This window comes from Leadbetterella sp. DM7 (assembly GCF_040829825.2).
In the GTDB taxonomy this organism is placed as follows: Bacteria; Bacteroidota; Bacteroidia; order Cytophagales; family Spirosomataceae; genus Leadbetterella.
Window position 1 is genome coordinate 1 of sequence record NZ_JBFOLH020000018.1, and the last position, 57671, is coordinate 57671.

47 protein-coding genes and 1 rRNA gene (1 of these 48 running past the window's edge) are annotated in these 57671 nt (G+C 49.4%); 31 read left to right on the forward strand and 17 right to left on the reverse strand.

What is annotated here, in order from left to right; genetic code table 11:
• From AB2U10_RS16590 to AB2U10_RS16600, 3 genes are all read right to left on the reverse strand, one after another.
• Positions 1 to 115 (reverse strand): 16S ribosomal RNA (locus AB2U10_RS16590); the annotation flags it as partial.
• A 528-nt stretch (positions 116 to 643) separates the two neighbouring features.
• Complete coding sequence (locus AB2U10_RS16595) at positions 644 to 2065, reverse strand: glycoside hydrolase family 125 protein (RefSeq protein ID WP_367915967.1); 1422 nt, start codon at positions 2063 to 2065, stop codon at positions 644 to 646.
• Positions 2058 to 3296, reverse strand: coding sequence for an ROK family protein (locus AB2U10_RS16600; protein ID WP_367915968.1), 1239 nt, complete (start codon positions 3294 to 3296; stop codon positions 2058 to 2060). The genes AB2U10_RS16595 and AB2U10_RS16600 overlap by 8 nt, the downstream gene beginning before the upstream one ends.
• Before the next feature lie 306 nt (positions 3297 to 3602).
• Between AB2U10_RS16600 and AB2U10_RS16605 the strand changes: the two genes are divergently transcribed.
• Entirely contained in the window at positions 3603 to 4316 is a 714-nt protein-coding gene (locus tag AB2U10_RS16605) for a hypothetical protein (protein ID WP_367915969.1), read from the forward strand.
• A gap of 370 nt (positions 4317 to 4686) precedes the next feature.
• On the opposite strand, the gene AB2U10_RS16610 is transcribed toward AB2U10_RS16605, so the two are convergent.
• The 4 genes from AB2U10_RS16610 to AB2U10_RS16625 form a co-directional block, all read right to left on the reverse strand.
• Positions 4687 to 5529 (reverse strand): hypothetical protein, encoded by an 843-nt coding sequence (locus AB2U10_RS16610; protein WP_367915970.1) that lies wholly within the window; start codon positions 5527 to 5529, stop codon positions 4687 to 4689.
• A gap of 543 nt (positions 5530 to 6072) precedes the next feature.
• Entirely contained in the window at positions 6073 to 8007 is a 1935-nt protein-coding gene (locus tag AB2U10_RS16615; RefSeq protein WP_367915971.1) for a SusD/RagB family nutrient-binding outer membrane lipoprotein, read from the reverse strand.
• A 22-nt stretch (positions 8008 to 8029) separates the two neighbouring features.
• Positions 8030 to 11137, reverse strand: a complete 3108-nt coding sequence (locus AB2U10_RS16620; RefSeq protein ID WP_367915972.1) for a SusC/RagA family TonB-linked outer membrane protein — start codon at positions 11135 to 11137, stop codon at positions 8030 to 8032.
• A 250-nt stretch (positions 11138 to 11387) separates the two neighbouring features.
• Positions 11388 to 12164: an alpha/beta fold hydrolase gene (locus AB2U10_RS16625; protein WP_367915973.1), complete on the reverse strand. Its 777-nt coding sequence runs from the start codon at positions 12162 to 12164 to the stop codon at positions 11388 to 11390.
• A 404-nt stretch (positions 12165 to 12568) separates the two neighbouring features.
• Here AB2U10_RS16625 and AB2U10_RS16630 point away from each other — a divergent pair, with 404 nt between their 5' ends.
• From AB2U10_RS16630 to recG, 23 genes are all read left to right on the forward strand, one after another.
• Entirely contained in the window at positions 12569 to 13621 is a 1053-nt protein-coding gene (locus tag AB2U10_RS16630; protein ID WP_367915974.1) for a hypothetical protein, read from the forward strand.
• An 87-nt stretch (positions 13622 to 13708) separates the two neighbouring features.
• Positions 13709 to 15064, forward strand: a complete 1356-nt coding sequence (locus AB2U10_RS16635) for a hypothetical protein (protein WP_367915975.1) — start codon at positions 13709 to 13711, stop codon at positions 15062 to 15064.
• 143 nt (positions 15065 to 15207) lie between these two features.
• On the forward strand, positions 15208 to 17475 hold the full coding sequence (locus tag AB2U10_RS16640; protein WP_367915976.1) for a TonB-dependent receptor: 2268 nt from the start codon (positions 15208 to 15210) through the stop codon (positions 17473 to 17475).
• Between the two features lie 17 nt (positions 17476 to 17492).
• Positions 17493 to 18875 (forward strand): HmuY family protein, encoded by a 1383-nt coding sequence (locus tag AB2U10_RS16645; protein ID WP_367915977.1) that lies wholly within the window; start codon positions 17493 to 17495, stop codon positions 18873 to 18875.
• Between the two features lie 206 nt (positions 18876 to 19081).
• The gene (locus tag AB2U10_RS16650; protein WP_367915978.1) at positions 19082 to 19555 is read left to right on the forward strand and encodes a Fur family transcriptional regulator; all 474 of its coding nucleotides are present in this window, start codon (positions 19082 to 19084) and stop codon (positions 19553 to 19555) included.
• A 5-nt stretch (positions 19556 to 19560) separates the two neighbouring features.
• Positions 19561 to 19821: a (2Fe-2S) ferredoxin domain-containing protein gene (locus AB2U10_RS16655; RefSeq protein WP_367915979.1), complete on the forward strand. Its 261-nt coding sequence runs from the start codon at positions 19561 to 19563 to the stop codon at positions 19819 to 19821.
• Positions 19822 to 19901: 80 nt separating this feature from the next.
• The gene (locus AB2U10_RS16660) at positions 19902 to 21158 is read left to right on the forward strand and encodes an outer membrane protein assembly factor BamB family protein (RefSeq protein WP_367915980.1); all 1257 of its coding nucleotides are present in this window, start codon (positions 19902 to 19904) and stop codon (positions 21156 to 21158) included.
• 193 nt (positions 21159 to 21351) lie between these two features.
• The gene (locus AB2U10_RS16665; protein WP_367915981.1) at positions 21352 to 22629 is read left to right on the forward strand and encodes a Glu/Leu/Phe/Val family dehydrogenase; all 1278 of its coding nucleotides are present in this window, start codon (positions 21352 to 21354) and stop codon (positions 22627 to 22629) included.
• A gap of 150 nt (positions 22630 to 22779) precedes the next feature.
• Complete coding sequence (locus AB2U10_RS16670) at positions 22780 to 23577, forward strand: SDR family oxidoreductase (protein ID WP_367915982.1); 798 nt, start codon at positions 22780 to 22782, stop codon at positions 23575 to 23577.
• 40 nt (positions 23578 to 23617) lie between these two features.
• Positions 23618 to 24124 carry a SixA phosphatase family protein gene (locus tag AB2U10_RS16675; protein WP_367915983.1) on the forward strand — a complete coding sequence of 169 codons (507 nt, stop codon included), beginning with the start codon at positions 23618 to 23620 and terminating at the stop codon, positions 24122 to 24124.
• Positions 24121 to 24255 (forward strand): hypothetical protein, encoded by a 135-nt coding sequence (locus AB2U10_RS16680; RefSeq protein ID WP_493820718.1) that lies wholly within the window; start codon positions 24121 to 24123, stop codon positions 24253 to 24255. Before AB2U10_RS16675 ends, AB2U10_RS16680 begins: the two co-directional genes overlap by 4 nt.
• A 1-nt stretch (position 24256) precedes the next feature.
• Entirely contained in the window at positions 24257 to 25690 is a 1434-nt protein-coding gene (locus tag AB2U10_RS16685) for a trehalase family glycosidase (protein WP_367915984.1), read from the forward strand.
• 78 nt (positions 25691 to 25768) lie between these two features.
• Positions 25769 to 26833 carry a 3-oxoacyl-ACP synthase III family protein gene (locus tag AB2U10_RS16690; RefSeq protein ID WP_367915985.1) on the forward strand — a complete coding sequence of 355 codons (1065 nt, stop codon included), beginning with the start codon at positions 25769 to 25771 and terminating at the stop codon, positions 26831 to 26833.
• A 100-nt stretch (positions 26834 to 26933) separates the two neighbouring features.
• On the forward strand, positions 26934 to 28124 hold the full coding sequence (locus tag AB2U10_RS16695) for an ATP-binding protein (RefSeq protein ID WP_367915986.1): 1191 nt from the start codon (positions 26934 to 26936) through the stop codon (positions 28122 to 28124).
• 181 nt (positions 28125 to 28305) lie between these two features.
• Positions 28306 to 29118: an exonuclease domain-containing protein gene (locus tag AB2U10_RS16700; RefSeq protein ID WP_367915987.1), complete on the forward strand. Its 813-nt coding sequence runs from the start codon at positions 28306 to 28308 to the stop codon at positions 29116 to 29118.
• Between the two features lie 50 nt (positions 29119 to 29168).
• Positions 29169 to 29513, forward strand: coding sequence for an NADH-quinone oxidoreductase subunit NuoK (gene nuoK / locus AB2U10_RS16705; RefSeq protein WP_367915988.1), 345 nt, complete (start codon positions 29169 to 29171; stop codon positions 29511 to 29513).
• Positions 29514 to 29525: 12 nt separating this feature from the next.
• The gene (gene nuoL / locus AB2U10_RS16710; RefSeq protein WP_367915989.1) at positions 29526 to 31466 is read left to right on the forward strand and encodes an NADH-quinone oxidoreductase subunit L; all 1941 of its coding nucleotides are present in this window, start codon (positions 29526 to 29528) and stop codon (positions 31464 to 31466) included.
• Between the two features lie 3 nt (positions 31467 to 31469).
• Positions 31470 to 32909: a complex I subunit 4 family protein gene (locus AB2U10_RS16715; protein WP_367915990.1), complete on the forward strand. Its 1440-nt coding sequence runs from the start codon at positions 31470 to 31472 to the stop codon at positions 32907 to 32909.
• Positions 32910 to 32919: 10 nt separating this feature from the next.
• Positions 32920 to 34311, forward strand: a complete 1392-nt coding sequence (locus AB2U10_RS16720; RefSeq protein ID WP_367915991.1) for an NADH-quinone oxidoreductase subunit N — start codon at positions 32920 to 32922, stop codon at positions 34309 to 34311.
• A gap of 187 nt (positions 34312 to 34498) precedes the next feature.
• Positions 34499 to 34693 (forward strand): hypothetical protein, encoded by a 195-nt coding sequence (locus AB2U10_RS16725; RefSeq protein WP_367915992.1) that lies wholly within the window; start codon positions 34499 to 34501, stop codon positions 34691 to 34693.
• A 65-nt stretch (positions 34694 to 34758) separates the two neighbouring features.
• On the forward strand, positions 34759 to 36018 hold the full coding sequence (locus tag AB2U10_RS16730) for a M16 family metallopeptidase (protein ID WP_367915993.1): 1260 nt from the start codon (positions 34759 to 34761) through the stop codon (positions 36016 to 36018).
• A 1-nt stretch (position 36019) separates the two neighbouring features.
• Positions 36020 to 36430: a Holliday junction resolvase RuvX gene (ruvX, locus tag AB2U10_RS16735; RefSeq protein ID WP_367915994.1), complete on the forward strand. Its 411-nt coding sequence runs from the start codon at positions 36020 to 36022 to the stop codon at positions 36428 to 36430.
• Between the two features lie 120 nt (positions 36431 to 36550).
• Entirely contained in the window at positions 36551 to 38644 is a 2094-nt protein-coding gene (recG, locus tag AB2U10_RS16740; RefSeq protein WP_367915995.1) for an ATP-dependent DNA helicase RecG, read from the forward strand.
• Between the two features lie 42 nt (positions 38645 to 38686).
• Here the strand turns inward: recG and AB2U10_RS16745 are convergent, their stop codons facing one another.
• The gene (locus AB2U10_RS16745) at positions 38687 to 39745 is read right to left on the reverse strand and encodes a hypothetical protein (RefSeq protein WP_367915996.1); all 1059 of its coding nucleotides are present in this window, start codon (positions 39743 to 39745) and stop codon (positions 38687 to 38689) included.
• A 135-nt stretch (positions 39746 to 39880) separates the two neighbouring features.
• On the opposite strand from AB2U10_RS16745, the gene AB2U10_RS16750 reads away from it, so the two are divergent.
• From AB2U10_RS16750 to AB2U10_RS16760, 3 genes are all read left to right on the forward strand, one after another.
• On the forward strand, positions 39881 to 41722 hold the full coding sequence (locus tag AB2U10_RS16750) for a gamma-glutamyltransferase family protein (protein ID WP_367915997.1): 1842 nt from the start codon (positions 39881 to 39883) through the stop codon (positions 41720 to 41722).
• Between the two features lie 80 nt (positions 41723 to 41802).
• Positions 41803 to 42996: a glycine C-acetyltransferase gene (kbl, locus tag AB2U10_RS16755; RefSeq protein WP_367915998.1), complete on the forward strand. Its 1194-nt coding sequence runs from the start codon at positions 41803 to 41805 to the stop codon at positions 42994 to 42996.
• Positions 42997 to 43029: 33 nt separating this feature from the next.
• Positions 43030 to 43980, forward strand: a complete 951-nt coding sequence (locus tag AB2U10_RS16760) for an NAD-dependent epimerase/dehydratase family protein (RefSeq protein WP_367915999.1) — start codon at positions 43030 to 43032, stop codon at positions 43978 to 43980.
• A gap of 8 nt (positions 43981 to 43988) precedes the next feature.
• On the opposite strand, the gene dinD is transcribed toward AB2U10_RS16760, so the two are convergent.
• The 4 genes from dinD to AB2U10_RS16780 all read right to left on the reverse strand — a co-directional run bounded on the left by dinD (position 43989) and on the right by AB2U10_RS16780 (position 47229).
• Complete coding sequence (gene dinD / locus AB2U10_RS16765; RefSeq protein ID WP_367916000.1) at positions 43989 to 44837, reverse strand: DNA damage-inducible protein D; 849 nt, start codon at positions 44835 to 44837, stop codon at positions 43989 to 43991.
• A 107-nt stretch (positions 44838 to 44944) separates the two neighbouring features.
• On the reverse strand, positions 44945 to 45187 hold the full coding sequence (gene atpC / locus AB2U10_RS16770; RefSeq protein ID WP_367916001.1) for an ATP synthase F1 subunit epsilon: 243 nt from the start codon (positions 45185 to 45187) through the stop codon (positions 44945 to 44947).
• Positions 45184 to 46689: a F0F1 ATP synthase subunit beta gene (gene atpD / locus AB2U10_RS16775; protein WP_367916002.1), complete on the reverse strand. Its 1506-nt coding sequence runs from the start codon at positions 46687 to 46689 to the stop codon at positions 45184 to 45186. The genes atpC and atpD overlap by 4 nt, the downstream gene beginning before the upstream one ends.
• Positions 46690 to 46839: 150 nt before the next feature.
• The gene (locus AB2U10_RS16780) at positions 46840 to 47229 is read right to left on the reverse strand and encodes a TraR/DksA family transcriptional regulator (RefSeq protein ID WP_367916003.1); all 390 of its coding nucleotides are present in this window, start codon (positions 47227 to 47229) and stop codon (positions 46840 to 46842) included.
• A gap of 296 nt (positions 47230 to 47525) precedes the next feature.
• Between AB2U10_RS16780 and typA the strand changes: the two genes are divergently transcribed.
• Together typA and ahcY are read left to right on the forward strand one after the other, a co-directional pair.
• Positions 47526 to 49352, forward strand: coding sequence for a translational GTPase TypA (gene typA / locus AB2U10_RS16785; RefSeq protein WP_367916004.1), 1827 nt, complete (start codon positions 47526 to 47528; stop codon positions 49350 to 49352).
• A gap of 223 nt (positions 49353 to 49575) precedes the next feature.
• The gene (ahcY, locus tag AB2U10_RS16790) at positions 49576 to 50889 is read left to right on the forward strand and encodes an adenosylhomocysteinase (protein WP_367916005.1); all 1314 of its coding nucleotides are present in this window, start codon (positions 49576 to 49578) and stop codon (positions 50887 to 50889) included.
• A 147-nt stretch (positions 50890 to 51036) separates the two neighbouring features.
• Here ahcY and AB2U10_RS16795 read toward each other — a convergent pair whose 3' ends face one another.
• Genes AB2U10_RS16795 through AB2U10_RS16805 form a run of 3 tightly spaced genes read right to left on the reverse strand, consistent with a single transcriptional unit; the run spans position 51037 to position 53801 of the window.
• Positions 51037 to 51987, reverse strand: coding sequence for a YheT family hydrolase (locus AB2U10_RS16795; protein ID WP_367916006.1), 951 nt, complete (start codon positions 51985 to 51987; stop codon positions 51037 to 51039).
• Between the two features lie 50 nt (positions 51988 to 52037).
• Complete coding sequence (locus AB2U10_RS16800; RefSeq protein WP_367916007.1) at positions 52038 to 53255, reverse strand: dipeptidase; 1218 nt, start codon at positions 53253 to 53255, stop codon at positions 52038 to 52040.
• Positions 53256 to 53282: 27 nt separating this feature from the next.
• A complete protein-coding gene (locus AB2U10_RS16805) occupies positions 53283 to 53801 on the reverse strand; it encodes a hypothetical protein (RefSeq protein ID WP_367916008.1) in 519 nt (172 codons plus the stop codon).
• A 42-nt stretch (positions 53802 to 53843) separates the two neighbouring features.
• Between AB2U10_RS16805 and AB2U10_RS16810 the strand changes: the two genes are divergently transcribed.
• Positions 53844 to 54893 carry an acyl transferase gene (locus tag AB2U10_RS16810; RefSeq protein WP_367916009.1) on the forward strand — a complete coding sequence of 350 codons (1050 nt, stop codon included), beginning with the start codon at positions 53844 to 53846 and terminating at the stop codon, positions 54891 to 54893.
• 131 nt (positions 54894 to 55024) lie between these two features.
• On the opposite strand, the gene AB2U10_RS16815 is transcribed toward AB2U10_RS16810, so the two are convergent.
• Together AB2U10_RS16815 and AB2U10_RS16820 are read right to left on the reverse strand one after the other, a co-directional pair.
• Positions 55025 to 55978 carry a YpdA family putative bacillithiol disulfide reductase gene (locus AB2U10_RS16815; RefSeq protein WP_367916010.1) on the reverse strand — a complete coding sequence of 318 codons (954 nt, stop codon included), beginning with the start codon at positions 55976 to 55978 and terminating at the stop codon, positions 55025 to 55027.
• A gap of 58 nt (positions 55979 to 56036) precedes the next feature.
• Complete coding sequence (locus AB2U10_RS16820) at positions 56037 to 56468, reverse strand: DUF5606 family protein (protein ID WP_367916011.1); 432 nt, start codon at positions 56466 to 56468, stop codon at positions 56037 to 56039.
• Between the two features lie 257 nt (positions 56469 to 56725).
• On the opposite strand from AB2U10_RS16820, the gene ccoN reads away from it, so the two are divergent.
• Positions 56726 to 57671 carry the start of a cytochrome-c oxidase, cbb3-type subunit I gene (gene ccoN, locus AB2U10_RS16825; protein ID WP_367916012.1) on the forward strand. The gene runs 1193 nt beyond the window's last position, so the window shows 946 of its 2139 coding nt (coding positions 1-946); the start codon lies at positions 56726 to 56728; its stop codon lies beyond the right edge, outside the window.

A 57671-nucleotide genomic window follows, 5' to 3' on the forward strand; every position in this document is an offset into this window, starting at 1 on the left:
CAGGTTGCATACGCGTTACGCACCCGTTCGCCGGTGACATTGCTGCCCCCTCGACTTGCATGTATTAAGCCTGCCGCTAGCGTTCATCCTGAGCCAGGATCAAACTCTCCATTGTAAATATCTCTACATCGTATGAAGTTTGCCTTTCTCTTTTTCTTACCTGTTTTTATTTCACAGCTCGGCTCTCGCCTCCCTGTGGTAAAGACAAAATCGCTTCTGTCTCTACTGTGCTTCCATCTTTATCCCCAACAAGTTAATGAACTTTATCCCACTTATCGTGAGCTCGTTTGCCCCACTCCTCTTTCCCTCTCTCCGGCCTTCCTCTTCCCCTCTCTCGTCGTTTGGGAGTGCAAAGGTAGAAACATTTTTCTTCTTTGCAAAACTTTTTTAAAATATTTTTTTATTCCTCAAAAGCCCCTTTCGTTTGTCCCTTTCTGAAAGGACTGCAAAGGTACGACCCTTTCTTTATTCTCCAAATTTTACCTGCGCTATTTTTTACAAAAAAAACAGCCTTCCGGTCTTCCCTACTGGCCTTCAGCGCTTTAAATATTGGGCGGTTGATAAACTTTTTTTACCCTTCTTATCCGCCCGGAAATAGATAACCGCACATGTCACAGTTTAGTTCAAAAATTTATCCGAAAAATTACAATACTACTTTTAACAGGTGGGGACGCTCCTTCTCAATTTTCAAAATCAGCTCGCCAAACAGCGTATTGGCCCAGGCAAACCATTTGCGGGTAAATTTAGAAGAGTCGTCTTTGTCAAATGACTCGTGCATGAAGCCGGTTCCGCCGTGCGTGCGTTTGAGTATCCGCAGCTGGCGAAGGATCTCATCGTCTGCATCAGACGTCATGGCCCGCATGATAACGCCAATGGGCCAGATCTGGTTGATCAATGTATGGGGGCTGCCAATGCCTTCGGCCTCTTTCCCCCTGAAAAAGTACGGGTTGCTTTCACTCAGAATAAACTTACGCGTTCTCTTGTATATGGGGTCAGATGAACGGAGCGCACCGAGATACGGCAGGCCCAGCAGGTTGGGTACGTTGGCATCGTCCTGGAACAAAGCATTTCCGAAGCCGTCTACCTCCATGGCAAAGATATCCCCAAACGCAGCATGCTTTATCACCGCCACCTTGTAAATGGCCTCCTCTACCTGGCGGGCCAGCGCCTGGCATTTCCCGGCCAGCTCCTTTTCTCCGTAAACCCCGGTAAGAATTTCCGCCATCTGGCGCAGGGAAACCACTGCAAAAAAGTTAGCCGGAATCAGGAAAGGGTAAAGGGTGGCATCGTCAGAAGGCCGGAAGATGGAATGGATCAGCCCGTTAGGCCGGGTAGCATTCCCGTAACCGTTTCCGGGTACGGTGTCGGTAGACCACGATGTGGTACGGCCGAAACGGTAAGGGCCGCGGTCGTTCAGGCGCTGCTGTTCTGTAAATGTCTTGTAAATGGCATTGGCGGCGCGGAGCCACTCTGCCGTAAACAGGCCGGCATCGCCCGTCTCCTTCCATAAATGATAGCTCAGCCTCACGGGATAGCACAGCGAATCGATTTCCCATTTCCGCTCGTGGATGCCCGGCTTCATATCCGTATGGTCGCTTGCCCACTCACCCACTTTGGCGGTTTTATAGAAGGCGTTGGCATAGGGGTCAAAGTTGATGCAGTCTACCTGCCGGTTCACCACGCCGGTCAGCAGGCTCTTCAGCTTTTCTGAAAGATGGCAAAGCGGCAGGTACGGCCATACCTGTGCCGTGCTGTCTCTGAGCCACATGGCGTCAATGTCGCCGGTGATGACAAAGGTATCGGGCCGGCCATGGGTAACCGTGTAATCTACGGTAGTATCGAGCGTATTGGGGAAACAGTTTTCAAAAAGCCAGGCCAGCTCTTTATCGGCACATTTTCCTTTTATCCGGCTGATCACGGCCTCTACCGTGTCATCGGTGAATTTTCTTTGTGCCAACGGGGTTCTGACCACCGGGAAATCTGCATTGAAAAAATTCAAAGGGCGAAATGCCATGCTTCCCAAAGCGGCAGCAGAGCCTATTACAAAATCTCTCCGGTTAATCATTTTTGAATAATCTTTTGGCTACAAAGGCATTCATGCCCAATAGCTTTGCCGAATCACCGATTTCAGTGACCCGGATGGTCAGGTTTTCTTTAAAGTCAGGGAGGCAGTGCTTGTTGATGGCAAATTCTACCGGGTTAACGATCAGGTTACCGGCTTTTGACAGCACACCGTCAATAACAATCAGGCGCGGATTGAAGAGGTGCACGGCCACAGAGAGGCCTTTCCCCAGCTCAATACCAATATTGTACAGGATATCAATGGCAAAGCCGTCGCCTTTGGAGGCCGCCTCAATAACATCTTCCAGCGTAAGCTGCTCCAGGTTGTCTTTGAACCGGGCCAGTGACGAAACTTCACCGCACGAAAGCCCTCTTTTCACCTTTCTCAACAGGGCTGAAGCCGAAGCCACGGTGTCAAGGCAGCCTACCTTTCCGCAACGGCACAGCTCGCCGTCAGGATGCACCTGGATGTGCCCCAGCTCACCGGCAAAACCCGAAGCCCCGTTAAAAATCTGCCCGTTAATGACCACCGCCAGACCCACACCCCAGTCTACGTTAATAGAAAGCAGGTGGTTCTGGTCCCGGCCCACCCCGAAAAGCGACTCGCCGAATACCGTGGCTTTGGAGTCGTTCAGCACATACACCGGGATTCCCCATTTGGCCGAAATAACCTGGCTTAAAGAGGTATTTTCCGAATTCAGCCCCAGGTAGGTTTTGTTCTGCCCGGTAAGCTTATTGATAAGACCAGGCAGGGCAAGCCCTACGGCCACGATCTCCCGGCCCGTGCCGGTATAGTTTTCAATGGTGCTGTCAATGACCTCCAGGAGCTGCGTGCGGAAAGACTGGTCATTGGTCACGCCCAGCTCATACTCTTTTTCAGATACAATCTCGTTCCGGAAATTCAATAAAACCGCCTTGGTAGACCGGGTGGTAATATCAATGACCAGCGTATGCTTGTATTCCGGGTTCATGGAGTAGATGGTCGGGTTTCTCCCCTGCTTCTTGGTATCTACCTCCTCGCCGATCAGCCATTTCTCTTCCAGCAGCTCTTCCAGGTGAGCCGTTAGTGTAGGAATGCTGATAAACAATGCTTCTGAAAGTTCTGCAATACTCTTCTTATCCTCAAAATAAAGGTGCTTGAGGATATTCCGCTTATTTTTAATTTTCTTGGATTCAACAGCAGACTCCTTATGATTTATTTCACTATTTAAGGTCGTACTTTTCAATAAACTCATTGCAAATATTATATCTCCTTTTCCTAAAATCACCCCGGAACCGTCTAACGGCGCTTTAACATAACTGCGAATGCACCGTTTAAAGTATGTCACAAACCCCTGCAGGTGTGAAACATTTATTTTTTGTTCAAAAAGGAATTCAGGTTTTTTATTATACTATGGTCAAAAATAAAAAAAATTATTCTTTTGCCCTATTTATTTATATTTTTTTATTAAAATACACCCGTTATTTGTTATCCTCTGTGCGTGACAAAAGTTGTTACGCTAAATAATAACTTATTAAGCGGGTGTAGTATCCGGAAATCTATGAAAAAACGGGCAGCGGTATTTTTTATGCTTATGGCATTTTCTGCATGGGGACAGAAGCCGCTTCCGGGCGAAGCCCTGGCCCGGCAGTATTGCGGGTCGTGCCATTTGTTTCCTACGCCCGACCTGCTTCCCACCCGTACCTGGACAGAGAACGTTTTGCCCAACATGGGCAGCCGGCTGGGGGTAAAATCCATCAAAAAGAATTACCTGAAGGAGAAGAGCAGCCCGGAGAGAAAGCTGCTGGATGACCTGAACGTTTATTCCAAGGTTCAGCTCCTGACCAACGAGCAATGGGAAGCCATTGTAAAATACTACGAAAAGAACTCGCCGCCCGAACCGCTGCCCCAGGCTACAAAGCCTGAGCCCCTGCCCCTTACCGGGTTTTCGGCAAGCCAGATGACCATAGAAGACAACCCGGTTCCGAAAACCACCCTGCTGTATGGGAATGAACCGACCGGCGAGCTCTTTTTAGGCGAGGCCACCAACCGGCTTTTTGTTAAAGACAAAGACAATATGCTTTACTCGCTGCCCGAAATCAACAGTCCGCCGGTAAAAATGGCCCGCCGGGCAGACGGCGTATACAGCATCCTGTGCATCGGGAGCATTGATCCTTCAGACCTGTCTGCCGGCAGAATTTACGAGGCCGATTTCAACCGGCAACAGGCAGCAAATACGAAGTGGTATTCTCCCGTCTGGCTATTGATTATCTGAGTGGCTTATGACTCTTGTCCAAGTTAAGGGTATAGAACTCATCATTCATGAATGGCGAAACACAAATCTCTTCGCTTAATTATCTGCCTAAAGCACAACCTTCCTAATTACACACTCTTAACAAATCCTAGATGAATTTCTTACCATGCTGAAAGCAAAAGTAAAACATAAAGGTGCTTCATCTATAAGAGAGATAACCATTAAGCAGATATTTATTGATCCTAAATAAATGAGGCCCTCCTTTTTGGACGACCTCATTCAAATCTAACTTTTTCTAATTATTACAATTTTAAAGCCTGGGAGAATTCTCTAGACTAGAGAGTAGCATCTTTAAGCGATAACAAGCTATTGTAAACATAGGTATTTCAATTTAGAATGGACAGCATTGACTCATACAATTAGCTCTATAATTAGTACAACCATCACTAGGCGACATACTTCGGAATTGATGTAACATATTATTACTACTCCAATTATTTTGATTTTGATGCACTTCTACCCAAGTAATTTCCACAGTATACACTTCAATATTAGGGCCCGACACCTGACTTCCATTCCAATATTGGGTTGTTTCCGTCGAATAAGCAGGTGCTGAATAGTTAAAAGGAGAGCCATAACGATTTTCTACTACCAACAGCGAATATACTCCGGTATACTGTCCCGTACAAGCTAACCAATCAAAAACGCATTTCCAACACTCAGGCCGCTCACCACACATGATAGCACTAGTTCGAGCCTTAGAGCTGGAAAATAATAAATTTTCATTTAAAGTAAAATTCAAACTATTCTTTGATAATCTATCTGCAAATATTAATTTATTTTCATCAGACAATTTTTCCAAGTTATATTTCCTGTCCATTTCAGCTGAAAGTTTGTGATGTTTTAAAAGTTCAGCGAAATCGTTAAACCCTAATATTTCAGAAAATGAATTTCGATCTTCGAGCGAAGAAATCTTTTTATTATTATAGAAAGTAAGTTTTTCTTTTCTTTCTTCTTCGTCGCTCCAATATAGATTAGTGATTCTTTGGGCTTCCAAATTTTTCCAATCAGAAAAATCGGGGTCATTAAATATTAAATCAGCTAATTCAACAGGTGGAATATTTTCAAAACTTGCAATATCATCATTAATATCTGACTTGCAGCCAAGTAAACTGTAAGTAAAAATAATCGTAATGATCAGAGAAGAAACCGGAAAATTAAATTTAGACTTCATGGCTATTGAATTTAAAGAGTGATATTTAATAAAAATTAATAATTAGAGTATTCTTTTACTTATTCCGCTTAGTAATTAAGATAGCAAAATACTCTATGCAGACAGTGCAATATATATACAAATATTGTATAAAAAAAACAAAATATATGATTTTTTTTATTTTCATTGTTAGATCAAAAATTACATTGCTGAAGACCAATATTTTTTAACAGGGTTTTGCAATTAACTTAAGACTGGAATTGCAGTGGTGTCACACATTTTTAGACAAAGACTTATATCCTGGGCTACAGCCGCTCCATACAGCGGTCAAAAAAGTTCTTTATACATAGGAAGTATATAACATACTGGGATAAGAATACCGACAAGCTGAAGTTAATAGCTTATTAAAAATGGGGATATTAAGCATTCCCAAGGCATTTTCCCGAATTCTATGGCAGAAGAAAAATAGTGTAGCAGCTTACATCTAAATCACTAAACCTATAAATAAAAAAGAGGCCGTCCCAAAAAATGGACGGCCTCTTTCAAATTCAATTATATATACTCTTATTTCTTAGCCCACCACAGCGATGTAAACACATCATCTGCACCACCTAAAGCAGAAACTGCCTGAGAATAACCAACGGCATTACTCGCAGGAATACTGGATGGATATTTTAGTCGCTGGGGGAAAAACTTGACATTGACTGTCATATAATTTCCTGAATTCAGCGCTGGTAAAGTACTGATAGCCTGTTCAATTGCCGGGTTCTCAAAGAAAGGCAGCCCTAATCTTCTATGATCACTCCAGGTTTCCAGTGGCAGCCACGGGTTCTGTGCAATGAACTTCTGCGTAATAATCTTGGTCAGAAGATCATTCTTTATTGTTCCGTTCTTATACAGGTCGTTTTTAGGGTAGATCCGCGTAGTCGTTCCGGCTGTACCGGTATAACCATCTTTATAGCTAACTGTATATGACGCAGCGGGCTCTGTTGTATGTGCCCAGCTTACGGAAGTTCCCAGCCGGTTGAAGTCTGTAGATGCTTTGTATGCTGCCAGGAAAGTAGAAGGCTTAACACCTGAACGGGTTTTGCCATCCCAGTATTCAAAGCTTCTGTCAATACCGGTTTCATATGCGGCCTGTCCACTCATCGGAACAGTCCAGCCCCTTACAGCAGCTTCAGCCATCAGGAAGTAGGTTTCCCATGGTGCAAAGAAAATCCGTTGGCTGGTACCGTTTCTAAACTGTGCGCCATGACGCGGTGTAGCCCCATTAAACGAGTAGATCTGGTTTCTTGAGCCCTTCGTTCCCCACGAACCATTTGCAGGCGCATTCCAGGTATATTTGGCATCCAAGGTTAAAACCGGTTTACTATCGGCGTCTAGCAAATCCCTTTTAGTAGTTTTCGCCGTCTCATCCCAGGAAGGATACGCGTTAAAGTCCGTATTGGCAAAATCTCCCGGAATAATATAGGTCTTGTATGCTCTCGGGTCAATGGTATTAGGAAGCCCATCTAGCCAGTATCCTGCGGAAGGGTCATTTGTCATGGTGGTGAAATGCTGATCCAGCTTAAGCCCTACATAATTGGCCGGCTTAACTGCAGACTGCAGATCAGCACCCACCTGGTCAGCTGATTTAATTCCGCCCAGTCCCATATAAATATTGCTCATAGTGGCAGACAGCTGGAAGTAGTTCCACTCCCGGGTCATTACACCTGTCAGCGCGTCCCATCCACCTGCTTCCTGGATCTGAAAAGTTTCATCAAGTGAAGTGATTAACGGAAGTGAGGCTGCCGCTTCAAATTCTGACTTAGCCTTTGCCGGGTCTACTTCTGATAAACGCATGGCCAGCCGAAGCCGCATCGAATTAGCATACTTCTGCCATTTTGCGTAGTCATACCCATATGCTTTATCAAGCTCTGGTCTAAGGCTTCCTGAAATCGAAGGGTCAATTTTGGAAGACGCATCCTTCAATTCGTCCAACAGGTAATAATATACCGTTTTAACATCACTGAATGTAGGATTTTTACCCTGATACCCATCAATAGGAATAGGTCCAAAGTTATCAGTCAGCTCACTCAGCAGATATGCTCTCCAGATTCGCGCCACCTGCAAAAGGTTATTGGTGTACTCCTTTGCATTTCCCTCAGCAATCTGCTTTTCGGCTACCTCCACTGCTGCATAGATATGGTTCAACCAACCTCCCATAAACCCGCTACCGTAATAGTCGCTTGACCAGCCGTCATCGTACCCACCTACGGAAATCCCTCCACCAAGCTGCTGGTGGCCGGCCGTTTTCCAATACAGTACAAATACCCTTTCCGCAATATGCGGGTCCATCTGGCTCGATACAATTGAGTTATTGATAAAATATTCTACCTGAACCTGGCTCTCACTTGCCACACGCGGATCGGTATTTATCTCTGAAAAGTCACTACATCCCGTGGTAAATACCAGAGTAAGTAGCGCCGGAATAAATGATTTCTTTATTATTTTTTTCATTTTAATTCTCCTGTTTAATCCTTTAAAAACCAAATGTCAACGAAAGCATATACGACCTCATCGTAGGGAACCCTCCGCTTTCAAAACCAGTAGCATTAGTACCCGTAGCATACACCGACTCAGGGTCAATACCTTTCAGGTTGCTCTTGATCATCCACACGTTATTGCAGGCCAGGCTGGCTTTGGCATTCTGGAATACTTTTCCAAAAGCCCCCTTAGGCAATGCATAGCTAAGTGTGATGTTTCTTAAGCGTACATTAGTAGCATCGTAAAGGTTAGCTTCACCTACCCCCAGGTTACCGAGAGTAGCAATCGTATTCCAATACTGCTGCTGGGAGATAGAAACAGCATTTTTGGCATAAACGCCATCAGAGCTTTCGATTACACCGTCAACAACCATCTCAGGACGTTCGCCATTCGGAGCCGTAACAGCTGCTACACCGAAACGTTGCAGTCCTACATTAGAACCGGAGAATATCTCTCCACCCAGGCGGGCATCTACCAGGAATGACAGACCTACTGACTTATAGGTGAAACTATTGGTTATACCTATCATGGCTTTCGGCTGCTGGTTACCCAATTTTACGATTTCTGGGTCTACTTGTGGCAAGCCGCTTCCATTCAAGATCAATTGCCCGTAATAAGGACTGCTCTCATCTTTCACCCGAAGGAAACGGGTTCCGTAGATATCGCCGTACATCCCGTCAGTAGTAGCCCGGATGAATAGATTGTCATAGTTGCCCAGGTTATAGAAATCTACATTCAGATCAGAAGCAATATCCAGGATTTTGTTCTCATTTTTGGAGAAGTTGGCCATTAGAGACCATCCCAGCTTATCCGGATTAGTCAGGATATTGGCTGTAGCCATAATCTCAAATCCTTTGTTCTGAATATTACCAGCATTGATTTTCCGGTTCTCATATCCGCTGAGCGGGTCCATCGGAATATCGATTAACTGGCGCGTAGCATTGGATTTATACCATGTGAAGTCCAGTCCCAGGCGGTTGTTCAGGAATCTCAGCTCCGCACCAAATTCCAAGTTCTTAATCAACTCACTTCTTACATTCGCGTCTTTTAATAATTTCTCACGTGAAGCTACTGTCTGTCCACCTGGGCCCGTGCTGATACTGTAACCGTTATACAGCATATAAGGGGCCAGGTCATTACCCACTGTAGCGTAAGACCCTCTGAGCTTCGTATAACTTAACCATGAAGGAAGGCTCATTCCGGCTGCTGTGGCGTGATCTGTAAATACATATGATAAGCTATAAGAAGGGTAGAAGTACGAACGATTCGCCTCTATCATGGCAGAAGACCAGTCATTTCTCGCCGTTACGTCCAAGAAAATCCATCCATCATAATTCACTCCGGCAGAAGCAAATACTGAGTTGATCTTCTTTTTCTCCATTCCCTGATCCAGGGTAAGGTTTCCGGCTTTATAGTTATCGATCTTGAACAGGTTAGGTACTTCCAATGATCCTGCATTCGCACCGATGGATGACCACTGACGGTTCATCAGGTTACCGCCTATGGTCAGGTTACCCCCCAGATTACCGATCACCTTGTCTTTCATAGCTTTTACCAGAGCGGTATAGTTCACTTCAGTAAATGTCTTCTTATTGGTAGCGTATCGGTTGGCCATCGGGCTTCCCGACCATGTTTTTTCTTCGCCACTTGTAGCATAAAGGTCACCCCCAACTTTCACTTCTGCATCTAACCAATCGGTGAATGCATATTTCAATGATCCGTTCATGATGAAACGGTTACGTGTATCCTGGTTCAGGTTATATTTCGATAACCAGTAAGGGTTAGGCGTCCAGGCAAAAGCTCCCGGATACCACAGCATATTACCGAACTGGTCGGTAGCTGCGCTGAAGTCAGCGATATTCATAGTCTGCGGCATGGTGTACAGGGTATAAACACTGCTTCTGTCCCGACCGTTAATTGGCCGGTTATAACCTGCCGTATTGTTGTAGGCAAACTTCACGTCGCTGGTCCACCTGTTTTCCGTACCGAAGCTTGTGGTGGCCCGGGTAGAGAAGTTCAGACGGGTAAGCTTATTGCCCGGAATAATACTCCTGTCTTCCAGATAACTTACAGAAGAGTATACACCCGTAGAACCGTACTGCTGCTGCAGTGACAGTGCGTAATTCTGGTTAGTACCGTTCCGCAGAAATTCATCTACGTTATTATACGACTGAAGCGGTGCAGATGTTCCGTCCCATTTCGGTACACTCTGGCCAGTGATCTTAGGCCCCCAGCTGTTATTACTCATGGCATCGTAAATATTGTTATCGCCTTGAGCAAAGGTAGTCTGAAGCTCCGGCTTCATAAAAATATTTTCAGATCCCAGTGTAGTGCTAAAGGTAATTCCCAGACCCGGCTGTTTCCGGCCGCTCTTTGTAGTAATCAGGATAACCCCATTACCTGCTCTGGAACCGTAAAGTGCAGCGGCAGATGGCCCTTTTAGTACGGTCAACGACTGGATATCTTCCGGGTTAATATCGCCTAGTCCGTTACCCATATCCAAACCTGCATTCCAGTAATCATTATTAGAGGATCCTGTAAAGTTATCAATCGGAATACCATCTACTACAATCAGCGGTTGATTATTTCCGGTCAGAGACGTATTTCCCCTTAACACGATTTTAGAGGATCCTCCGGCTCCATTACTGGACCTAACCACCTGTAAACCAGCAACCTTACCAGAAAAAGCATTAGCAAGGTTGGTTTCGCGAGCTTCTACCAGGTCACTTCCCTTCAGCTCCTGAACTGCATAACCCAGCGATTTTTTCTCCCGTTGAATACCCAGCGCCGTAACTACCACTTCTTCAAGAATGGTGTTGTCTTCTGCCAGTTCAACATTCACCACAGACCTACCCGAAACGGCAACTTCCTGGGATGAATAGCCTACAGCAGTAAAAACGAGGGTAGCATTTCCTCCGGCAACGATACGATAATTACCTTCTGCATCTGTCATTGTGGCGGTTGATGCACCTTTAACTGCAACAGTAACGCCAGGTAAACCGGCTCCGCCAGCCTCGGTCACTTTACCGGTTACATTCTGCGCCATCACATTAAATCCCATCGCTATAAAACAAGCAACCAGGACAAGTAATTTTTTAACCATAATTATTCGGTTTAGACAATTTTTTGTTATAAAAATACAATTGTTGGTGCGAAATTAATAAAATAATTTATTATTTATTAATATTGTATTATTTTTTTTCTTTTAAACCCCCAAATAATAAAAAAGGCCTTATAATTGTTTTGACAACTATAAGGTCCTGATTTTCCTTATTTCAGGGGTAAAACGGGGCATTTTCCCGTTTAAACCGGCGAATCCCGCTGCTTACCGGCAGTTGGGCCGGGCGGCCGGGCTAAATCGCCGGCACTTCGTTCAAAAACCGGATGACACTTTCTTCGAACTGAGCGGGCCGGGTGGCATGAATCCAGTGATTCGCCCCTTCAATGGTCTCCATCCGGGCGGCCGGGTAGTACGTTTTGAGGTATTCAAAATCTTCGTCGCGAACGTATCCCGATTCTGAACCGCGCATCAGCAGCAAAGGTTGCTCTACCTGCTTATGCAGGGGAATGGCCGACACCACTTCACCGGTATGCTCTGCCAGCACCGGGATATTTATGCGCCAGTCGAACCCGCCCTCATCTGTACGGTACAGGTTCTTCAGCAGGAACTGCCGTTCTCCGGCATCGGTTACATACCGGCTGAAGATCTCTTCCGCTTCTTTTCTTGAGGTGAGCGTTTGGGTATCAATGGCTTTCAGTCCCCGGATGATGTGATCGTGATGAGGAGCATAGCTGCGGGCCGCAATGTCTACCACAATAAGCCCTGAGAAATTAGTATACTGCTGCGAAAACTGCAGCACGGTTTTCCCGCCCATGGAATGCCCGAGAATCACCGGCGCTGAAATTTCGTGCTCCGTAAGAAAGTGCCCGAGGTCTGCAGCCATCGCCTCGTAGCTGAAGATGTCAGAGCGCTCCGACTGCCCGTGGTTGCGGGCATCAAGGATGAACACCTCATACCCTTTTCCGGCAATGTTCCGGCAAACCGTAAATAAATTATCCGATGACCCGAAAACCCCGTGAAGCACCACCAGGGGCCGGCCGCTGCCCAGTTTCCTGTAATTTAATTTCATGTGCATAAAATTTTAGCTTTCAGCCTTCAGCTATCAGCGGTCAGCCGCAGCGGCGGACCGCTTATTCATGGGCCGGTTGGTGATACGTCACCCGGTGTGCCCGACTTCTGATAGCTGATAGCTGACTGCTCATGGCTATTTCATATTTACTTTATATATGGTCTCACGGCGTTTTGAGGATCTCACAGATCTCCTTCCGTGAGCAACTGCTTTATCCCGCAAATTTAAAAACATAAAGCGGGGATTTCGTCACATCACCTTACCGCCGGTCACATTTATTTTGTGCTTTGAAAAATTTTTCCGGAATATTACTGTTATAAGAGGAACAAACGGGTTAAGCTGTTAACCCACAACCTCTTTACGTTCGTTTTCCTGAATAATTTTGAATTAGCTGTTACGCCCGTATGAATTGGTTTAAGAAGATCAAACGGTACTTCCGGGAAGAAGAAGTGCCGGCTCCCGCTGAAGAAGTAAGCCCGCAGGCGGTCATTCCCCTGTCTGAAACATTGCCTGAAATGCCTGCGCTGCCCGTGCCCGGGGAAGAGGAGGACGAGTTTCCGCACTGGCTCACCAGTGAAGACACCCTTCGTGATGAAGGCGTTATTTACGGCCTCAGCGGCACGGATCCGCAGGAAAAGATCGGCATCATCGCTTCCATATATAAAAAGCATACCGCCAGGTACATCCGTACCCAGGAGGAGCTGACCGAAAAGATCGGGGAGCTGAACCTGGTGCTGGAAAAGAAAAACTCTGCCCTCAGCGACCTCTCGCTGAAAGCCGCCGGCGTTCTGCAGCAAGAGCCGCGGGAGGAGAATATACTGAGGGTAACGGTGGGCCTGGTGCTGTCGCTGGGCATGTGCGCGGGAAATTACTTCCTGATCCGCGAGGGCATCCGGTACGGGTTTCCCGAGCAGGCCGAGTGGATAGCCTGGGGCGTGTTCCTGACGGGCATGTTCAGCCTGTACTACACCACTTCGGTGATTCATAACGAAGACCGGGTAACCTGGCGTAGGGTACTTGAAGAACTGGGCATGCCGCTGGCCGCTTCCTTATTTGTATATGTGCAGGTAGTAGCGCAGATGCCCTGGTATAAATCGCTGGGCTTTCTGCTCTTTACTTTTTTTGCCTTTCTCTTATCCGGGAAGCTGTTCCTGGGCAGCCTGGCCCGCCTGAAAAAAGAGTTCACCCTCTTTAAGGCCAACCGGCACCTGCAGCAGGAAAAGACCGCGGCCGGCACCGACTGGAAAGACGACATGGAGCTGCTTGAAAAGGACATGGAGAAAATCCGCCTGGAAAAATGGAAGATTGTAAGCATTTTGAACGAAACCGAAGCCGCCATTAACCGGCTGAATGCCGATAAAGAGGCCGTGATCAACCTCTTTCTCAGCGAATACCACCTGGCCAAAGATTACAAAGACCGCCTGAGCGGAACTCAAATTTCTAAAATAATAAGATAGCTGTGAGCTATGAGTCGTGAGCTATGAGCCAATAACAAAAGCCCAAAGCTCATTGCGCAAAGCTCAGAGCTCAAAGCTCAAAAAACTATGGACGAGGATTTTAAAAAAGGACTGGAAAACGGCCTGGAAGACCTGGATAAATCCAACTACGAAGATTATGTATCCAGCGAGGTAACGCTGAACTGGCTGACCGACAGCAAGCAGCAGCTCGATGAGCAGATCCTGGCCCTGAAAGAGCAGATTGCCGATACTACCCGGCAGAAGCTGGAAATACTGGAAGCGACCCGCGAGGTAAAGCACCGGTACAGCAGCCATGCGCACGGGGTGAGCGCCATTGAAAAGGAAATCTCAACCCTCGAGAAAAAAATAGAGGACACCCGGGAGGAAAAAGCAAAAAACCCGCTCTACTACCCGCTGCTGGCCGGGCTTATCTATTTTGCCGCCGGGCTGGTCTTCCTGTCGGGTGACCTGATCATCAGTCACGAGATTGTGGCCTATGCGCTGAACATTAAAAACAATATGGAGGCCTGGGCGTTTGCCAGCGGACTGGCAGGAGTGACCCTCTTATTGAAGCCGGCGTATGAAAGGCTGGTGGAAGAGCCCTACCTGAAAAACCCGACCGAACGGTCGAAGAAGCTGCACGGGTATTTCCAGACCACGCTGGTGGTTATCTCGGTGGTGACCCTCTCGGTATTGGGCTGGTTCCGGTACGAAGCCTATAAGGCCGACAAGCTGAAGGCCGGCATCAACAGCGAGATCAAATCGCTGCAGCTGGCCGCCACCCCGCTCATCCAGGGAACCGAAACCATCACAGATCCGGCCCTGACCCAGAAAATAGAAGCCAAAATGAAAGAGGTAGACGCCCTGAACAAGCAGCTGGTGACCAGTAACTGGGCCCTGCTGTCTTTTGTACTGAGCGGCGTGCTCTTTGCCATTGCGGGAGCTATCTGCTTCGGCATTGCCTTTCCTATCCTGAGCAGCTACTGGAAGCGCTGGTTCTGGCATAACCCGGCCATCAACCGGGCGGGCCGCCGCATCCGTAAGCTGCGGACGCGCCTGGCAGAGGCCAGCAAGCCCCTGTTTGAAAGCACCTCCCACCTGGAATTTCACGACAAAAAGATGGAGATCCTGCCCGATGTTGCCGAGCTGAAGCAGGAGCTGCGCCGCCTGGAAGAAAATGCCGGTATCCTGGCCGAGAAGATCAAGCTGGCCCTGGAGTCATCGCGGGTAAGCCTGTACAACAGCGGCTACGACAGCGGCAACACCCACAAAGACGGCCTGTCGGCAGAAGAGCTCAAAAACTACCGCAGCAGCCTGATGGATAACCTCCGGTACTCGCGCGAAAACACGACCGATAAAACACCCCGTGTATATAAAAATAACGGGCTGCGCCCCCACCAGGCCCTGCGTAAGGCCATTACCGATTCGTTCAACGAAAACTGAGTTTTTACCCCGGCAGCCAGAAGCCTGCCGGGTATTTTCTCTTTTTATTTAAACTTATTATAAATAAATTTTGCAAAACCCGTATTGCGTCCTAACTTTGGCACCCAATTTATAATTGGTATAAATAAAAACAGCCGGTTCAGATGCGAACATTCCTTATCTCTTTATCCGTTTTTCTAGTAACGTTGGCTACTGAGGCCCAACAGGGGACCCTTGTACTTACCGGGCAGCTGACGGATGGCCGCGAGCCCCTGCAGGGCGTTACCGTGCGGCTGAAAGAGCAGGGCCGCGCTACCGTTTCGGGTGAAGACGGGAAATTCAGCCTGCAGGCCAACCCTGGAAACCATACTATTACTTTTGATTTAACAGGATACCGGCCAAAAAGCATAGAGCTGGGCATCCGGAACAATTATGATTTCGGAACCATTGAGCTGGAAATCGACCCTCACGCCCTTAACGAGGTGGTGGTCACCGGCCAGTTTGCCCCTCAGTCTATGCGCAATTCGGTATACAACATACGTGTTATTAACCAGGAGCAGATCCGGCTCCGGGGCGCTACCAACATCCAGAGTGTACTGAGCACCGAACTGGGCATGCGTTTTTCCAATGACCTTACCCTGGGCACCACAGACGTGGAGCTGATGGGCATGTCTGGTCAGAACGTGAAGATCCTGCTTGACGGCGTTCCGGTCATTGACCGGGGGGCTACCCGTGAAAGCCTGGGGCAGATCGACATCAATAACGTGGAAAAAATTGAGATTGTAGAAGGGCCTATGTCGGTTAATTACGGTTCAGACGCCCTCGCAGGGGTGATCAATATCATTACCAAAAAGAGCGCATCTGCAAATGCCATCACCCTCAACGCCCGGGTTTCGGAAGAAACCGCCGGCGACGAGTACAAAGCCTTCTCCGGCGCCGGAACCCACCACGAATCGCTGGGGCTTTCGTGGCAGAATGCCCGTTTTGAAGCGGCCGGAGGGGTAACCCGGAATTTCTTCGGAGGCTGGCAGGGCAGCGCCACCGGCCGCAAAATGGAATGGATGCCCAAAGAGCAGTATCTTCCTTACGCCCAGCTGGGCTTCCGGAAAGCAGCCTTCTCGGCCTGGTACCGGTTTAACGGCACCAAGGAAACCCTCAAAAGCCTGGGCAATACGTACGTTAACACCAACAGCAACCACGAGTCGGCTACCGACCAGTTTTATGTAACCAACCGCTGGTTCCACCAGCTGCAGTCGGAGTACCGCATTAACGCCGGAAACAGCCTTTCGCTGGCCGCCGCCTATACCGACTATAGCCGGGCTACGCAAACCACTGAAATTGACCTGGTGACCGACCGGAGGACCCTGTCGCTGAGCGGCAACCAGGACAAATCAATCTTCACTTCTTCTTTTCTCCGGCTGACCGGTCAGCACCGCCTGAATTCGGTTTTCTCGCTGCAGCACGGCGTGGAAATCAACCTTAACGGGGCGTCAGGAGAACGGATAGAAGGAAGCCCCGAAATCAACGATTACGCCTACTTTGCTTCTTCCGAGATCAAGCTGGGCTCTAAAGTTAACCTGCGGCCCGGCCTGCGCTTCATTTACAACTCGGTATACGACGCCCCGCCGGTGATCCCTTCCGTTAACACCAAATTTACCCTGGCCAAAGGCCTGGACCTAAGGGCTGCCTACGCCAGGGGCTTCCGTTCACCGGCGCTGCGTGAGCTGTACTTTACATTTTTTGATGCCAGCCATTCTATCAAAGGAAATCCGAACCTGAAGGCCGAAACCTCTGACAGCTACAATGCATTCCTGTCTTACCAGGTAACCGACCGCCAGGATCTGCGCTGGAACACCACGCTGGGTACGTTCTACAATACCTTTGACAACCTGATTTCAATTGGTATTGACCCTAACGATACCGGTATCAATACCTACCTGAACGTAGACAAGCACAAAACCACCGGGCTGACGCTGAACAACACCCTGTACTGGAAAAATCTTTATGCCACCCTGGGCTTTTCGAGAATCGGCCGGTACAACAGCTTCTCGGAAAGTGAAGACCTGGCCGAGTTCCTGTGGACATCGGAAGTCAACACCAATCTCCGCTATAATTTCCCGAAAATTGCCTCCAATATCAGCCTTTTCCTGAAATACACCGGCAAGCTGCCTCGTTATATAGCCGAGACCACCTCCACAGGTGTAATTGCAAAACCTACCGAAATAGAAGGGTACACCCTTGCCGACCTTACCTTCAACAAGGTCTTCTATAAATACTTTACCCTGAATGCGGGTGTTAAAAACCTTTTTGATGTAACCCGCCTTACCAACAGCCAGACAGACTCAGGGGCTGCCCACTCTACGGGCGGGGCCGTTCCTATGTCGTACGGAAGATCGTACTTCCTGGGCCTGTCTGTCCAGATTACCAAGTAATTAATAATTTTTTATATATGAAAAACACGATAAAAGTTCTCCTGTTCTCGTTAATGACGGTTTTCGTTTCTTCCTGCGACGACGATACCGTAGACCTTCCTGACAATTACGTAGCCTTTAAAACGGCAGAAGTGGGCCTTACCGGCGCCGATGCCACCCTTGAGATCACACTTACCCGGGCAGCTGATGCGGCCATTCCTGTAACGGTAACCCTTACGCCCAGCGGGGTAGAATACGGTAAGCATTTCACTACCGAGCCTGCTGCCACCGGCAATGTGATCAGCCTGACTATTCCGCAGGGACAGTCTTCGGCGTCCATCAAGGTAACGCCGGTAGCGGGGATCCTGCTTTCAGGATCAGAAACGCTGAACTTCAGCATTTCACAAGTGACGGCCCCTACGCTGATCGGCCTCACCAAAGACGCGAAGCTGAGCTTCTCTAAAATTATCTCCCAGGGCAGCCAGCTGACACTGGAAGGAAAAACCTCGGAATCGAACTATGCGAATAACGTATACGTGGATCTGAGCGGGAACTCTACCCATCTGAACAGCCGGAAGTCATGGAACCTGGCCTTTACCAACGACTCGCGGTTCCGGGTGGTTCTGAACCACACCTACCAGACCACGGCAGCGGCGACCACCAAAACCGATATTGCCCAGGTTACCCTAGCCGATACGGCCACTACAGCAGATATCTACCTTTCTACCGCAAGGCTGACCGACCCCGTTACCATTTCACTGGTAGACAGCTGGGACGGTGACCTGAACAAGACCGTATTTGCGGAGGTTTCTACCACATCATCGGAAAACAAAGTTTACCTGGTCGCTTTTGAAGGCAACAACACCCCGAAAAGCAAATGGTACAAAGTGAAAGTAGACCGCAGCGGGTCAGGCTACAAGGTACAATATGCCCGGATAGGCGAAACCAGCGTTAAGACCGTTGAGATCGCTAAAAATGCCGACTTTAACCTGAGCTTCCTCTCGTTTGAAACCGGTGTGGTTACTAACGTGGAGCCTAAAGCCAAAGAATGGGATATTCAATATGCCTACAGTACCTATAACTCAGGGCTGAATACCCCGTACTGGTTCCAGGATTTCATCCTGCTGAACTACCTGGGCGGTGCAGAAGCTGCCGAAGTAGCGGTTTCTACCGTAAGCTATGACAACTACGCCGAGAGCAATATTGCTTCTACTTCATTTGTGAAAACCCGTGATGCCATTGGAAGCAAATGGAGAGTAACCTCCGGTACGGCTATAGGCGTGACCAAAGATAAATTCTATGTGATCAAAGATGCCGAAGGCAATGTTTACAAGCTGAAATTTGTAAATGCCGGTATCGGTACGGATGGTGGTGAAAGAGGTAAGCCGGTGATCGAATACAAGCTGGTGAAAAAAGCCTAAGCTAAGAAAACGTAACCTGTAAGGAGGCCGTTTCCTGTATTTGTTCCATACAAACACGGGAAACGGCCTCTGTTTTTTTGAATTAGCGCTCTTCAAATAACCTCTTTTTGCCTTTTATTTTGCCTGAGCTTGTTTAGAAACTATTCCTTATTTAAAATTGTTCTAAAATTAAAAGGCAGGCCAAATCCTGCCGTAAACGTTATTTCATGGTTAAAGAGGTAAAAAAAGAACCCACCCTTTATGATCAGGCCCGGCAGGTGCTGGACTCCAAAATTGAGGAACTGGGCTTACGGAAAACGCAGGAGCGCTACAGGATACTGGAAGAGATCTATAAACGGGAGGATCATTTCGAGATTGAAGATCTCTTTGACTCTATGCTGCAGCAGAATTTTAACGTGAGCAAGGCTACGGTATACAACGTGGTGGAGCTGCTCACGGAGATAGGGCTGGTTATACGTCATAACTTCGGGAATAACAATGCTGCGCGGTACGAAAAAGCCTTCGGAAGAAGGCAGCACAGCCATATTATCTGCACCCGGTGCAACAAAGTGATCGAGTTTTGTGATCCCCGCCTCCTGATCATCCAGAATACGGCCTCCCAGTACAGCGGTATTGACATTAAAGATCATTCGCTGGTTTTTTACGGCGTATGCAACAGTGAGAGCTGTCAGAAAAAATAAACGGGATGAAAAAACCGGAGTTCCCCGATATATCGGTCTTTGTGTGTAACGGGAGCAAATGCGGCAGGCACAAAGATTTCAGAAAGTACCTGAAAAATGAAATCCGGGACCGGGTACGGGCTGATGTGGAGATTTTCCGGATAGAATGTACCGACCGCTGCAAATTTGCCCCGGTTTTAAGCCTTCAGCCGCAGAATATCTGGTTTTACAACTGCGACGAAAGCAGTGTAGAGCATATTATACGAGAAATAAACGGCAACGGATAATGGCCGGGATGTTGCAGCATTCCCGGTTCCTGACTATATTGGCCCCCGGCTCTGTAAACTTCCGTTAAATCCGTTTGTAAATGATACCCGGTATTCGTCACCTCTGCAGGTTCCTTTTGACAGGAGGACTGTCTGTTCTAACCCTGAAATATGCCTGTGCCCAGCAATTGGGCGCTACCCCGGAGAGATCGGGTTATTTCTCTTCTGCTGCCGTAGCGCAGTCCCCCCGGCTGAAATGGAAAATAAAGACGGGCGGCCTTGTACTGGCTTCTCCCGTAGGGTACCGCGACCGCCTGTTTACAGGCTCATGCGACAGCGTAATGTATGCCCTGGCCAAAGACAACGGCCGGACCCTGTGGAAATTCAAGACAGGCGGCGAGATCCGCTCTTCAGCCGCCGTAGCCGAAAACATCGTTTACTTCTCTGCTACTGACGGGATTTTCTATGCGCTTGACGCTACCAGCGGACGCCTCCTGTGGACGTTTGAAACGGCCGGCGAGCGCTTTTACGACACCTGGGATTACCACCAGTCATCTCCCACCGTATACGGGGATAAGGTATATTTCGGAAGTGGCGACGGCTACCTCTATGCCCTTGACCGGCAAACCGGGAAGCTGCAATGGAAGTTTGAAACCGGGGGCATCGTACATGCTTCACCGGTGGTGGCTGACGGAGCGGTATTTGCCGGCAGCTTCGACGGCTATTTTTATTGTCTTGAAACCGACGGCCGCCTGCGCTGGAAGTTCAAAACCGTAGGAGAACGGTATTTCCCCCGGGGAGAAATCCAGTTTCATGCTACCGTAGCCAATAACACGGTGTATTTCTGCAGCCGCGACTTCAACGTATATGCCCTGAACGCCAAAGACGGTGCCGGGTATTGGGTATACCACCAGCAGGGCAGCTGGACCAGCGTACCGGCCCTGGCCGACGGCAAATTGCTGGTAACGATGTCAGATGCCCATCTTGTGTCAGGCCTGGACGCGGAATCAGGAAAGAGCCTGTTTGAGGCTCCCGTGCCGCTGAATGTATTTTCAGGTGCTTCCGTACTGGGTAATTTTGCGTACGTAGGTTCTATGGATGGCCGGGTCTACCGGGTAGACATAACGTCAGGAAAATCTACCGTTATTTTTCAAACGGAAGGAAGCCGGAAGTACCGTCCGCACTTTTTTGATGAAACGGGAAAACTGCGCACCGGCCTGGAAGAAGAATACAAAGATGACTTTACCCGCATATATACCGATTTCCTGAAAATGGGCAGCATTCTCTCTACGGTGTGGATAGCTGACGGCACCCTGTTTTTCGGCAGCGCCGACGGCTGCATCTACGCCCTCCGCTGAGCGGCTATATAGCCTTAAAAAATTATTTTTCAACTTTTAGGAGAAAACCACACTTTCATTTGCTCCATACCTGAAACCACGGAATAAAAACCTGGGAATTGCGCTTTTGGCAATAGTATTTTTTTTAGAAAAAATAGCATGTTTGCAAGAGTGATTAAATTGTGTATGTTTGCAGGAAAAAATATAGTCTTCAATGAGTTATACAGAACCGGCTCCTGTCCCGGCTGCAGAGAATCCGCTGGATTCTATGATGTCAAGGTTTAATGCCGCTATCCGCATTCTTGGCCTGCCTGATGAAATGTATGATATTCTGAAGGTTCCGGCCCGTCAGGTAATTGTGGGTCTGCCCGTGACCATGGACAACGGGAAAATAAAAGTTTTTGAAGGGTATCGCGTCATTCACTCTACCATTCTCGGTCCCGGGAAAGGCGGGGTACGGCTGGATCCGGGCGTGACCCTTGACGAGGTAAGGGCCCTGGCTGCCTGGATGACCTGGAAGTGTGCCGTGGTGGATATTCCTTACGGCGGGGCCAAGGGCGGTATTGCCTGTAACCCCCGTGAGATGTCGGCCGGGGAAATAGAGCGCCTGATACGGGCATATACCCTGGGGATGATGGATATTTTTGGTCCGGACAAAGACATTCCGGCACCCGATATGGGCACAGGCCCGAGAGAGATGGCCTGGCTGATGGACGAATACTCGAAAGCCAAAGGAATGACCACCCAGGCCGTAGTGACCGGCAAGCCATTGGTGCTGGGCGGGTCCCTTGGCCGCACGGAAGCCACGGGAAGAGGCGTGACCGTATCGGCCATTTCAGCTATGGAAAAGCTGAAGCTTAACCCCTACCGGGCTACTGCCGCCGTGCAGGGCTTTGGTAATGTAGGGTCTAACGCTGCGCTTTTACTCAAAGAAAGAGGCGTGACCGTAACCGGTATCAGTGACGTTTCAGGCGCTTACTATAACGATAAGGGCATTGACCTGGAAAAGGCCATTGAATACCGGAACAACAACAAAGGTATACTGGAAGGCTTTACGGGTGCCGAAAAGATAGAAGCGGAAGAGCTGCTCTTCTTACCGGTAGACCTGCTGGTGCCTGCCGCCAAAGAAGATGTGATCACCAAGCACAATGCGGGCCGTATCCAGGCCAAGCTGATCGTGGAAGGGGCCAACGGGCCTACATCTGCCACCGCTGACGACATTATCAACGACAAAGGCATTATGGTAGTGCCCGATATCCTGGCCAACGCCGGCGGGGTGACCGTATCGTATTTTGAATGGGTACAAAACCGTATGGGGTACAAATGGCCGCTTGACCGGATCAACCGGCGGAGCGACAGGGTCATGAAAGATGCCTTCAACAACGTATATGAAACTTCAGAGAAATACAAGGTTTCATTGCGCCTGGCCGCGTATATCCTGGCTATTGACAAAGTTTCGAGCTCGTATAAATTCAGGGGCGGCTACGGTTGAGACAGCTCAACCGGTAAATTCCGGTTCCCGACTTCGCTCAAACTGACAAGTGGCAACCGCATCTGTCAGTTTGAGCGAAGTCGGGAACCGTATTCTTTTCAGATACACACTTTTATTCTACCTTTGCATCAAAAGGAGCATATCATACGTATGAGTGAGATAAAGGGAGCCGTTTTCTGGATCACGGGCGCATCTTCGGGTATCGGAGAGGCCACCGCTTTGGCGGCGGCCCGAAAAGGAGCCCGGCTGGTGCTCTCCGCCCGGAGAAAAGAAGAACTGGAACGGGTGAAAAAAGCCACGGGCCTTGCCGATGAGGAGGTGCTTGTGCTGCCGCTCAACATGGAAAATCCTGCGGAGATACAACCGGCGGTAGATGCCGTGCTGCAGAAATTCGGCCGAATCGATATCCTGTTCAATAATGCGGGGGTTTCACAGCGCTCGAGTGTGCTGGACACCCGGTTTGAGGTTTTTGAGCGCCTGATGAACCTGAATTACCTGTCGGTAGTAGCCCTCACTAAGGCTGTACTACCGGTGATGATCAGGCAGAACTCCGGCCACCTGCTGGTGACCAGCAGCATATCGGGCAAGCTGGGCTCTCCCATGCGGGCAGGATACTGCGGCTCCAAGCATGCACTTCACGGCTTCTTTGACGCGCTGCGTTCAGAGGTATTTCATCATAACATACAGGTACTGATTGTATGCCCGGGTTATATCAGGACCGACATCTCCATTAATGCCTTTGCAGCTGACGGCGGCAAGCACGGCAAAATGGACGAGAACCAGAAGGGCGGAGTGGCACCGGAAATATGCGCGGAGCAGATCCTCCGGGGCATCAGCCGGAACCGGAACGAAATCTATATCGGCGGAAAAGAAGTGATGGGCGTATACCTGAAGCGGTTTTTCCCCGGCCTGCTGAACCGTATTGTGCGCAGGCAGGCACCGAAATGAGGCATTTCCGGGAACGGGAATTTATACTTACAGGACAAAAATGAAAAAAGATCTTTTCATCGTACGGCATGCCACGGCAGAAGACATCGGGAACCTCAGGGTAGTACGCGATTTTGACCGGGAACTGATTTCGAAAGGAGTCATGGAAGCCGCCAAAGCAGGCAGGTACCTTTCGGAGTACTTCCCCGGCATAGAGGCCATTTACTCGAGCGGGGCAGCCCGTGCGCTTTCTACGGCTACCTACATGGCAGAGCAGCTCCGGTTCGACACCGAAAAGATCGAAATCTGTGATGCCCTCTACGGCAGCGGCCCGCGCGGGTACCTGGAAGTGCTCAACCGTATCCCGGCGGGAACAAACAGCGCCATGATTGTAGGGCATAACCCTGACGTTACCTATTTTGTGGATTACCTGACCGGCGACGATACCGGCGGCTCCATGAAAAAGGCTACGGTGATTCACCTGCAGTTTGAAGACCTGGAATGGAACGAAATATCGCATAAGCTGGGCCATTTTGTAAAAAGAATTGATAAGCTGGATTTAACTTGAAAAATAACCGGATTTTCAGAATTGTCTTTATTGTTTTTTTACTGATCGTCATCCTTCTCCTGATCGATATGGCCCGGCACACCACGCCCCCCTGGGAAAAGAAAAAATCAGCGATTCAAAAAGACCATTAACATGCATTTTAACCGTTTTCTTGCGGGAATTATCGTATGGATAGCCTTTTCCTGCAGCCCTGTTACCACCAAAGAATACCGTGACCCGGAAATGCTCTGGGGAGAATTGTACCACGATGTGACTGCAGCCGGCCTTTTCGCCAACCCGAAAGAATTCTGGGATGCCGCCCCCGCAGGCAAAGCCGAAAAGCTGCTGCAGTTTTACCGGGAAGCCCGGAAAGAGCCGGGATTTGACCTGCAGAAATTTATAGCAGAATACTTTACCGTTCCGGATTATTCGGTCGCCTACCCGGTTTCTGATGACCCGTTCGAGGTCTATGTAGCCCAAACCTTCCGCAGCCTGCTTACCCGGCCCAAAGACGACGGCGGCTCGCTGATCCCTACCCGTATGCGGTACCTCTCGGGCGGCGGGATGTTCCCGGAATACAACTATTACCGGAGCTTCTTTGCCGTAAAAGCCTTTCAGAGCCTGAAAGAAGACTCCCTGGCCACCGGTATAGCCACCAATGCCTTCCAGTTTATCCAGGACTACGGGTATGTACCGTACGGAAACCGCTCGTATTACCTGGGCTTCTCGGGCTTTCCCCTGCTTTCACTGACGGCCGAAGCCGCAGCAGAAAACCAGCCGGGCCTGTTGCCCTGGTACGGTAACCTGATGACCCGTGACTACCAGGCCTACATGGCCGCAGATCATAAGGAAATGCCCGAAACCGGCGCTTATAAATCAGTAGTGGTGCTGAAAGGGGGCAAAACCCTCAACCGGTTTTACGCTGAAGGAAAACCGAACCGGTATATCTCCCTCCTGAAGAGTACCGAATGGGAAGGCTCTTCGCGGTTCAGAGCCGGCGATAAGCAGGATCCCACCCGGTTTATACCGGTTGACCTCAATGCCGCCTTATACCACTTTGAGCAGATGCTGTCAGCATCTTTCACCGCCAAAAAACGGCCGGAATACGCTGCCAGCTTTAAAACACTGGGCGAGATCAGGAAAGACCAGTACGACCGGTACCTGTACAGCCCAGAAAAAGGGTATTATTACGATTACGATTTTGTTGCCGGCAAGCCCTCTGAAGCAGAAACACTGGCGGCGGTTTTCCCTTTGCTGACGGGGCTGAGCAGCCCGGAGCAGGCAACGGCGGTGGTCCGGAAGATAGAACGGGATTTCCTGACAGGAAACGGGGTGAAAGACGATCTGGCCGGAGATTATGGTTCGGCAGAAATGAATTACCTGACCATCCTGGCGCTCCGTAAAGCCGGAAGAATTGATCTGGCCGATACGCTGAAGCAGCGCTGGCTGCAGCTAAACCGGCAATATTTTGCTGCCCACCGGCATATTTTGCCGGCATATAACCTCAAAGATCCGGGTAGCAGCCTGAAAACTCCGGCCCGGATAGACGGCGCTCTTTCGGTGCTGACCGCCCTGCTGAATGAGTAAGGCAACCGCCTCTTCTGCTTATTTATTTTACAGTCAGCAAAATATATTTATTTTTGCCTACCAATTACTTCAAAGAATTTGAAAACGTCTATTGTGGCCACAGGCTCCGCAATGCCTGAAAGAAGAATACCGAACAGTTATTTTCTTAACCGTACCTTTCTGAACGAAGACGGCTCACCCATGACCAAGCCGGTAGAGGAGATCGTAGCAAAGCTGGAGCAGATCACCGGGATCCGGGAAAGAGGATATATCCCGGATGAGGGTGACTCCGTTCCGCTTATGGCCGAAGCCTGTGAAAACACGATCGCCTCGTGGGGGCAGGACCGCAACCAGATAGACGGTATCATTGTAGCGCATAATGCCGGCAATATGCTGGAGGGCAGGCAGGGTTTTCATACCGTGCCCAATATGGCCGCCCTGCTGAAACACCGCCTCGGCATTACCAACCACGCGTGTTTTGCCTATGATATACTTTTCGGGTGCCCCGGCTGGATACAGGGGATCATCCAGGCGCACCAGGCCCTGCAGACCGGTGATGCCACGAATGTGCTGGTGGTAGGCATAGAGGTAGCCTCGCGGCTGCTGGACCCGTTTGACCTCGACTCCATGATCCTGGCCGACGGTTGCGGCGCCGCTATGGTGAGCACCACTGACCGGGAAGAAGAAGGGGTGATTTCCTATGCCACCTTTTCGCATGCCCTTGACGATATTTCCTGCATTTACCTGGACCGTTCGTACAACAGGGAGTGGACCGACCCTACCCTGTTTAAAATGAATGGCAAAGACGTTTATAAATACGCTACCGTATGGGTACCGCAGGTGATTAAAAAAGCCCTTGACAAAGCCGGCCTTGATGCCTCGGATGTAGACCTGTTCCTTTTCCACCAGGCGAATGCCAAAATGCTGCATGCTTTTGCCAATAATCTGGCCCAGATGTATCAGCTCGAAGGGCTTTCGTTTGACGGGAAGATACCGGTGACCATTCAGTTTACCGGCAACACCTCGGTAGCCACCGTACCTACCATGCTTGACCTCATTCTGAAAGAAAAGCTGGAAGGGTACCGTATAACCCCGGGCATGACGGTAGTTTTTGCCTCGGTGGGGGCCGGCATGCACTGCAATGCGCTGGTATACCGGTTTTAAGACCGTTTATCTTTAGTGACCGGACACTGAAACGGGCGGCTTTGTATAAGAAGCGGTCTGCTGTGCGTTTAATAAATAACCCGGTTAACCTTCTTTCCGAATGAAGCAGAAACAGATATTCTTTGATGTATACAAAAACCTGTCTACCCGCAGGTTAATTGTCCTGTCGGTGCTCCTCTTGTTTGTGATGGGAGTGCTGTTCTATTTTAACCAGATCAGTAAAGCACTGGAAGAACGGGAGAAATCGTACGTAGACCTGTATGCCAAAGCCATGGCGTTCCTGATCGAGCAAAGCGGCGAAGACTGCGATTACACCTTTATTGCCGAGGTGATCCAGGCCAATACTACTGTACCGGTTATTTTATCCATGGGCGGAATTCCGAACCGGTATGTGAACATTCCCGAGCTGGAAGATCCCCACAGGTCGTGGACGGACGAAGAGAAGGTCAGGTTCCTGGAAGAAAAAATTGTGGAAATGAAGGCTCAGAATGAGCCTATCCCGTATCATGTGGGCGGAGAACAGGACTTTGTGTATTATGCCAACTCGTCTACGCTCAAAACCCTGCGGTTCTTTCCGTATATCATCCTGAGTACCCTGTTTATTTTCGGCGGACTGGCCTATATCTCCTACTCTTCCTCGCGAAGGGCCGAGCAGAACCGGGTATGGGTGGGCCTTGCCAAAGAAACGGCCCACCAGCTGGGTACTCCCATCTCCGGCCTCATGGGCTGGATCGAAGTGCTGAAAACCTACCCGGATTTTGATCATAACATCGGCGACGAGATGATGAAAGACGTACACCGCCTTGAAACCATCACCGCCCGGTTCTCCAACATCGGTTCAGTGCCGACCAAGCGCTCGGAAAATATAGGTGACCTGATAGAGACCACGGCAGAGTATCTTAAAAAAAGGATATCCACGAAGATCCAGTGGACGGTCACCAACAACCTTACCGAACCTTATTACCGGGATGTGAACCGGAACCTCATTGAATGGGTGGTGGAAAACATCTGTAAAAACGCGGTAGATGCCATGGCCGGGGTAGGTGAGCTGCGCATAATCCTGAACAGGCTGCCCAATAAAAAAATCTGTATCGATATCAGCGATACCGGGAAAGGAATGAGCCTGACCGTACAACGGAACATATTCAATGCAGGTTACTCCACCAAAAAACGGGGCTGGGGGCTGGGCCTTACGCTGGCCCGGCGCATCATAGAAACCTACCACGACGGCAAACTCTACGTTTACCATTCAGAACCCGGCAAAGGGTCAACGTTCCGGATCATTATATGAGCCGGGGAGCGGCTTCGGGCCGCAGGGCTTATTCGTAATAAATAAAAATAAGCCTTATAGTACTCATATTTAGACCCTTAAAAAGAAATTATGCAAATCTCTATGGCTAATATCTCGTATAAATGGGCTATAAACGAAATGATTCTGTATTTTTGTTTCTGCTTAAGAACTATTATTTTTAATGACGCATCATACCCTGAAACTAAAGAAACCTCTGGCTTTTATTGACCTGGAAACCACCGGTATCAATATCACCCGTGACAGGATCGTGGAGATTTCCATTGCCAAAGCGAACCTGGACGGAACCGTGGAAACCCGGACCAAGAAAGTAAATCCCACCATTCCCATACCTTTGGAATCCAGCCTTATTCACGGGATTTATGATGAGGATGTGGCCAATGAGCCCACCTTCAGGCAGCTGGCCCGTTCGCTGGCCCAGTTCCTGGAAGGCTGTGACCTGGCCGGGTTTAACAGCAACCGTTTCGACATACCGATGCTGGTAGAAGAGTTCCTGAGAATTGATGCGTCGCTGTTTGATATTAAAAACCGGAAGCTGATTGATGTGCAACGGGTTTTTCACCTCATGGAGCCCCGCACCCTTTCTGCCGCCTACAAATTTTACTGCAACAAAACCCTGGAAAATGCGCACAGCGCCGAGGCCGATACCCTGGCCACGATGGAAGTGCTCTGCGCCCAGGTAGAAAGATACGAAGGGGTTACCATTAAAGATGATGCAGGCAATGAATACGAGCCGGTCAAAAATGACATGGATGAGCTGCATAAGCTGACCTCTAACACCCTGGTTGACTTTGCGCAGCGCATGACCCTGAACAAAAACGGCGAAGTGGTCTTCAATTTCGGAAAAAACTCAGGCCGAAAAGTAGAAGACGTATTGCAGCGTGAACCCCAGTATTACGACTGGATGATGAACTCTGAATTTCCGCTGGATACCAAGCGAAAGCTGACGGAAATTAAGTTGAAAATGAAAAAGTAAAATACTATTTTTGCAAGCTGATTTGTAAGCTAATCTTTACAAAATACACTATGTTCGAAGGCAGTTTTCAAAACATTCCGGAGATCTTCCGGCAAATTCCGCTCATCAATATTGTGCAGTTGGCCACTATTCTTTTTACCATTGGTGTGGTAGGGGTGCTGGTTCGCAGAAACGCCATTATTATCCTGATGTCAGTGGAGCTCATGCTTAACGCCGTAAACCTTCTTCTTATCGGGTTTTCAGCGTATATGTCCGACTCTCACGGCCAGATATTCGTTTTTTTCATCATGGCGGTAGCGGCTGCCGAAGTGGCTGTAGGCCTGGCCATTATTGTGATGATTTACCGGAATATCCGTACCATAGACATCGGCTTGTTCAATAAATTAAGAGGCTAACGCATTTGTATTATGACCTTATCATTACTGATTACGCTAATCCCGCTGATCCCTTTTGCAGGGTTCCTGATCAACGGCCTGGGCTTCCGGAATATTCCGAAAGGGCTGGTACCGGTTATCGGCACCGGGGCTTCGTTCCTATCCTTTCTTTGTGTTCTTTTCACCTACCTGCAGTTTAACGGCGACCCGGTCATTGTGAAGCTGTTCGACTGGATCACCGTAGGCAGCCTGAACATTGGCTTTACGTTTCAGATTGATCAGCTTTCGCTGATTATGCTGTTTGTGATCACCGGGGTGGGTACGCTCATTCACGGTTATTCTGCCGGTTACATGAGTCATGATCCGGGTTTCGGGAAGTTCTTTGCTTACCTGAACCTGTTTCTCTTTTCCATGATCATCCTGGTGCTGGGAGGCAATTACCTCATGATGTTCATTGGCTGGGAAGGCGTGGGCTTGTGTTCCTACCTGCTGATCGGCTTCTGGTACAAAAATACCGGCTATGCTGACGCCGCCCGCAAGGCATTTATTATGAACCGGGTGGGAGACATGGGCTTCCTGATCGGCATATTCCTGATCATCAGCACATTTGGTACGGTAGAATACGGCGAGGTTTTCAGCAGGGCCCAGTCGTTTACCGTGGGAGATACGCTGATCACCGCCATTACCCTGGCCCTCTTTGTGGGAGCTATGGGAAAATCGGCTCAGATTCCGCTGTTTACCTGGCTGCCCGACGCCATGGCGGGTCCGACCCCCGTTTCGGCGCTGATTCACGCGGCCACGATGGTGACTTCGGGAATTTACATGATTGTACGGTCGAATGTACTTTATACGCTTTCTCCGTTTACCCTTGAAGTGGTGGCATGGATAGGGCTGGCTACGGCCCTACTGGGTGCCGTGATCGGCCTCTTCCAGAACGACATCAAGAAAGTGCTGGCCTACTCTACCGTCAGCCAGCTTGGTTATATGTTTATTGGCCTGGGGGTTATGGCTTACAGCTCGGGCCTGTTTCATGTGATCACCCATGCCTTTTTTAAGGCCCTGCTCTTCCTGGGCGCGGGTAGCGTGATCCATGCCATGAGTAACGACCAGGACATCCGGAATATGGGAGGCCTCTGGGGTAAAATCAAAGTTACCGCTGTTACCTTCCTGATCGGTACCATCGCCATCAGCGGTATACCGCCTTTTGCCGGTTTCTTTTCCAAAGATGAGATTCTGGCCCATACGTTTGAGCACAATAAGCTGATGTGGGTACTGGCCGTGGCCGGTTCCTTCCTGACGGCTTTCTATATGTTCCGGTTGTTTTTTGTCACCTTTACAGGCAAATTCAGAGGTACGCAGGAACAGGAGCATCACCTGCATGAGTCGCCTTCCAGCATGACCATCCCGCTTATGGTTCTGGCGGGCTTATCGGTGCTGGGCGGGTTTATCGGCATGCCGGCTGTTTTTCATGCCCCGCATTATCTTGACGAGTTTCTCAGTCCCCTGTACGAAGGCTCCCGGGCGGTGAACCAGGCCTTCGGTCACGTGCACCTGAGCCACAGCACCGAATGGATGCTGATGGGGATTTCTGTGGCGGTGGCAGCCGTTGCCATCTTCTTTTCCTACACGGTATACGGTAAAGGAGCTCACGTTCCGGAAGCCGATGAGAAGGTTACGGGCATCCGGAAGCTCATCTATAACAAATTCTATATTGATGAGCTGTACAATACCCTCTTTGTTCGCCCAATGATGCGCGTTTCTTCCTGGCTGTACGGTGCTTTGGATAACCGGGTGATCGGCGGACTGATCAGGGGAGTCAGTGACGGTGTGACCGGAACCGGCGGCATATTGAGAAAATTACAAACCGGGCATATCGGAACCTACATCTGGTTCATTACTCTTGGTGTGATCCTGTTTCTTGGATTTAGTGTTGGTACGGAAGTCTGGACTTCTCTAAAATCTATCAGTAAATAACCCATGTTAACATTTATACTATTCTTACTGCCTTTAATCTCCGGCGTATTCCTTCTCTGGAATAAAAGTACCGGCCTGGCCAAAACGGTGACTGTCCTGGTAAGCCTGGTACAACTGGCACTCTTTATCTATATGGTGTCGGTTTTCCGTCAGGATGCCGCAGCCCTGGATTATTCCTGGAACTGGATAAGTGATTTCCGGGTGGGTTTTCACCTGGGTGTTGACGGGCTCTCCCTCCTGATGACCGGCCTGGCCGTGGTGATATCCGGACTCATCCTGCTGGCCACCAAAGACCTCAATTACGACAATATTTCGCGTTTTCTGGGCCTGATCCTGGTTACAGAAGCCGCCCTCATAGGGGTATTTACTGCCAAAGATGCGTTTCTTTTCTACTTCTTCTTTGAAATGGCCCTGGTGCCGGTTTACCTGATGGCCAATCTCTGGGGCGGAAGAGGAATCAGTCGCATCACGCTCAAAATGTTTATCTATACGGTACTGGGCAGCTTGCTCATGCTGGTAGCTTTTGTGGTACTGTACCTGTTTGCCCAGACTTCAGATCTTGCCGAGCTGGCCAAAGTACCGGCCGGTTTGAGACCGGGTCTGAATCACCTGCTTTTCTGGGGCCTGCTAATCGCATTTGCCATTAAATCGCCCCTGTTCCCGTTTCACGGCTGGTTACCTGACGCCTACAGCAAATCGCCTACTCCGGCTACTATGCTGCTGTCGGGCCTGCTGTCAAAAATGGGGATATACGGAATTCTCCGGATACTGGTGCCGCTGAGCCCGGCAGGCATCACCGACTTTTCCGGGCTGGTGATCTATTTTGCCGTTGTGGGGCTTATTTACGGATCGGTAATTGCCATTCAGCAGTTTCATATCAAACGCCTGATCGCTTATTCTTCGTTTGCGCATATCGGTTTAATGGCAGCGGCGGCGCTTACCCTGTCGCCATCCGGCATACAGGGGTCTGTTTTCCAGATGGTAGCCCACGGCTTCAGTGCGGTAGGCCTGTTTTATGTGGCCAAGATCATCCACGACAAAACCGGAAGCCGCTCACTGGTTGACCTGGGCGGTATGGCGCTCCGGGCTCCCCGGCTGGCCGTACTTTTCCTGATCGTACTGCTGGGCAGCGTAGGCTTGCCCCTTACCAACGGTTTTGTGGGGGAATTCCTGATGCTCCGGGCGGTTTTTGATTATCAGCATATCCTGGGAATAATTGCCATCAGCAGCATTATCCTGGCAGCCGTATATTTACTGAGACTGTATCAGAAAACCATGTTTGGTCCTGCTACCCCGTTTACGGAGAATATCCGGGATATCGGCCTGAATGAGCTTGTTGTCCTGGTTCCCATTGCTATAGTTATCATCATCACCGGAGTGTTCCCCAACTGCCTGCTTGACCTGAGCAGCTACCTGGCCGATACACTTCCACTGATCAAATAAGTCATCCGATATGTATCCAATTATCGTATTATCATTTACGGGTTTACTTACACTGTTTTTCGGGCTGAATAACCCCAGATCCAAAACTATTCTGCCCGCCACCGCGATTTTCCTGGTGATAGGGCTGATCAGTAATTTTGCTGACTGGAATGCTCCGGGCTCCTATTTCAACAATATGATTGATGTGAACAATTCCATCATCATTGTAGGATCGCTGATCATTCTTTCGGCCCTGTTCCTGGTTTTACTGAGCTCCGGGCTGTTTGAAGATGAAAATGCGCACCCGGCTGAGTACTATGCCCTCATGCAGTTCAGTGTGGTGGGAGCGCTGATCATGGCTTCTTTCAATAACCTGCTGATGCTTTTCCTGGGACTGGAGATCTTATCTATTGCCCTGTATGTATTGACCGGAAGCGACAAAACCAATCTTCGCGGAAACGAGGCGGCCCTGAAGTATTTCCTGATGGGTTCATTCTCTACGGGTATCCTGCTGTTTGGTGTAGCCCTGGTTTACGGAGCCACCGGTTCTTTTGATATCAGCGCTGGTACTGTACTGGGCGGTGCAGCCCTGCCTTCAAAAATCTTCTTTTATGTAGGTATCGTATTTATGCTGATCGGGCTTCTCTTTAAGATTTCCGGAGCGCCGTTCCACTTCTGGACAGCCGACGTGTACCAGGGAGCCCCTACACTCTTTACGGCTTTTATGGCCACCATTGTGAAAACCGCGGTTATCTTCTCGCTTTACCGGCTGATGGTGGCAGGTTTCTCCCTGGAGTATGTTTTCTGGGTGAAGATCATCCTGGTGGCCGTTACGCTCAGCCTGGTGATCGGTAATATCACGGCCGTGGTGCAGGATAATTTCAAGCGGATCATTGCCTATTCCAGTATTTCACATGCCGGCTTTATGCTGATGGCCTTAACAGGCATTACTGCCCGTACCTTTACCAACCTGGCCTTCTACTCGGCCAGCTATGTGCTGGCTACCATTTCTGCCCTGGGCGTGCTGATCGTTGTTTCGCGCAATAGCCTGAAAGACGGCCGCCCCAACGAGAACGTAGAAGTCTTCAACGGGCTCTTCAAAAGAAACCCGGGCCTGGCCGTGGTGTTATTCATTTCCATGCTTTCGCTTTCCGGGATACCTCCTACCTCGGGCTTCTGGGGAAAATTCTTTGTATTCACCGATGCCATCCGCGGTGGTTACCTCTGGGTTCTGGTGCTGGCCGTAGTGATGTCGGCTATATCGCTGTATTACTACCTCCGCCCGGTAGTGGCCTCTTTCCGGTCTGCCGGTGATGAAACGCCTGTAGAAGTCGGAACCTGGCAGAAGATCGTACTTTACAGCCTGACTTTCCTGACCCTGGTTCTGGGAGCAGCTCCGGGCTTATTCCGGGGATTGTTCTGAGCAGGTGGCCTTAGATAATCTTAAGCCTTTTTCTGAAACCTAGTCTGTTTTATGGCACTTTTTAGAGCTTTGATTTAATTTTTCTAAGAATCGAACAAAAATCTTTAAGTTTTTTTTAAGAATACTTGCTTTAATTCTTAAAAAACTCTTAAATTTGCTCAGTGTTTAACAAAAACAATCTCTAAAAATGAAAAAAGTATTTGGTCTATTATTCGTTGCTACTATGGTAGCTTTTACAGCTTGTACTAAAACTGCTGAAACTGCTGAAGAAGAAGCAACTGCTACTGTAGAAGAAGCTGCTGCTGCTGTTGATTCTGCTGCTGCTGTTCTTGACTCTGCTGCTACTGCTACTGTAGATTCAGCTAAAGCTGCTGTTAACTAATAAGTAAGACTTATTATAAAAAAAGCCTTATCTTGCGATAAGGCTTTTTTTATTCCCCTTTATCTATGTCATTCCGAACTGTTGCACCTGCCTATACAACCGACTTCAGGATTTCACTGGAACCGCTACTCATCGATTCCCTGCCGGGGAACAGCCGGGTGTTTATGCTGAAATCGGACACCCTGGAGGTTTTCCGGCTTGAATTTATTTTTCCCTTTGGCCTGTTGCATGCTCCCGATACGGAGACAGGGCATTTCATGCCCCGCCTGATGGCCCTGGGCACAGCTGAACGTACCGCTTACGAGGTTGCCGAAGCTTTTGAAAGCCTGGGTGGCTTTCTCGACATCAGTATGGGCATTCACCGCACCACCGTAACCCTTCACGGCTTAAGCCGGTATTTCACGGCCTACCTCCCGCTTCTGGCCGATGTGCTGTTCCAACCCGTATTTCCCGAATCTGAAATCGACATTCAGCGGTCGCAGGCTTTGCAAAACTTCCAGGTAGAATGCCTGAAGCCCGCTTTTCAGGCCAATAAGGCTTTTAAGAAAGCGATCTACGGGGAAAAGAGCCTCTTAGGACAAACCCCTGAACCGGAAAACCTGCTCAGGGTCAACCGGAGCAGCCTGCAGAAGTTTCATGCCGAAACTTTTTCGGCGAGTCCTTTCGACATCTGCCTGAGCGGCTGCTTTACAGACCATGACCTGGTTGTTCTCAAAAGCTTTGCAGAACAAAACGGCTCGGGTGTAAAGCCCGCAGAACCTGTATTCCCGGGAAAACAGCCTGCCTCTGACGTACGGGTTGAAACAGAAAATGCGGTGCAAAGCAGCCTGATCATCGGCAAGCGCCTCTTTAACCGGGCACATCCTGATTTTTTCAGGTTCCTGGTCACCAATACCCTTTTCGGCGGCTATTTCGGCAGCCGGCTGATGAAGAATATCCGGGAAGAAAAAGGGCTCACCTACGGCATCTCTTCCTCCCTGGTCGCTAATGGTCCTGACGGCGTTTTCAGTATCCGGGCCGAACTTAACAAAGAAAAGCTGAACGAGGCCCTGGCCGCTATTGAGGCAGAGAAAGAGACCCTGCGTACGGTGCCGGTTGGCGCAGAAGAGCTTACCACCGTCAAAAACTATATCAAAGGGAATATCCTGAGCGGAACCAATACCCTCTTTGATATCATGGACAAGCACAAGGCCCTGTACTATGAATCGCTGCCCGCAGACTTTTACGAAAATATGAGCACCCGGGTAGATGCCGTAACGCCCGAAGAGGTGATGAATATGACCGAAACCCGGTTAAAGGATTTTTCAACGATAATAGCAGGATAGCATGGGACGAATACTGGCCATTGATTACGGGAAAGTCCGCACAGGACTGGCCGTTACTGATCCGCTGAAGATCATAGCTACCGCGCTTGAAACGGTAAAAAGCGGGGAGCTTATCCCTTATCTCGGGAATTACGTTCTCCGCGAGCCGGTAGAAACCTGGGTTCTGGGCCTTCCGGTCAGTCTTAAAAATGAAGATACCCCTACCACAGCCATGGTACGGGCATTCGGGCAGGAGCTGGAACAGGCCTTCCCGGATATCCCGGTCCGCTATGTAGACGAACGTTTTACTTCAAAAATGGCACAAGCCAGCATGATCGCCTCCGGTGTGCGGAAAAAAGACCGGCAGAACAAGGGCAATACCGATAAGATCAGCGCAGTCATTATTCTGCAGTCGTACATGCAAAGCCTGTAAATGAGGTTGCCTCAAAACAGTTGGAACAAAGCCCAGGTACATCCACATTAACCGCTCATCCGGGCCCGGTTCGGGAATCTCCTTCGGAAGAGAATCGCGTTTTTTACTTAAATTTGCCTGATGGCATCTGTTTTTGACACCAGAATTGAGTTTCTGAAGGGAATGGGCACCGCCCGGGCCGAGCTTTTGAACAAAGAGCTGGGTATATTTACTTTCGGCGACTTGCTGGAGCATTATCCTTTCCGGTACGAAGACCGTACCCGGTTTTCCCGGATATCGGAACTCAATGAGCAAATGCCTTCTGCCCAGATCCTGGGCCGGATCACGGGTGTAGAGCTTGTGAAGGGCAAAGGGAAGCAGCGCCTCGTGGCTACTTTTTCAGACGGTACCGCCTCTATGGAGCTGGTGTGGTTCCAGAGCATCGGTTACTTCCAGAAATTCCTGAAAATCCACTCCAATTATATTGTTTACGGTAAACCGGCCCTGTTTGGCGGGATATTCACCATTCAGCACCCGGAAATAGAATTGTACCAGTCGGATAAGCCCCTCCCCGGCTACTTCCAGCCGATCTATTCGCTCACCGAAAAGCTCCGCAAAAAATTTATAGAGAGCAAGAGCTTTACCGGGTGGATACGAACCCTCCTTCCGCAGGTGGAACCGTATATTCATGAGACCCTCCCGGAAAGTATCCTGACCCGGTACCGGCTTATTTCCAAAAAGACCGCCTACCAATACCTGCATCTGCCCGGTAACCTCCAGGAGCAGAACCAGGCGCAGCGAAGGCTGAAGTTCGAGGAGCTGTTTTATAACCAGCTGAAGCTGATCTCCCTGTCGCTTGTACGAAAAAACGAGTTTGCCGGGCAGATTTTTAACAAAACCTCACTACTGACCACTTTCTATAAAGATCACCTGCCGTTTGACCTGACGGGCGCTCAGAAACGGGTCATCCGGGAGGTTTTTGACGACATGAAGTCGGGCAAGCAGATGAACCGCCTCGTGCAGGGCGATGTGGGCAGCGGCAAAACCATTGTAGCCTTTATCACCATGCTCATGGCCATTGACGGCGGAGCCCAGGGCTGTATGATGGCTCCTACCGAGATCCTGGCACAGCAACATTACACCAACCTCCGGAAATACTGTGACCTTCTTCATCTGAATATCCGTTTGCTGACCGGCTCTTCAGGAAAGAAAGAAAGAAAGGAAATTCACGAGGGCCTGCTGAACGGCAGCCTGCATATCCTGGTAGGCACGCACGCCGTGCTGGAAGACGTAGTGCAGTTTCACAACCTGGGCATCTGCATTATTGATGAGCAGCACCGTTTCGGCGTAGCCCAGCGGGCCAGGCTCTGGGAAAAGAACACCCGTACTTACCCCCATATGCTGGTGATGACCGCCACGCCGATCCCCCGCACACTGGCCATGACACTCTTCGGAGACCTCGATATCTCGGAGATCGATGAGCTGCCCCCCGGCAGGAAACCCATCAAAACCGTGCACCGGTATGAGGCCAACCGCCTGGCAGTTTGGGGATTTATGCGGGAAGAGCTGGCCAAAGGCCGGCAGATATACGTGGTTTTCCCTCTTATTGAAGAATCGGAAAAGCTGGATCTGAAAAACCTGTTTGACGGCTACGAAAATATCCGGGCGGCCTTTCCTGAATATGCCGTGAGCATCGTGCACGGTAAAATGAAGCCCAAAGATAAAGACTATGAGATGCAGCGCTTCAAAAAGGGCGAAACGCAGATCATGGTAGCCACTACCGTTATTGAAGTAGGCGTAGATGTGCCCAATGCCAGTGTTATGGTCATTGAAAGCGCCCATCGCTTCGGGTTGTCGCAGCTGCACCAGCTGCGCGGCCGGGTAGGTCGCGGGGCAGAGCAGTCGTATTGTATTCTCATGACCGGCTACGAGCTATCTAAAGACACCCGGAAACGTATGGAGACCATGGTGGAATCGGAAAACGGCTTTTACATTTCCAAAATAGACCTTGAGCTTCGGGGGCCCGGCGACCTGGCCGGCACGCAGCAGAGCGGGCTGGTAGACCTGAAGATTGCCAACCTGGCCCGCGACGAGGAGATCCTGCGGATTGCGCGGGAAGAAGCCTTCGATATCCTGCACAAAGACCCCGGCCTGGAGTTTGCCGAACACCTGCCTATAAAAATGCACCTTTCTAAAATCAAAGACAAGAGCCTTAGCTGGAGCAGGATCAGCTGAGAGGACTTTTTTGCAATTTCGTTTTTTTGTTTGGGCAGTGGCTCAGTCGGGGCGTTTGTAATTTTTTACAATAAAGCTGATGCCTGTATGTACAATGTCACCCATGGTTTCACAATGCCTGAACTGGGAATTGTAGGTAAGCTTCTGAAGAGCTGTGCGTAGCTGAACCACATTTTCATGCGGGGCCAGGAAATCCTTGCGCATAATGGCCACCAGGTATTCAAACTTCCGGATGCTGTTGGTTACCCGCTTCACCAGGAGCGACCGCAGTTCGGTACGGTATTGCTCAATTGACTTGGATTGCAGCTTATTCATCACCAGGTCAACCATCTTAAAATTTTCCTTAAAGTACTGGGGCATATAGATCTTGAGGTTCCCCTCGTAGCACTGCTGATCAAAATCAATGGGCCGGATACGGTAAACCACGCGGTCAAAGTCGTGGGTAGGCACCACCACATAATTATAAGACCGCATGTCGCCCAGCAGCCCGGTCAGGCAGCGCTCATTGAACTTCACAAACTCTTTGGCAAGCTGTGTTTTATCCAGTTCCGAACAATGCGGAAGATAATCTTCAATAAACACATCGCCGGGTATACCCCAGATATGCTCTTCAATCAGCGTATCTTTGTATACCAGGTAATTGGCACGGTTGGGCGATAAAAGGTCCTCCATCTCCAGGCCGTAAATGCGCGATGCATCCACTTTCTTAATGTAAAAGTTGGTATGAATATCGTTCAGGATATTGCGGACACGCACCCGGAAAGGTTTGGAATTTCCGAAGGTACAGTAATCTACCGAGTCTACGCTGAGATAGGGCAGCACACTCCGGTCACCGTCTGAATGCAGCAGGGTATAAATGCGTTTGAGCCCTTCACGGATTTCATCAAAGTCCGTCGGGTTATAATACACGCTTCGCCAGAGCGTATCTTTGCCTTTCAGGTCTTCTACCACGTTCCAGTCGGTAAAGCGGAGCAGGTCATCGTACACCAGGTCAATTTTGGTGAGCCGGTTGTATTTCCCGAGATAATCCCGCAGTCCTTCTGACACCGGGTAAAACGGTTTCCGGAAAGCAATTTTTACGTCTTTTTTCACTTCTTTCATACCCCAAACGCTATCAGGAGTAAATAAACCATTTTTTCACCGGAAATCAGCTACCGCCCAATGAAATATTTGCCGGTTCGGAATACCGGGAAGTCACAAAACATTTCTTTATATTTAGGTCATAAAAGCTAAGCTATGAAAAAAACAGGCCTACTTCTACTCCTATGTTCTACCCTGGCGCAGGGCCAGGTATTCAATGAATTCCCTGTTCAGACCCAGAAGCCGCCGCTGCACGGCAAACACTGGATGGCCATTACCGGCAAGCCCTTGGGGGCAACAGCCGGCGCCATGATATTTGCCAAAGGCGGCAATGCCATCGATGCCTCCTGTGCCATGCTGGCCGCCACCTGTACCATGTGGGATGTGCTCAGCTGGGGCGGTGAAATGCAGGCTTTGATCTACAACCCCAGGACAAAAAAAGTTATCGGCGTAAATGCCCACGGTGTAGCTCCTACCGGTGCCACAGCTGAATTTTATAAATCAAAAGGCTATGCCTATCCGCCCGAATACGGCCCTCTGGCCGCCGTTACTCCCGGTACCCCGGGCGGACTCATGGAAATCCTGGCCGAATGGGGTACCATGAGCCTGAAAGAAGTGCTGGCCCCGGCCATGAGCATGGCGGCAGGATACCCTATTGAAGCCCAGACAGCCAATTCTATTGAGAAAAATAAGAAGATGATCAAGGAATGGCCCTATTCTAAAAAAGTGTTCCTGCCCCACTTAGGGGAAGAAAGAGAGGCTCCGGAAGCCGGCGAGATTTTTGTGCAGAAAGATCTGCTGGCCACCCTGCAAAAGCTGGTAGATGCCGAGCAGGAAGCTCTGAAAAAAGGAAAATCACGGAAAGAGGCCATACGGGCTGCGTATGACCGGTTCTACAAAGGCGATATAGCCCGTGAAATTGCCCGCGGCACACAGGAGCAGGGCGGACTCATCACCGAAAAAGACCTGGCCAACTGGAAAGTGATCTTTGAAGAGCCGCTCAGTGTTAATTACAGGGGAATAGACGTTTACAAGCTTCAGCAATGGACCCAGGGGCCTTCTATGCTGCAGGCCCTCAACATGCTGGAAAATTTTGATCTTAAAGCCATGGGGTATAACAGCCCGCGGTACATTCATACCCTTTACCAGGTCATGAACCGGGCATTTGCCGACCGTGATTTTTATTACGGCGATCCTTATTTCGCCCCCGCTGAACCCATGAAAGGACTTTTATCCAAAGAATATGCCAAAGAGCGCCTGAAAGACCTTGATCCGGATAAAAACGACCCGAACGTGGGCCCCGGTGATCCGTACCCTTTCCAGAATGAAAAAAATCCGTACCTGCCTTTGTTGCAAGGAAATAAAGTGGGCTATCACGATCAGCAGCTGACCGAGGAGTTCCTGGAAGATTTTACAGCCGGCACTACCTCTGTAGTCGCTTCAGACGAGGAGGGTTGGATCGTGTCTATGACGCCCAGCGGAGGCTGGGTGCCTGCTACCATTGCGGGTAACACCGGTGTAGGCCTGAGTCAGCGTATGCAGTCGTTTGTGCTCGATGCCAAAGAGAACCCCTTTAACGTGGTAGAACCGGGTAAGCGGCCGCGGGTAACACTGACCCCCACCCTGGCCCTGAAAGACGGGAAACCGTTCCTGGCCTTTGCCAAGCAGGCCGGCGATGAGCAGGACCAGCTTTTGCTCCAGTTCTTCCTGAACGTGGTAGAATTCGGCATGACCGTACAGGAAGCCACCGAAGCCCCGAGCTTCAAGACCTTCCAGTTGAAGGCCTCTTTCGGCAACCACGAGAAAAAGCCGGGTGCTTTGACCCTTAACACGGATACCCCCGAATGGAACCGGAGCGAGCTGAGACGGAAAGGCTACAGCCTGAATTTCCAGCCCAGAACCAGCGGCCCCATTAACGCCATTTACTTCGACTGGGCACACGGTTCCTTCTGGGGCGGAAGCAGCAATCACGGGGAAGATTACGGCATCGGCTGGTAAATTGTTCGTATAACAATTATTCCGGTTATACGCCCGGAATATACTATTACCTGTTTATATTTGCATTAAAACCGGAAACAATGATCAGTACTTCATTTTTAACTCACCTGCAAAACACACTTGCCGAAATTGAGAACGACGGGCTGTACAAGACCGAACGTATCATCACCTCTTCTCAAAGTGCGGAAATAGAGGCCAACGGCAAAAAATTACTGAATTTCTGTGCCAATAATTACCTCGGGTTATCCAATCGTCCCGAAGTCATTAAAGCCTCGCAGGCCACTATGGATTCCCGCGGGTACGGGATGTCGTCGGTACGCTTTATCTGCGGCACCCAGGACATCCACAAAGCCCTGGAAAAGAAGTTATCGGAGTTTCTGGGACTGGAAGACACCATTCTCTATGCCGCTGCATTTGATGCCAACGGCGGGATATTTGAGCCCCTTTTTACAGACGCTGATGCCATTATTTCTGATGAGCTGAACCATGCCTCTATTATTGACGGGGTGAGGTTATGTAAGGCAGCCCGGTACCGGTACCGTAATAACGACATGGCCGACCTGGAAACCCAGCTCCAGGCCGCGTCTGAAAAAGGACAGCGCTTTAAGATCATTGTAACCGACGGCGTATTTTCTATGGACGGCATAGTAGCCAACCTGAAAGGAATATGCGATCTCGCCGAAAAATACGATGCCCTGGTGATGGTTGACGACTCGCACGCCACCGGGTTTATCGGTAAAACCGGGCGCGGTACGCACGAAGCCAACGCGGTAATGGGCCGTGTAGACATCATCACATCTACCCTCGGCAAAGCCCTGGGCGGAGCCTTAGGCGGTTTTACATCCGGTAAAAAAGAGATCATTGACCTGCTCCGGCAGCGTTCACGGCCTTATCTTTTTTCGAATTCGTTAGCGCCGGGAATCGTAGGAGCTGCCCTGAAAGTACTGGATATGATCAGTGCCGACACTTCTCTCCGTGATAAAGTGATGGACAATGCCGCCTATTTCCGGAAAGAAATGAAAGCCAAAGGCTTTGATATTCCCGACGGCGACGCGGCCATTGTACCGGTTATGCTGTACGATGCCAAGCTGTCGCAGAAAATGGCAGAAAAGCTGATGGACGAAGGCGTATACGTGATCGGCTTTTTCTACCCGGTGGTTCCGAAAGGGAAAGCCCGGATACGCGTGCAACTTTCGGCCGCCCACACACAGGCGCATCTCGACAAGGCCATCGCCGCTTTTGAAAAAGTAGGAAAAGAATTAGGTGTAATTTAAACACTCCTTATTGATACATACACTTCAGAACAAATGGAAACCATTACGGGAAGAATCCTTATAACAGGGGCTTTAGGACAAATCGGTACAGAACTAAGTACCGCTTTGGCTGAAATCTACGGGAAAGACAAGGTTATCATGTCTGATGTACGCGAAGCCTCTGATGTTCCGCTCACCTTTGAGAAGCTGGATGTGCTGGACCTGGAAGCTTTCCGGAGCATTATTGATAAACATGAAGTAAAGGTGGTTTACCACCTGGCTTCCCTGTTATCGGGCACATCGGAGAAGAACCCTTCGCTGGCCTGGAGGCTCAATATTGATCCGCTCTTATTTCTCTGTAACCTGGCCAAAGACCGGATCATTGACCAGATCTTCTGGCCCAGCAGCATTGCGGTGTTCGGCCGGGGCATCCCCAAAGAAAATGTAGGGCAGGAAGTACCCCTCAATCCTTCCACTGTATACGGTATCACCAAGCTGGCCGGTGAAAAATGGTGCGAATATTACTACCGGAATTACGGGGCAGACATCCGGAGCATCCGCTACCCCGGCCTCATTTCCTGGAAAGCACCGGCCGGCGGCGGCACTACAGACTATGCCGTGGAGATCTACCACAAGGCCCTGGAAGAAGGCCGATATACCAGCTTCATTGCTGAAAATACCGCTATGCCTATGCTGTACATGGATGATGCCATTGCGGCCACCATACGGCTCATGCAGGCCCCTTCTGAGGCCCTTTCGGTGCGTACTTCCTATAACCTCGGCGGAATGTCCTTTACACCGAAACAACTGGCGGCCGCTATCCGGCAGGAAATCCCCGGTTTTGAGATCACATACGCACCTGACTTCCGCCAGGCCATTGCCGAAAGCTGGCCGGCCAGCATAGATGACTCCGTAGCCCGGAAAGACTGGGGGCTGGCTTACTGGTACAATATAGATTCCATGACAAGAGGGATGCTGGAGAATTTACGGGTGAAGGCGAGCTAAAAGAAGAGTTATTTTCTCTTATTCAGTTTCTCCGCCATTTTACTAACCTTCTTCTCTTCACTTTCCAGCCTGCGTTGAACTTTCTTTACATCTTCCTGAGCGGGGAGATTTTCCGGTTTGACCCCTCTCTCCCGCAGCATTTTGCGTACGGCGGTATTGTTCTCCACATGCTCTTTCCCTATAGGATCCTGTCCCTTCAGTTCCTTTTCTACCACATTATGGCTGGTCAACTCTGTAGCAAAATCTTTGGCTTTAATAGTCAGCGTAGGTAGAAAATCTGCCAACGGCTTACTCTCCGGAATCAGCAGTTTCCTTTTCATATCATGAGTGGAAAACCCTCCGAAAAGGGCTTTATCTCCCATACTACGAATAAGGGCAAAGCCTTTATCATCTACTCCCCGTTCATAAATGATAGCCGAAAGCTTTTTTTCTGATTTACTTAGCTTTTCCCGGGCAGTTACCCTTGCCACATCCAGTAAGCGTTGTTCTATAATTTCCTGCCTGCGTGTCTGAACAGCAAAATACGTTTGGGCAAAGGCAATTTCACTTTTCGCAGCATCTCCGTTTTGTGCTATGAGGTAGCAGGCGTACCGCGTAAGGGCGATGTCATCGATTTCACGGAGGGACCCGCTACCCAACTGGACCATTTTGTTGAATCCAACAAAATGGCCTGAAACCTCCTCTCCGGCATTTTCACAAGACTTTTTGGCTTTTTCAATGGCTTTTAAGAAATTCCGCCATTCAGAATAGTTAAATGTTTTCTGCAATTCTCTGGCACTCCAGCATTCAACCCCTTCAAATTCATAGGCTGCCTGTTCAAATTTCTGCAGCAGTTCTGTGATCAGTTCTTTTTTCATGTGTTGCGCAATTTTGTTTAATGCTGTAAATATAAATATTTCGGAAGAAAAACAAAAAAGCCGGCAATACGCCGGCTTCTTGTGTATATTTAACACTACAATCTCGGTTAAACGATTCCGTCTGCCAATACAAGCACTTTATTATTCAGTACCTGTACCACGCCTCCGTCTACAACGATGGTCTCCTTCTTACCGGCGGCTTCGTATACCAGGTCTCCGGTCTGCAGGGTGCTTACCAGTGGGGCGTGATCTTTTAATATCTGGAACTGCCCTTCTTTCCCGGGTAAGGTAACTACATCTACCTCACCTGAAAATACGTTCTGTTCCGGTGTTATGATCTCTAATTTCATCGGGTTGCTTCTTCAATTAGTTTCTGACCTTTCGCTACAGCATCTTCAATGGTACCTACCAGGTTAAAGGCTGCTTCAGGAAGGCTGTCATATTTTCCGTCCATGATCTCGTTAAAGCCTTTGATGGTATCGTTGATATCTACCAGCACACCCTTCAGACCGGTAAACTGCTCGGCCACAAAGAACGGCTGGGACAGAAAACGCTGAACACGTCTGGCTCTTGCCACCACCAGCTTGTCTTCTTCTGAAAGCTCTTCCATACCCAGGATAGCGATGATATCCTGGAGCTCTTTATAACGCTGCAACAGGTTCTTCACCCGCTGTGCACAGGCATAATGGGCATCGCCCAATACTTCAGCGGTCAGGATCCGTGAAGAAGAATCCAGCGGGTCTACCGCAGGATAAATGCCCAGCTCGGCAATCTTTCTGCTCAGTACCGTGGTAGCATCCAGGTGGGCAAAGGTAGTGGCAGGCGCCGGGTCAGTAAGGTCATCGGCAGGTACATATACCGCCTGAACCGAAGTAATGGATCCCCGCTTGGTAGAAGCGATACGCTCCTGCATCACACCCATCTCGGTAGCCAGCGTAGGCTGGTAACCTACCGCTGAAGGCATCCGTCCCAAAAGGGCCGATACTTCAGAACCTGCCTGGGTAAAGCGGAAGATATTATCAATAAAGAACAGGATGTCACGGCCTTTTCCTTCGCCGTCACCGTCACGGAAATATTCTGCTACGGTAAGGCCCGAAAGGGCTACCCGTGCACGGGCTCCGGGAGGCTCGTTCATCTGTCCGAAAATAAAGGTCGCCTGTGAGTCTTTCAGGGTGTCGCGGTCTACTTTCGAAAGATCCCATCCGCCTTCTTCCATAGAGTGCTTGAAGGCATCACCGTATTTTACAATACCGGATTCGATCATCTCTCTCAGCAGGTCGTTTCCTTCACGGGTACGCTCACCCACACCGGCAAACACCGACAAGCCTGAATATGCTTTGGCAATGTTATTGATCAGCTCCTGGATCAATACGGTTTTACCTACACCGGCACCACCGAAAAGACCAATTTTACCTCCTTTTACATAAGGAGCCAGCAAGTCAATAACTTTAATACCGGTAAAAAGTACTTCGGTAGAAGTAGCCAGGTCCTCAAATTTAGGAGCCGACCGGTGAATGGAGATCCCCTTGGTATTTACTTCTCCCAAACCGTCAATGGCTTCACCTACCACGTTAAACAGCCTTCCTTTGATCTCGTCACCGGTAGGCATGGTGATAGGAGTTCCCATAAGTACCACATCCTGTCCGCGCTGAAGACCGTCAGTACTGTCCATGGCGATGGTACGTACCCTGTCTTCACCCAGGTGCTGCTGACATTCAAGAACTACCCGCTGACCGTTGGACTTGGTAACGTACATTGCATCCAGGATCGGGGGTAATGAAGTAGCCACACCTTCAAAACTAACGTCTACAACAGGGCCGATAATTTGGGAAATTTTACCAGTAATTGCCATTATATTAGTATTTTAGAAAATTATTTACTTTTTTGGACTGCAAAAATACGGGTTACTTTTTGCATAACCAAGATTTAATGCCGTCATTTTTTGTATTTTTTAAAGATTTTCACTCTCTTTCCTGCCGGATTTTTGGAAAAATCTTAGCTCTTACCTCGACCCCAGCTTCGCTTCAATGGTCTGTTGGGTATGCGGAACCGCCCTCAGCCGCTCTTTAGGGATCAGCTTACCTGTATCTTTACAGATACCGTATGTACCGTTCTTGATCCGGATCAGCGCCGCTTCCAGCTGGGTTGCAAACTTTTGCAGCCGGGCAGCCGACTGGCTCAGTTGTTCTTTCTCCCGTACATCGGCTCCGTCTTCCAACGTTTTGGAACCCACCGCCGTGTTATCCGTTCCGTTATCGTTCTTCCGGCTAAGGGTTTCCTTGATGAAGTTCACCTCGTTATATGTGGCCTCCAGCTTTTTGTTTATGATCTCTTCAAACTCCCTCAGCTCTGACTCAGAATAATGGGTTTTTTCTTCAGTTACTTCTGACATATCTTTTAAAGCGTTTTAAGGTGATTCACAAAAATTTTCGCAAATATACACCTTTACTTCTTTATTTAAAATATTTCCAGTTAGACAGTTATATGACACATGTCAGGAAAAAGCCCGTATACCTGATCGGGTTTTCGCTGATTTTTTATAACTTTACAAGCTATTGCCTATCAATCCTTTACAAAAAAACAAAATACACAAATCATAATTTTTTCAAAAAAAGACGTAACTTTGCAAACTTTTTAGAACAGGCAGGCTGAGAAATTAACAAAATCCTTATAAAAAAGGTAAGCAAAATGCAAGAAATCAGAAACATAGCGATCATCGCTCACGTTGACCACGGGAAAACTACCCTTGTCGACAAAATCATTCACGCTTCCAAAATTTTTCGTGATAATCAGGAATTCCAGGACCTGATCCTGGATAACAACGACCTGGAGCGTGAAAGAGGAATCACTATTGTTTCCAAAAACGTTTCGGTAAGATACAAAGGCGTTAAAATCAATATTATCGATACTCCGGGCCACGCCGACTTCGGCGGTGAAGTGGAACGTGTGCTGAAGCTGGCTGACGGCGTTATCCTGCTGGTAGATGCCTTTGAAGGGCCTATGCCTCAGACCCGTTTCGTACTCGGCAAGGCGCTAGACCTGGGCCTGAAGCCAATTGTGGTAGTGAACAAGGTAGATAAAGAGAACTGCCGCCCTGATGAGGTGCACGAAAATGTTTTTGACCTCATGTTCAACCTGAACGCCACCGAAGAGCAGCTCGACTTCCCTGCGCTTTACGGTTCGTCTAAACAGGGTTGGATGAGCACCGACTGGAAAAAGAAAACAGAAGATATCACCCCCCTCCTGGATGCCATCATTGAGCACATTCCCGCATCACCGGTGGTAGAGGGAACCTTCCAGATGCAGATTACCTCGCTGGACTATAACGCTTTTGTAGGCCGTATTGCCATCGGAAGAGTAGCCAGGGGTACCGTTAAAGAAGGCCAGCAGGTAGCCCTCTGCAAGGCAGACGGCAGCATTAAAAAAATGAAGATCAAAGAGCTTCACGTTTTTGAAGGGCTCGGAAAAGTGAAAGTGGAGTCGGTTTCTTCCGGCGAAATCTGTGCCATTACCGGCCTCGAAGATTTCGAGATCGGAGATACGGTAGCCGATGCCGAAACCCCGGAAGCGCTGCCACGGATCGCCATTGACGAGCCTACCATGAACATGCTGTTTACCATTAACAACTCACCTTTCTTCGGTAAAGAAGGTAAGTTTGTAACATCCAGGCACGTACGCGACCGCCTGATGAAAGAAACCGAGAAGAACCTGGCGCTGCGGGTAGTTCAGGGCGACTCCGAAGATAAATTCCTGGTTTTCGGCCGGGGTATTCTTCACCTGTCGGTACTTATTGAAACCATGCGCCGCGAGGGCTATGAGCTCCAGGTAGGTCAGCCCCAGGTGCTCTTCAAAGAAGGGGAGAACGGCGAAAGGCTGGAGCCGATAGAAACACTGGTGGTAGACGTTCCTGAAGAAACCGCCGGTAAAGTAATTGAGCTGGCTACCCAGCGGAAAGCCGAGCTGCTGATCATGGAACCGAAAGGCGATCTTCAGCACCTGGAATTCAATATCCCGTCAAGAGGACTGATCGGGCTGCGTTCCAATGTACTGACCGCCACCCAGGGCGAAGCCATCATGAACCACCGGTTCAAATCATATGAACCGTACAAAGGACCTATCCCGGGACGTATCAACGGCTCTATGATCTCTATGGCCAATGGTCCTGCTGTAGCGTACGCCATTGATAAGCTGCAGGACAGGGGCGTGTTTTTCGTAGATCCGGGTGAAGACGTTTACATGGGTATGGTAGTAGGTGAGCATAACCGCCAGAACGATATCGTAGTTAACCTTCAGACCTCCAAGAAGCTGACCAACATGCGGGCCTCCGGCTCGGATGACAACGTGAAGATCGCACCGAAGATCAACTTCTCCCTGGAAGAATGTATGGAATACATCCAGAAAGACGAATACCTGGAAGTGACCCCAAAATCACTCCGGATGCGGAAAATCTACCTGGATGAAAACGAGCGGAAACGCATGGAGCGCAAGAGCGAAGCAGATGCAGCTTTGGTGTAAGCGTATAGCACGATACAGAAAAATCCCCGGAACAGCTTTCGGGGATTTTTTATTTCCGGGAAAAGACAAAACCGGCACATGCAAGACAACCCATACCCCGCATAAAGTACTTTTATCTACAATTTAACTTAACCATAGATTTATTAACTGCATAATTTTGATCATTTTAAATAAATTATCTATTTTTGCATTGATTTTCAGTGGAATATTATTGCAATAGAATATGAAAACAGTAGAAACCTACATCCCTTACAAAGTAAAGGATATATCCCTGGCCGAATGGGGCCGTAAAGAGATCACCCTGGCTGAAGCCGAAATGCCCGGCCTGATGGAGATCCGGAAAGAGTACGGGCCTTCCAAGCCGCTGAAAGGGGCAAGAGTAGCCGGTTGTCTCCACATGACCATTCAGACCGCTGTTCTGATCGAAACCCTGGTAGAGCTGGGCGCAGAAGTGACCTGGTCATCGTGCAACATCTTCTCTACGCAGGACCACGCCGCCGCCGCTATTGCTGCTGCCGGTATCCAGGTATATGCCTGGAAAGGAATGACCGCCGAAGAGTTTGACTGGTGTATTGAGCAAACCCTCTTCTTCGGCGAAGAGCAGAAACCGCTGAACATGATTCTTGACGATGGCGGCGACCTCACCAATATGGTATTTGACGTGTATCCGGAGCTGGTATCCGGCATCAAAGGACTTTCCGAAGAAACCACCACCGGGGTGCACCGTCTTTACGAAAGAAAGAAAAACGGGACTCTCCTGCTGCCTGCCATTAACGTAAATGACTCAGTGACCAAATCGAAATTCGACAACAAGTACGGCTGCCGTGAATCACTGGTAGATGCCATCCGTCGCGCTACTGACCTGATGCTGGCTGGTAAAGTGGCCGTAGTAGCCGGTTACGGCGACGTGGGCAAAGGTTCAGCCGACTCCCTCCGGGGTGCAGGCTGCCGTGTCCTGGTAACCGAAATTGACCCGATCTGTGCACTTCAGGCCGCTATGGACGGATTTGAAGTAGTACCTATGGCTGAAGCCGTAACCCGTGCCCAGATCTTTGTAACCGCTACCGGTAACTTCAATATCATCCGGGAAGAGCACTTCCTGAAAATGCGCGATAAGGCGGTGGTTTGTAATATCGGTCACTTTGATAACGAGATCGACATGGCCTGGCTGAACAAAGCTTATGGCCACACCAAAACCACCATTAAGCCGCAGGTGGATATGTACAACATTAACGGTAACGACATCATCGTGCTGGCCGAAGGCCGCCTGGTGAACCTGGGCTGTGCCATGGGGCACCCTTCTTTTGTAATGTCGTGCTCTTTCTCTAACCAGACCCTAGCCCAGATCGAGCTTTGGAATAATACGGACAAATACGAAAAAGACGTATACGTTCTCCCCAAGCATCTGGATGAGAAAGTAGCTGCTTTCCACCTGGGTCACGTAGGCGCTAAGCTGGACAAGCTGACTCCTGCCCAGGCCGAATATATCGGCGTAACGGTAGACGGTCCGTTTAAGTCGGAAATGTACCGGTACTAATCTCCAGGTTCAGCTTGCCGGAAACATAAAAACCGCTTCATTGCCTGAAGCGGTTTTTATGTTTTTGCAGAAAATTTCGTTATATATTGAAAATGCTGACCGGATAGCAGCTTCCTTTCCTATTGACTATCCGGGTAGTACCGGCGATTAAAGCGAACGGTAAAACTCCAGTGCCCTCCGCTCCGTCCAGGTATACAGCTCTCCGGGCTCCATAAATCCTACGTGACCGCCGCGGGGTGTAACCACCAGCTTCACATTCGGGTTACGATTCCGGCCGGTGTCATAACACGCTTTCCCCAGGAAAGGGTCGTTCAATGCCTGAACAATCATCACCGGTACGCCGATACGATACAGCATAGGCTTGGTAGAAGCCTTTGCGTAAAAGTCAAAGGCATCGGCATAGCCGTGCAGCGGCGCGGTAAAACGGTTGTCAAAATCCACGAAGTTTTTAATACGGTGATACCCCTCACAGTTCAGCAGTGGATTACCGGGAAACATCCCCTCTTTTATTTTCAGCTTTTCACCCAGCTTGCGCAAAAAGCGTTTCATGTAAAAACGTTTGTAGGGCTTATCCAGCTCTTTCGATGCATCGTACACATCCAGGGGCACCGATCCTACAAATGCGCCCGAAACCTCTTTCGGCAACCGTTCCGGAAACTCAGCCAGCAGTCGCAGGGTCAGGCTTCCGCCCATAGATGAGCCCGAAAGGAAAACCTCATCGTATCCGCCCTTTAAAAGGGCATGCTCCACTACTTTTCGCAGGTCTTCGGAGTCGCCGTGGTGATAAAAACGGGGCAAACGGTTCATCTCTCCGCTGCAGCTGCGGCAGTTCCAGCCCAAACCGTCAAACCCGTTTTCACCAAATAGCTGTAGCAGCGCTGTTACATACGGCCGGTGGGAGTTGCCCTCCAGGCCGTGCGTTACCACCATCAGCTTCCTGTGTCCTTTCCTGTACCAGTCCAGGTCCAGGAAATCGCCGTCTTCCAGCTCAAGCCGTTCCCGTTCATACGGAATCTCCAGCTTCCTGAAAAAGCTGGGATAAATAGATTGTACATGGCCGCCGATCTGGTATAGAGGCGGTTGGGGAGACGGATTCATGGGCCGTGTATTTTGCAAAGTCGTTTTTTCGTAAAGCCGTCCGGAAAGCTTTACTTTCCACCGGCATACGCCAGTACCTTATTCCACACCCGGAAAACATTCCCTGAACAGATTTTCTCAATATCGCCTTCTGAATATCCCCTGTTCAACAACTCCTCCAGCAGGTTCGGATAATCGGAAACATCTTTCAGACCGGTAGGAAGGCTATCGCCCACACCGTCAAAATCAGAGCCTATTCCTACGTGATCTATCCCGGCCAGCTTTACAATATGATCAATGTGGTCTGCCACCCGTTTTACGTCTGAATAGTTCCGGCTGTCTTTGGCCAGCTCTGCGGCCACGGCATCACGAAGCTCTTTTCCCTTCAATCCTTTGCCTTCCAGCTCTTTCCTGATCCGGGCCGAAGCCGCTTCTTTGTATTTCACCACTTCAGCATCAAGAAAAGTAGAGCCGAAGTTCACCATTATCACACCTCCGTTCTCTTTCAGCTTTACCAGCATATCGTCTGACATATTTCTTTCCCAGCCCGGGGTAAAATAACGGGCAGAAGAGTGAGACGCAATCACCGGCACTTTTGTATTGGCGATCACCGCATAGAACGAATCATCCGATATATGCGAAACATCGATCATTATGCCCGCCCGGTTCATGGCTTTGACCACCTCCACTCCAAACGGGCTCAGGCCTTTCCAGGTATGGGTAGTATCGTAGCTTGAATCGCAGATATCGTTATCTTTGGAGTGGGCCAGTGTGACATAGCTGATCCCCTTGCCCCGGTACAGGGCCACATCCTCTACCGAAGTAATGGGCGACCCGTTCTCCATGCCCATAGGAAGGGCTATCTTCCCGGCGGCGGCTATGCGCTGAACATCGGCCGGGGTACGGGCCACTTCAAAATAATTGCCCTTCTCTTTAGCAATATATTCCACCATACGGATCAGCGTATCTGCCAGTAATTTGGCCTCGGTTGCATCCCGGTCGGCCGGGATATAGATAGACATAAACGGCGCGTCCAGTCCGCCTTGCCGCGCCCTGACAAAGTCAAAGTCTCCCTCCCTGCTCTCTACCGGTATGCCGGTATAGGCCTTTTCCAGTCTGAAATTCTTCACCTGTAAACGGTAGGGCAGGTCAACATGGCCGTCAGCAATGATAAATTTATCGGCCAGTGCTTTCGCTTTCACCTTATTGGAAGAAGTATCAGCCGCTTTGGGAGCCACTTTACAGGAAGTGATCAGCACAAGGCCGAGCAGGGTAAAAAAATATTTCATAGTCAATTATATAGGATGGGTTAAAAATCAGATCGGTCGAAGAATCACGGAATCGGTCATGATCGTGTTGCTCGTATTTCCGGCCCTGTCACGAATGTATATCTCAAACTTTACCGTGTCTTTGGCATACGGATAAAACGAATGATACACCTGTATGCCGCTGTAGTGAATGGTTCCCTCAATAGGTCCCGGCTTATCGCCGGAAAGCCGGTGAAAATAGCCCGATTGCGATTCTAAAGGCTCGTAGGGAACGTAATTCCCCTTCACCCTTCTGAATTGCTTAACCAGGAAGTTATGTCCGCCGCCCCGTTCGGCCAGGGAGTCAATTTCCCGTTGCGTATACCCCAGATCACCGTCTCCGTCTTTGAATTTCACCGATATCACCACCGAGTCCTTGTATCCCCCGGTAAGCTCATCCACCCGCAGAATACTCACAATATCGGCAAATTCAATCTCCGGCGTATTGGGAAATTCGGGCACGTTGAAACACCCTCCCAGAAAGGTACCCGAAAACAAGAAGACCGCAATTATTTTAAGAAAACGCATTGTTTAAACTTACTTTTGTAAAAATAATAAAAAACCTTTAACATGAGCATACGCAACCAATTAAAGTCTGCCCTGATCTCCTTACCGCCCGATGCCCGCCCCTTTGAAGAGCTGGCTATGGAAGTATTTCAGTATCAGTATGCTCAAAACCCGGTTTACCGGCAATACGCCGACAGCCTCGGCAAATCGCCCGCCCATGTCAGGCGGATAGAGAAAATCCCCTTCCTCCCGATCGAATTTTTCAAAAGCCACTCCGTAGTAACGGGGTTTACAGAACCGCAGATGATCTTCGAAAGCAGCGGCACTACTTCGTCCCAGACCAGCCGCCATTCCGTTGCCGACCTCACCCTTTACGAGATATTAAGCCGGAAGACCTTCGAGCAGATGTACTCACCACTCTCCGATTACCACATTTTTGCCCTGCTTCCGTCTTATCTCGAACGAAATAACTCTTCGCTCGTGTATATGGTTCAGAACTTTATTTACTATAGCTACAGCCCGTTCAGCGGCTTTTTCCTGGACAATACCGAAGAAATGGTCAAAAAAATGACCGAAGCCGCCGCAGATCAGCGGAAAATACTCCTGATCGGCGTCACTTTCGGACTGCTCGACCTCCTGGAAAATGAACCCCTCGCACAAAAGATCCGTGCGCTCTCTGACCGGCTGATCGTGATGGAAACCGGCGGAATGAAAGGCCGCCGGAAAGAAATGATCCGGGAAGAGCTGCACGCCATCCTCACTGCGGGCTTCGGTGTGGAAACCATTCACTCTGAATACGGCATGACCGAGCTGCTCTCCCAGGGCTATTCAAAAGGAGAAGGTATCTTTCACCTGCCGCCTTCCATGAAAATTTTCCTGCGGGAGATCAATGACCCTTTCACTTACCTGCCGCATTTCGCGATCGGCACAAAGCCTGAAGAAGTAAAACAGCGAACCGGCGGGATCAACGTGATCGACCTGGCCAACATCGACTCGTGCAGCTTTATTGAGACCAAAGACTTAGGGATCTATACGGAAGATTATTCCGGGTTCAGGGTAGTGGGGCGTTTCGACAATTCCGACATTCGGGGGTGTAATCTACTGCTGGCGTAAATCTGTACGATTCTTAGCGAAACATACTTTTCTGACTCTGCCTTGTGTTCTTTGTGAAAACACTTCGTGTTCTCTGTGAAAAAATATATTACACAAAGCGCGCAAAGGAATTTGCACAAAGTACACAGAGATTAACCTGTTTGTCTTATATGCTCTACAATTTTCACGGCATGTTCCCGGGAGTTTTCTATAAACAGCTTCCGGGTATCCATTCCACCACAGATTACCCCTGCTAGGTAGAGACCGGGTACATTGGTCTCCATGGTGTCTTCATTGTAAAACGGCTTGCGCACTTCGTCTTCCGACAGCCGGATACCCAGCTTTTGCAGGAAATCCAGGTTAGGCTGATAGCCGGTCATGGCCAGTACCCATTGGTTTTCCAGCACTTTCTCACCTTCAGGGGTAGAAATGACTACCTCATTTTCCCCGATCTCTTTCAACCGGGAATTAAAATACGCCCGGATCGAGCCTTCGGCTATCCGGTTTTCCAGGTCGGGACGAACCCAGTACTTGACGGTTCTGCCAATTTCCGGCTCCCGTACCACCATGGTCACCTCAGCCCCTTTCCGGAAAGTTTCCAGGGCCACATCCACAGCCGAGTTATTGGCCCCCACCACCAGCACTTTCTGGAAGGCATAATAATGCGGGTCCTTATAATAATGTTTTACCTTGGGCAGGTTTTCTCCGGGTATTCCCAGCAGGTTGGGGATATCATAGAACCCGGTAGCCAGGATCAGCTGATCGGCTGCATAGCTGTCTTTGGTGGTCTTTACCCGGAAACCTCCGCCGGCCTTTCCTACCTCCAGCACCTCTTCAAACAGGTGAATCCGGAGCTCCTGGTTCTGCGCCACCCGCCGGTAATATTCCAGCGCCTCCGAGCGCGTGGGCTTCACAGAATTCGACACAAACGGGATATTGTTCAGCTCCAGCCGTTCTGAGGTACTGAAAAATGTCATTGTTGTGGGATAGTGGTACAATGAATTCACCAGGCACCCTTTTTCCAGGATCAGGTACTCCAGTCCTGCATTTTTGCAGGCAATTCCGCATGCCATCCCGATCGGACCGCCACCAATGATCACTACCATCTTCCTTGTTGTTTAAGCCGGATGACACAGAAAATCAACCCGCGTCATCCGTGCTCCGTTATTCTGCGTCTTTCTCCTCCACGGCCTTTTCTTCAAAAGCTTCCGGAAGATATTCACTTATAATATTGTACCAGTTGATGATCTTTTTTACGTCTGTGGCATATACGCGTTCCCGGTCGTAATCGGGCAGAATAGCCTCAAAAAAATCAAAAAACTGCTTGTTGGTTGCATTCTTACTATCAAAATCTACCTTTTCGCCATGCGCTTTCCGGATAGCCTGGAAAATCTCGCTGAGCGGCTGTGACTCATTGGCATTTTCCGTATACACCGAAATCTCCTTCAGCACCGACACCTTTGCATTGGCATTAACCATTTCACGCTTCCTGGCGGCATCCAGCGACTCTACGATGACCCCAACGCGCCCCGGTTTTACAATCCGGTAAAGACCGGGTTTCCCCGAAATGTTAGCTACCTCCTGTAGTAATTCCATAAATCAGATTTAATTATTTTCGCGATGCAAGTTACTTAAAAAATAAAACTGCCCCCTCATTTTCTCCTCCTGAATTTTGCAAAACATCTCTTCCGGAAGCGTACAAAATACTTTATATTAACCCCTTATACCCTGTTTGAAAAAAATAAATTACCGAATTATGACCAATCTCATGTTTTTGATTATCTTGTGTCATATTTTACGGGCAGTACCACTTTCTAATTTTACGTCTCAAAATTATAACCCTCTGACAGATTATGCAGAACAGTACTCAACAATCTTCAGTTGGTGTCTTGGAGCAGTTCGAATATGACAATAAGATCGTCAAGGCGTTTCTTATCGCTTCCGTAGTTTACGGAGTGATCGGAATGCTCGTCGGACTCACCCTGGCAATCCAGCTTTTCTTACCCGAAGCCAATTTTGAAAACCCGCATACCACATTCGGCAGGCTCAGACCGCTGCATACCAATGCAGTGATTTTTGCATTTGTGGGCAATGCCATGTTTGCCGGGATTTATCATTCCAGTCCCAGGCTGCTCAAGACGGCTATCTTCAGCAAGACCCTCTCCTGGATTCACTTCTGGGGCTGGCAACTGATCATCCTGGCGGCAGCCATTACCCTGCCCCTGGGCCTGAGTACCAGTAAAGAATATGCCGAGCTGGAATGGCCTATCGACATTGCCATTGCCGTGATCTGGGTAATCTTTGCCATTAACTTCTTCGCTACGGTGGCCAGGAGAAGAGAAAGGCACATGTATGTGGCTATCTGGTTCTACATCGGTACCATTGTTACGGTGGCTTTACTGCATATTGTCAACTCACTGGCGCTGCCGGTCACACTGACCAAAAGTTATTCCATGTATGCCGGGGTGCAGGATGCCCTCGTGCAATGGTGGTACGGGCACAATGCAGTGGCTTTCTTCCTGACCACCCCTTACCTGGGCCTCATGTACTACTACCTGCCCAAAGCAGCTAACCGGCCCGTGTTTTCCTATAAGCTATCTATTATTCACTTCTGGTCGCTGATATTTATTTATATCTGGGCCGGGCCTCACCACCTGCTGTATACCTCGCTGCCTGACTGGGCACAGAGCCTCGGAACCGTGTTTTCAGTGATGCTGATCGCGCCATCGTGGGGAGGTATGCTGAACGGCCTTCTTACCCTGAGAGGCGCCTGGGACAAAGTAAGGGAAGACAATGTGC

Excerpts from the sequence above, each read along its gene's own strand:
- AB2U10_RS16595 (WP_367915967.1), bottom strand. The coding sequence starts at position 2,065 with ATGATTAACCGGAGAGATTTTGTAATAGGCTCTGCTGCCGCTTTGGGA.
- AB2U10_RS16600 (WP_367915968.1), bottom strand. The coding sequence starts at position 3,296 with ATGAGTTTATTGAAAAGTACGACCTTAAATAGTGAAATAAATCATAAG.
- AB2U10_RS16605 (WP_367915969.1), top strand. The coding sequence starts at position 3,603 with ATGAAAAAACGGGCAGCGGTATTTTTTATGCTTATGGCATTTTCTGCA.
- AB2U10_RS16610 (WP_367915970.1), bottom strand. The coding sequence starts at position 5,529 with ATGAAGTCTAAATTTAATTTTCCGGTTTCTTCTCTGATCATTACGATT.
- AB2U10_RS16615 (WP_367915971.1), bottom strand. The coding sequence starts at position 8,007 with ATGAAAAAAATAATAAAGAAATCATTTATTCCGGCGCTACTTACTCTG.
- AB2U10_RS16620 (WP_367915972.1), bottom strand. The coding sequence starts at position 11,137 with ATGGTTAAAAAATTACTTGTCCTGGTTGCTTGTTTTATAGCGATGGGA.
- AB2U10_RS16625 (WP_367915973.1), bottom strand. The coding sequence starts at position 12,164 with ATGAAATTAAATTACAGGAAACTGGGCAGCGGCCGGCCCCTGGTGGTG.
- AB2U10_RS16630 (WP_367915974.1), top strand. The coding sequence starts at position 12,569 with ATGAATTGGTTTAAGAAGATCAAACGGTACTTCCGGGAAGAAGAAGTG.
- AB2U10_RS16635 (WP_367915975.1), top strand. The coding sequence starts at position 13,709 with ATGGACGAGGATTTTAAAAAAGGACTGGAAAACGGCCTGGAAGACCTG.
- AB2U10_RS16640 (WP_367915976.1), top strand. The coding sequence starts at position 15,208 with ATGCGAACATTCCTTATCTCTTTATCCGTTTTTCTAGTAACGTTGGCT.
- AB2U10_RS16645 (WP_367915977.1), top strand. The coding sequence starts at position 17,493 with ATGAAAAACACGATAAAAGTTCTCCTGTTCTCGTTAATGACGGTTTTC.
- AB2U10_RS16650 (WP_367915978.1), top strand. The coding sequence starts at position 19,082 with ATGGTTAAAGAGGTAAAAAAAGAACCCACCCTTTATGATCAGGCCCGG.
- AB2U10_RS16655 (WP_367915979.1), top strand. The coding sequence starts at position 19,561 with ATGAAAAAACCGGAGTTCCCCGATATATCGGTCTTTGTGTGTAACGGG.
- AB2U10_RS16660 (WP_367915980.1), top strand. The coding sequence starts at position 19,902 with ATGATACCCGGTATTCGTCACCTCTGCAGGTTCCTTTTGACAGGAGGA.
- AB2U10_RS16665 (WP_367915981.1), top strand. The coding sequence starts at position 21,352 with ATGAGTTATACAGAACCGGCTCCTGTCCCGGCTGCAGAGAATCCGCTG.
- AB2U10_RS16670 (WP_367915982.1), top strand. The coding sequence starts at position 22,780 with ATGAGTGAGATAAAGGGAGCCGTTTTCTGGATCACGGGCGCATCTTCG.
- AB2U10_RS16675 (WP_367915983.1), top strand. The coding sequence starts at position 23,618 with ATGAAAAAAGATCTTTTCATCGTACGGCATGCCACGGCAGAAGACATC.
- AB2U10_RS16685 (WP_367915984.1), top strand. The coding sequence starts at position 24,257 with ATGCATTTTAACCGTTTTCTTGCGGGAATTATCGTATGGATAGCCTTT.
- AB2U10_RS16695 (WP_367915986.1), top strand. The coding sequence starts at position 26,934 with ATGAAGCAGAAACAGATATTCTTTGATGTATACAAAAACCTGTCTACC.
- AB2U10_RS16700 (WP_367915987.1), top strand. The coding sequence starts at position 28,306 with ATGACGCATCATACCCTGAAACTAAAGAAACCTCTGGCTTTTATTGAC.
- nuoK (WP_367915988.1), top strand. The coding sequence starts at position 29,169 with ATGTTCGAAGGCAGTTTTCAAAACATTCCGGAGATCTTCCGGCAAATT.
- nuoL (WP_367915989.1), top strand. The coding sequence starts at position 29,526 with ATGACCTTATCATTACTGATTACGCTAATCCCGCTGATCCCTTTTGCA.
- AB2U10_RS16715 (WP_367915990.1), top strand. The coding sequence starts at position 31,470 with ATGTTAACATTTATACTATTCTTACTGCCTTTAATCTCCGGCGTATTC.
- AB2U10_RS16720 (WP_367915991.1), top strand. The coding sequence starts at position 32,920 with ATGTATCCAATTATCGTATTATCATTTACGGGTTTACTTACACTGTTT.
- AB2U10_RS16725 (WP_367915992.1), top strand. The coding sequence starts at position 34,499 with ATGAAAAAAGTATTTGGTCTATTATTCGTTGCTACTATGGTAGCTTTT.
- AB2U10_RS16730 (WP_367915993.1), top strand. The coding sequence starts at position 34,759 with ATGTCATTCCGAACTGTTGCACCTGCCTATACAACCGACTTCAGGATT.
- ruvX (WP_367915994.1), top strand. The coding sequence starts at position 36,020 with ATGGGACGAATACTGGCCATTGATTACGGGAAAGTCCGCACAGGACTG.
- recG (WP_367915995.1), top strand. The coding sequence starts at position 36,551 with ATGGCATCTGTTTTTGACACCAGAATTGAGTTTCTGAAGGGAATGGGC.
- AB2U10_RS16745 (WP_367915996.1), bottom strand. The coding sequence starts at position 39,745 with ATGAAAGAAGTGAAAAAAGACGTAAAAATTGCTTTCCGGAAACCGTTT.
- AB2U10_RS16750 (WP_367915997.1), top strand. The coding sequence starts at position 39,881 with ATGAAAAAAACAGGCCTACTTCTACTCCTATGTTCTACCCTGGCGCAG.
- kbl (WP_367915998.1), top strand. The coding sequence starts at position 41,803 with ATGATCAGTACTTCATTTTTAACTCACCTGCAAAACACACTTGCCGAA.
- AB2U10_RS16760 (WP_367915999.1), top strand. The coding sequence starts at position 43,030 with ATGGAAACCATTACGGGAAGAATCCTTATAACAGGGGCTTTAGGACAA.
- dinD (WP_367916000.1), bottom strand. The coding sequence starts at position 44,837 with ATGAAAAAAGAACTGATCACAGAACTGCTGCAGAAATTTGAACAGGCA.
- atpC (WP_367916001.1), bottom strand. The coding sequence starts at position 45,187 with ATGAAATTAGAGATCATAACACCGGAACAGAACGTATTTTCAGGTGAG.
- atpD (WP_367916002.1), bottom strand. The coding sequence starts at position 46,689 with ATGGCAATTACTGGTAAAATTTCCCAAATTATCGGCCCTGTTGTAGAC.
- AB2U10_RS16780 (WP_367916003.1), bottom strand. The coding sequence starts at position 47,229 with ATGTCAGAAGTAACTGAAGAAAAAACCCATTATTCTGAGTCAGAGCTG.
- typA (WP_367916004.1), top strand. The coding sequence starts at position 47,526 with ATGCAAGAAATCAGAAACATAGCGATCATCGCTCACGTTGACCACGGG.
- ahcY (WP_367916005.1), top strand. The coding sequence starts at position 49,576 with ATGAAAACAGTAGAAACCTACATCCCTTACAAAGTAAAGGATATATCC.
- AB2U10_RS16795 (WP_367916006.1), bottom strand. The coding sequence starts at position 51,987 with ATGAATCCGTCTCCCCAACCGCCTCTATACCAGATCGGCGGCCATGTA.
- AB2U10_RS16800 (WP_367916007.1), bottom strand. The coding sequence starts at position 53,255 with ATGAAATATTTTTTTACCCTGCTCGGCCTTGTGCTGATCACTTCCTGT.
- AB2U10_RS16805 (WP_367916008.1), bottom strand. The coding sequence starts at position 53,801 with ATGCGTTTTCTTAAAATAATTGCGGTCTTCTTGTTTTCGGGTACCTTT.
- AB2U10_RS16810 (WP_367916009.1), top strand. The coding sequence starts at position 53,844 with ATGAGCATACGCAACCAATTAAAGTCTGCCCTGATCTCCTTACCGCCC.
- AB2U10_RS16815 (WP_367916010.1), bottom strand. The coding sequence starts at position 55,978 with ATGGTAGTGATCATTGGTGGCGGTCCGATCGGGATGGCATGCGGAATT.
- AB2U10_RS16820 (WP_367916011.1), bottom strand. The coding sequence starts at position 56,468 with ATGGAATTACTACAGGAGGTAGCTAACATTTCGGGGAAACCCGGTCTT.